The organism is Pseudomonas sp. 18.1.10 (genome assembly GCF_024655625.1).
Classification (GTDB): domain Bacteria; phylum Pseudomonadota; class Gammaproteobacteria; order Pseudomonadales; family Pseudomonadaceae; genus Aquipseudomonas.
Window position 1 is genome coordinate 22419 of sequence record NZ_JANLGL010000003.1, and the last position, 55805, is coordinate 78223.

At 62.4% G+C, this 55805-nt stretch carries 52 protein-coding genes, 1 tRNA gene and 1 pseudogene; 27 read left to right on the plus strand and 27 right to left on the minus strand.

Going from position 1 to position 55805, the window contains the following annotated elements; translation table 11 throughout:
- Nucleotides 1-272: 272 nt before the first annotated feature.
- Both NUV89_RS00860 and baeS read right to left on the minus strand, forming a co-directional pair.
- The gene (locus tag NUV89_RS00860) at nt 273-935 is read right to left on the minus strand and encodes a response regulator (RefSeq protein ID WP_257779938.1); all 663 of its coding nucleotides are present in this window, start codon (nt 933-935) and stop codon (nt 273-275) included.
- A gap of 3 nt (nt 936-938) precedes the next feature.
- Nucleotides 939-2360, minus strand: coding sequence for a sensor histidine kinase efflux regulator BaeS (gene baeS, locus NUV89_RS00865; RefSeq protein ID WP_374684452.1), 1422 nt, complete (start codon nt 2358-2360; stop codon nt 939-941).
- 114 nt (nt 2361-2474) lie between these two features.
- On the opposite strand from baeS, the gene NUV89_RS00870 reads away from it, so the two are divergent.
- The 4 genes from NUV89_RS00870 to NUV89_RS00885 all read left to right on the plus strand — a co-directional run bounded on the left by NUV89_RS00870 (nt 2475) and on the right by NUV89_RS00885 (nt 8692).
- On the plus strand, nt 2475-3644 hold the full coding sequence (locus tag NUV89_RS00870; protein WP_257779940.1) for an efflux RND transporter periplasmic adaptor subunit: 1170 nt from the start codon (nt 2475-2477) through the stop codon (nt 3642-3644).
- 2 nt (nt 3645-3646) lie between these two features.
- Nucleotides 3647-6763 (plus strand): efflux RND transporter permease subunit, encoded by a 3117-nt coding sequence (locus NUV89_RS00875; RefSeq protein ID WP_257779941.1) that lies wholly within the window; start codon nt 3647-3649, stop codon nt 6761-6763.
- Entirely contained in the window at nt 6760-8145 is a 1386-nt protein-coding gene (locus NUV89_RS00880; protein WP_257779942.1) for an efflux transporter outer membrane subunit, read from the plus strand. The genes NUV89_RS00875 and NUV89_RS00880 overlap by 4 nt, the downstream gene beginning before the upstream one ends.
- Nucleotides 8146-8311: 166 nt before the next feature.
- Nucleotides 8312-8692, plus strand: a complete 381-nt coding sequence (locus tag NUV89_RS00885) for a hypothetical protein (RefSeq protein WP_257779943.1) — start codon at nt 8312-8314, stop codon at nt 8690-8692.
- Here the strand turns inward: NUV89_RS00885 and NUV89_RS00890 are convergent, their stop codons facing one another.
- Entirely contained in the window at nt 8693-8908 is a 216-nt protein-coding gene (locus NUV89_RS00890; RefSeq protein WP_257779944.1) for a hypothetical protein, read from the minus strand. It abuts the gene before it with no gap.
- A gap of 200 nt (nt 8909-9108) precedes the next feature.
- Between NUV89_RS00890 and NUV89_RS00895 the strand changes: the two genes are divergently transcribed.
- Nucleotides 9109-9552, plus strand: coding sequence for a hypothetical protein (locus NUV89_RS00895; protein WP_257779945.1), 444 nt, complete (start codon nt 9109-9111; stop codon nt 9550-9552).
- Between the two features lie 9 nt (nt 9553-9561).
- On the opposite strand, the gene NUV89_RS00900 is transcribed toward NUV89_RS00895, so the two are convergent.
- Entirely contained in the window at nt 9562-10440 is an 879-nt protein-coding gene (locus tag NUV89_RS00900; RefSeq protein ID WP_257779946.1) for a LysR family transcriptional regulator, read from the minus strand.
- Nucleotides 10441-10572: 132 nt separating this feature from the next.
- Between NUV89_RS00900 and NUV89_RS00905 the strand changes: the two genes are divergently transcribed.
- From NUV89_RS00905 to NUV89_RS00945, 9 genes are all read left to right on the plus strand, one after another.
- Nucleotides 10573-11439 carry an alpha/beta hydrolase gene (locus tag NUV89_RS00905; RefSeq protein ID WP_257779947.1) on the plus strand — a complete coding sequence of 289 codons (867 nt, stop codon included), beginning with the start codon at nt 10573-10575 and terminating at the stop codon, nt 11437-11439.
- 126 nt (nt 11440-11565) lie between these two features.
- Nucleotides 11566-13134 (plus strand): ABC transporter substrate-binding protein, encoded by a 1569-nt coding sequence (locus NUV89_RS00910; protein WP_257779948.1) that lies wholly within the window; start codon nt 11566-11568, stop codon nt 13132-13134.
- 11 nt (nt 13135-13145) lie between these two features.
- On the plus strand, nt 13146-14087 hold the full coding sequence (locus tag NUV89_RS00915) for an ABC transporter permease (RefSeq protein ID WP_207042973.1): 942 nt from the start codon (nt 13146-13148) through the stop codon (nt 14085-14087).
- Complete coding sequence (locus tag NUV89_RS00920; protein WP_257779949.1) at nt 14084-14953, plus strand: ABC transporter permease; 870 nt, start codon at nt 14084-14086, stop codon at nt 14951-14953. The genes NUV89_RS00915 and NUV89_RS00920 overlap by 4 nt, the downstream gene beginning before the upstream one ends.
- A gap of 2 nt (nt 14954-14955) precedes the next feature.
- On the plus strand, nt 14956-16587 hold the full coding sequence (locus tag NUV89_RS00925; protein ID WP_257779950.1) for an ABC transporter ATP-binding protein: 1632 nt from the start codon (nt 14956-14958) through the stop codon (nt 16585-16587).
- A gap of 128 nt (nt 16588-16715) precedes the next feature.
- On the plus strand, nt 16716-17996 hold the full coding sequence (locus NUV89_RS00930) for an OprD family porin (protein WP_257779951.1): 1281 nt from the start codon (nt 16716-16718) through the stop codon (nt 17994-17996).
- 67 nt (nt 17997-18063) lie between these two features.
- The gene (locus tag NUV89_RS00935) at nt 18064-19581 is read left to right on the plus strand and encodes a serine hydrolase (RefSeq protein ID WP_257779952.1); all 1518 of its coding nucleotides are present in this window, start codon (nt 18064-18066) and stop codon (nt 19579-19581) included.
- A complete protein-coding gene (locus tag NUV89_RS00940) occupies nt 19578-20885 on the plus strand; it encodes an aminotransferase class III-fold pyridoxal phosphate-dependent enzyme (RefSeq protein WP_257779953.1) in 1308 nt (435 codons plus the stop codon). The genes NUV89_RS00935 and NUV89_RS00940 overlap by 4 nt, the downstream gene beginning before the upstream one ends.
- 14 nt (nt 20886-20899) lie before the next feature.
- Complete coding sequence (locus NUV89_RS00945) at nt 20900-22318, plus strand: aldehyde dehydrogenase family protein (RefSeq protein ID WP_257779954.1); 1419 nt, start codon at nt 20900-20902, stop codon at nt 22316-22318.
- Nucleotides 22319-22337: 19 nt separating this feature from the next.
- Here the strand turns inward: NUV89_RS00945 and NUV89_RS00950 are convergent, their stop codons facing one another.
- Complete coding sequence (locus tag NUV89_RS00950) at nt 22338-22574, minus strand: hypothetical protein (protein ID WP_257779955.1); 237 nt, start codon at nt 22572-22574, stop codon at nt 22338-22340.
- Nucleotides 22575-22690: 116 nt separating this feature from the next.
- The gene (locus NUV89_RS00955; protein ID WP_257779956.1) at nt 22691-24178 is read right to left on the minus strand and encodes an aldehyde dehydrogenase family protein; all 1488 of its coding nucleotides are present in this window, start codon (nt 24176-24178) and stop codon (nt 22691-22693) included.
- A 305-nt stretch (nt 24179-24483) separates the two neighbouring features.
- On the opposite strand from NUV89_RS00955, the gene NUV89_RS00960 reads away from it, so the two are divergent.
- Both NUV89_RS00960 and NUV89_RS00965 read left to right on the plus strand, forming a co-directional pair.
- Nucleotides 24484-25653, plus strand: coding sequence for a p-hydroxyphenylacetate 3-hydroxylase oxygenase component (locus NUV89_RS00960; RefSeq protein ID WP_257779957.1), 1170 nt, complete (start codon nt 24484-24486; stop codon nt 25651-25653).
- A gap of 68 nt (nt 25654-25721) precedes the next feature.
- Nucleotides 25722-26672, plus strand: coding sequence for a p-hydroxyphenylacetate 3-hydroxylase reductase component (locus tag NUV89_RS00965; protein ID WP_257779958.1), 951 nt, complete (start codon nt 25722-25724; stop codon nt 26670-26672).
- 39 nt (nt 26673-26711) lie between these two features.
- On the opposite strand, the gene NUV89_RS00970 is transcribed toward NUV89_RS00965, so the two are convergent.
- Entirely contained in the window at nt 26712-28040 is a 1329-nt protein-coding gene (locus tag NUV89_RS00970) for an alginate export family protein (protein WP_257779959.1), read from the minus strand.
- Between the two features lie 273 nt (nt 28041-28313).
- Here NUV89_RS00970 and NUV89_RS00975 point away from each other — a divergent pair, with 273 nt between their 5' ends.
- From NUV89_RS00975 to NUV89_RS00995, 5 genes are all read left to right on the plus strand, one after another.
- Complete coding sequence (locus NUV89_RS00975; protein WP_257779960.1) at nt 28314-29813, plus strand: APC family permease; 1500 nt, start codon at nt 28314-28316, stop codon at nt 29811-29813.
- The gene (locus tag NUV89_RS00980) at nt 29794-30378 is read left to right on the plus strand and encodes a DUF3156 family protein (protein WP_257779961.1); all 585 of its coding nucleotides are present in this window, start codon (nt 29794-29796) and stop codon (nt 30376-30378) included. The genes NUV89_RS00975 and NUV89_RS00980 overlap by 20 nt, the downstream gene beginning before the upstream one ends.
- Before the next feature lie 115 nt (nt 30379-30493).
- Nucleotides 30494-31459 carry a transcriptional regulator FeaR gene (gene feaR / locus NUV89_RS00985; protein ID WP_257779962.1) on the plus strand — a complete coding sequence of 322 codons (966 nt, stop codon included), beginning with the start codon at nt 30494-30496 and terminating at the stop codon, nt 31457-31459.
- 96 nt (nt 31460-31555) lie between these two features.
- A complete protein-coding gene (locus tag NUV89_RS00990; RefSeq protein ID WP_308220182.1) occupies nt 31556-32776 on the plus strand; it encodes a multidrug effflux MFS transporter in 1221 nt (406 codons plus the stop codon).
- A gap of 27 nt (nt 32777-32803) precedes the next feature.
- Complete coding sequence (locus NUV89_RS00995; protein WP_257779964.1) at nt 32804-33400, plus strand: TetR/AcrR family transcriptional regulator; 597 nt, start codon at nt 32804-32806, stop codon at nt 33398-33400.
- Nucleotides 33401-33453: 53 nt separating this feature from the next.
- Here the strand turns inward: NUV89_RS00995 and NUV89_RS01000 are convergent, their stop codons facing one another.
- From NUV89_RS01000 to NUV89_RS29875, 3 genes and pseudogenes are all read right to left on the minus strand, one after another.
- Nucleotides 33454-33819 carry a cupin domain-containing protein gene (locus NUV89_RS01000; protein ID WP_257779965.1) on the minus strand — a complete coding sequence of 122 codons (366 nt, stop codon included), beginning with the start codon at nt 33817-33819 and terminating at the stop codon, nt 33454-33456.
- A gap of 34 nt (nt 33820-33853) precedes the next feature.
- Nucleotides 33854-34843, minus strand: a complete 990-nt coding sequence (locus NUV89_RS01005; RefSeq protein WP_374684453.1) for an NAD(P)/FAD-dependent oxidoreductase — start codon at nt 34841-34843, stop codon at nt 33854-33856.
- 20 nt (nt 34844-34863) lie between these two features.
- Nucleotides 34864-35151, minus strand: a pseudogene (locus NUV89_RS29875) (FAD-dependent oxidoreductase); the annotation flags it as partial.
- A gap of 225 nt (nt 35152-35376) precedes the next feature.
- On the opposite strand from NUV89_RS29875, the gene hpaR (NUV89_RS01010) reads away from it, so the two are divergent.
- Nucleotides 35377-35799, plus strand: coding sequence for a homoprotocatechuate degradation operon regulator HpaR (hpaR, locus tag NUV89_RS01010; RefSeq protein WP_257779966.1), 423 nt, complete (start codon nt 35377-35379; stop codon nt 35797-35799).
- A 56-nt stretch (nt 35800-35855) separates the two neighbouring features.
- Here the strand turns inward: hpaR (NUV89_RS01010) and hpaI are convergent, their stop codons facing one another.
- The 8 genes from hpaI to NUV89_RS01050 all read right to left on the minus strand — a co-directional run bounded on the left by hpaI (nt 35856) and on the right by NUV89_RS01050 (nt 43222).
- Nucleotides 35856-36659 (minus strand): 4-hydroxy-2-oxoheptanedioate aldolase, encoded by an 804-nt coding sequence (gene hpaI / locus NUV89_RS01015; RefSeq protein WP_257779967.1) that lies wholly within the window; start codon nt 36657-36659, stop codon nt 35856-35858.
- Between the two features lie 13 nt (nt 36660-36672).
- Nucleotides 36673-37476, minus strand: a complete 804-nt coding sequence (gene hpaH, locus NUV89_RS01020) for a 2-oxo-hept-4-ene-1,7-dioate hydratase (protein ID WP_257779968.1) — start codon at nt 37474-37476, stop codon at nt 36673-36675.
- Between the two features lie 12 nt (nt 37477-37488).
- A complete protein-coding gene (locus NUV89_RS01025; protein ID WP_257779969.1) occupies nt 37489-38793 on the minus strand; it encodes an MFS transporter in 1305 nt (434 codons plus the stop codon).
- A gap of 56 nt (nt 38794-38849) precedes the next feature.
- Nucleotides 38850-39260 carry a 5-carboxymethyl-2-hydroxymuconate Delta-isomerase gene (locus tag NUV89_RS01030; protein WP_257779970.1) on the minus strand — a complete coding sequence of 137 codons (411 nt, stop codon included), beginning with the start codon at nt 39258-39260 and terminating at the stop codon, nt 38850-38852.
- Between the two features lie 16 nt (nt 39261-39276).
- On the minus strand, nt 39277-40200 hold the full coding sequence (gene hpaD, locus NUV89_RS01035; RefSeq protein ID WP_124524654.1) for a 3,4-dihydroxyphenylacetate 2,3-dioxygenase: 924 nt from the start codon (nt 40198-40200) through the stop codon (nt 39277-39279).
- An 84-nt stretch (nt 40201-40284) separates the two neighbouring features.
- Nucleotides 40285-41745 (minus strand): 5-carboxymethyl-2-hydroxymuconate semialdehyde dehydrogenase, encoded by a 1461-nt coding sequence (gene hpaE / locus NUV89_RS01040; protein WP_257779971.1) that lies wholly within the window; start codon nt 41743-41745, stop codon nt 40285-40287.
- 5 nt (nt 41746-41750) lie between these two features.
- A complete protein-coding gene (locus NUV89_RS01045) occupies nt 41751-42551 on the minus strand; it encodes a fumarylacetoacetate hydrolase family protein (protein WP_257779972.1) in 801 nt (266 codons plus the stop codon).
- On the minus strand, nt 42548-43222 hold the full coding sequence (locus NUV89_RS01050) for a fumarylacetoacetate hydrolase family protein (protein WP_257779973.1): 675 nt from the start codon (nt 43220-43222) through the stop codon (nt 42548-42550). The genes NUV89_RS01045 and NUV89_RS01050 overlap by 4 nt, the downstream gene beginning before the upstream one ends.
- A gap of 176 nt (nt 43223-43398) precedes the next feature.
- On the opposite strand from NUV89_RS01050, the gene hpaA reads away from it, so the two are divergent.
- Nucleotides 43399-44301, plus strand: coding sequence for a 4-hydroxyphenylacetate catabolism regulatory protein HpaA (hpaA, locus tag NUV89_RS01055; protein ID WP_257779974.1), 903 nt, complete (start codon nt 43399-43401; stop codon nt 44299-44301).
- 146 nt (nt 44302-44447) lie between these two features.
- Here hpaA and NUV89_RS01060 read toward each other — a convergent pair whose 3' ends face one another.
- Nucleotides 44448-45704, minus strand: coding sequence for an OprD family porin (locus tag NUV89_RS01060; protein ID WP_257779975.1), 1257 nt, complete (start codon nt 45702-45704; stop codon nt 44448-44450).
- Nucleotides 45705-45910: 206 nt separating this feature from the next.
- Between NUV89_RS01060 and hpaR (NUV89_RS01065) the strand changes: the two genes are divergently transcribed.
- Nucleotides 45911-46333, plus strand: coding sequence for a homoprotocatechuate degradation operon regulator HpaR (hpaR, locus tag NUV89_RS01065; RefSeq protein ID WP_257779976.1), 423 nt, complete (start codon nt 45911-45913; stop codon nt 46331-46333).
- A 73-nt stretch (nt 46334-46406) separates the two neighbouring features.
- Complete coding sequence (locus tag NUV89_RS01070; RefSeq protein ID WP_257779977.1) at nt 46407-47009, plus strand: hypothetical protein; 603 nt, start codon at nt 46407-46409, stop codon at nt 47007-47009.
- Nucleotides 47010-47071: 62 nt separating this feature from the next.
- Here the strand turns inward: NUV89_RS01070 and NUV89_RS01075 are convergent.
- Nucleotides 47072-47158 (minus strand) — tRNA-Leu (locus tag NUV89_RS01075).
- Between the two features lie 196 nt (nt 47159-47354).
- Complete coding sequence (locus tag NUV89_RS01080) at nt 47355-47636, minus strand: hypothetical protein (protein WP_257779978.1); 282 nt, start codon at nt 47634-47636, stop codon at nt 47355-47357.
- A gap of 134 nt (nt 47637-47770) precedes the next feature.
- Here NUV89_RS01080 and NUV89_RS01085 point away from each other — a divergent pair, with 134 nt between their 5' ends.
- Nucleotides 47771-48229 (plus strand): GFA family protein, encoded by a 459-nt coding sequence (locus NUV89_RS01085; protein ID WP_257779979.1) that lies wholly within the window; start codon nt 47771-47773, stop codon nt 48227-48229.
- A 2-nt stretch (nt 48230-48231) separates the two neighbouring features.
- Here NUV89_RS01085 and NUV89_RS01090 read toward each other — a convergent pair whose 3' ends face one another.
- Nucleotides 48232-48759, minus strand: a complete 528-nt coding sequence (locus NUV89_RS01090; protein WP_257779980.1) for a DinB family protein — start codon at nt 48757-48759, stop codon at nt 48232-48234.
- A 125-nt stretch (nt 48760-48884) separates the two neighbouring features.
- Between NUV89_RS01090 and NUV89_RS01095 the strand changes: the two genes are divergently transcribed.
- On the plus strand, nt 48885-49577 hold the full coding sequence (locus tag NUV89_RS01095; RefSeq protein ID WP_257779981.1) for a tellurite resistance TerB family protein: 693 nt from the start codon (nt 48885-48887) through the stop codon (nt 49575-49577).
- On the opposite strand, the gene NUV89_RS01100 is transcribed toward NUV89_RS01095, so the two are convergent.
- From NUV89_RS01100 to NUV89_RS01120, 5 genes are all read right to left on the minus strand, one after another.
- Nucleotides 49574-50383: a hypothetical protein gene (locus NUV89_RS01100; RefSeq protein WP_257779982.1), complete on the minus strand. Its 810-nt coding sequence runs from the start codon at nt 50381-50383 to the stop codon at nt 49574-49576. The two genes, NUV89_RS01095 and NUV89_RS01100, sit on opposite strands and share 4 nt — an antisense overlap.
- Before the next feature lie 18 nt (nt 50384-50401).
- Complete coding sequence (locus NUV89_RS01105; RefSeq protein WP_017734238.1) at nt 50402-50749, minus strand: DUF2493 domain-containing protein; 348 nt, start codon at nt 50747-50749, stop codon at nt 50402-50404.
- Nucleotides 50750-50812: 63 nt separating this feature from the next.
- A complete protein-coding gene (mgtA, locus tag NUV89_RS01110; RefSeq protein ID WP_257779983.1) occupies nt 50813-53527 on the minus strand; it encodes a magnesium-translocating P-type ATPase in 2715 nt (904 codons plus the stop codon).
- A 224-nt stretch (nt 53528-53751) separates the two neighbouring features.
- Nucleotides 53752-54045, minus strand: a complete 294-nt coding sequence (locus NUV89_RS01115; RefSeq protein WP_257779984.1) for a hypothetical protein — start codon at nt 54043-54045, stop codon at nt 53752-53754.
- 317 nt (nt 54046-54362) lie between these two features.
- A complete protein-coding gene (locus NUV89_RS01120) occupies nt 54363-54974 on the minus strand; it encodes a LysE family translocator (protein WP_257779985.1) in 612 nt (203 codons plus the stop codon).
- Nucleotides 54975-55805 lie beyond the last annotated feature (831 nt).

A 55805-nucleotide genomic window follows, 5' to 3' on the forward strand; every position in this document is an offset into this window, starting at 1 on the left:
ACGGTCAAAATGTGGGAGCTGGCTTGCCTGCGAAGGCGGTGTGTCAGGCACCCTCTCTATCAGCCATGCCGCCGCCTTCGCAGCCTCGCCAGGGCTCGACAGCTCCCACAGGTTGCACGGTGAACACGGTCAAAATGTGGGAGCTGGCTTGCCTGCGATAGCATCGCCTGGGTCTGCCTGGTGCACCGAGGTGTCTGCATCGCAGGCAAGCCAGCTCCCACAAAAGCCAGCTCCCACAGGGGCCTGGTTCCACAGTTGAATTGGGGGGGGTCTTAGAGTTGGAAGCGATACCCCACACCATACAACGACTCAATCGGCGTCTCCCCCGGGCACACCTGCTCCAGCTTGCGCCGCAGGTTGCGGATATGGCTGTCCACCGTGCGGTCGGTGACTACGCGGTGGTCGGAGTAGAGCTTGTCCAGCAACTGGTCACGGGAGAACACCCGCCCCGGCGCGCGGGCGAAGGTGTTGAGCAGGCGCAGTTCCAGCGGCGTCAGGTCCAGGGCTACACCGTCGAGGGTTGCCTGGTATTGCGCTTCGTCGATCACCAGCCGTGGCGCGGCGCTGGTCAGCAGTTGCGGGCCACGGCGCAGGATCGCCTTGACCCTGGCCACCACTTCCCGTGGGCTGAAGGGCTTGCAGATGTAGTCGTCGGCCCCCAGTTCCAGGCCGAGCAGGCGGTCCACTTCTTCGACGCGGGCGGTAATCATGATGATCGGTACCGCGCTGAACCCCCGCAGGTCCTGGCACAGCTGGATGCCGTCACGGCCGGGCAGCATCAGGTCGAGGAGGATCAGTTTCGGCGCGTGGGCGCGGACGGCGGGCACCACTTGCAGGCCGTTGTCCAGGCACTGCGTGGTGTAGCCGGCGGCGTTCAGGTAGTCCTGCATCAGGGCGGCGAGTTTGGGTTCGTCTTCGACGATCAGGATGTCCATGGTCTAGACGCTCCGGGGCAGGCGCAGGGTCAGCCACAGGCCGCCCAGGGGCGAGTGCTCGGCGCTGAGGCTGCCGCCGTGGGCGAGGGCGATGCTGCGACAGATCGCCAACCCCAACCCGGCGCCGCCGCTTTCACGGTTGCGTGAGGATTCACCCCGGTAGAAGCGCTCGAACAGACGCGGCAGCTGGCTGGCCGAAACGCCGGGGCCCGAGTCCATGAATTCGATGCGCAGCTCATCGCGCTCCACAGCGGCGCTGATACGCACCACGCCCCCCGGGTCGGTGTAGCGCACGGCGTTCTCCAGCAGGTTGGAGAACAACTGCTGCAACCGATCGGCGTCTGCCACCAGCTCCAACGGCTGGGCCGGCAGCGCCAGTTCCACCCTCAGTTCGCGCGCGTTGAGCCGCTCCTGAAAGATCGCCACGCTGTGTTCCAGCAACCCGTTCAGCCCGCACGGCGCCTTGCGATAGGTCAGGGCGCCGACGTCCGCCAGCGACAACTCATACAGGTCATCCACCAACTTGCTGAGCATGCTGACTTCACCTTGCAGCGATTTCATCGCGTGCTGGTCCAGGCTGCGCACGCCGTCTTCAATCGCCTCCAGCTCACCCCGCAGCACCGACAGCGGCGTACGCAACTCGTGGGAGACATCGGCCATGAACTCGCGGCGCATCTGTTCGTTGCGCTCCAGGGTGTAGGCCAGCTGGTTGAAGTCGCGGGCCAACTGGCCGACTTCATCGTTGGAGGCCACGGCCACGCGGCTGCTGTAGTCGCCGCTGGCCAGGCGGTGGGTGGCGGCGGCCACGCGCTTGACCGGCTCCAGCAACGTGCGGGCGATCCACCAGGCAATCAGCATCGCCATCAGCAGCGAGAACAGGCCCATCACCAGGCTGGTACGAAATTGGTATTGCTGGAAACGCTCGCCGCCGGCCTCGGTCACGCTCTGGAACGGCGTCACGGCGAGCCAGCCGACGGTTTCACCGGCCACCACAATCGGCAGGGCCAGGGCGTCGTCGCCGATGGCGGGGTAGCCGGTCACGCGTTTTTTGTCTTGATCCAGCAGGGCGATGCGGAATAGGGCGCCGGTCAGGTCGGAGATCTGCGGTGTCTTCAAGTCGCGCACCGCCTGCTTTTCACCCGGCTCGGGGCGCATCACTTCAAACCAGCGGTCCGGCTGGTTGCGAAAGTACTCCCAACCGCCCTCACGCTCATAGGCGGCCGCCAGGCGCGGCACCACCGGGGCCATGCGCTCCAGCGCCTGCTCATTGATATAGCCGAGAAAGCCACGACCAAAACTCCAACTGGTGGCCACGCCCATGCTGAGGATGACCAGCAGCACACCGGCCAGCACCGCGATAAATAACTTGGTGGAAATACTCAGCTTCATGCACACAGGGCCGTGGTTGAAAAGACACCCACCCATTTAGGCCCCCAGGCGCGAAAGATTCAACCCGGGCGGGCAATCTTCAATTTTCCTGCACATTTGCCTCGCAGCATAAGGGTAAGGCTTGCGCCACCCCGTCTTGCAGAGGCAGATATGAGCACCAAATTCTTCGCCAAATACCTGGTCACCGCCGCCGTTGTCCTTGCCCTGATTATTCTCGCCGTGCTCGGCGGCTGTTCGGCCGGCGACAAGGCGCCGCAGGCCGACACGCCCGAGGTCACGGTGCTTACCGTACAACCGAAAACCCAGGTGCTGACCACGGAACTGGCCGGGCGCACCCAGGCCTTTATGGTCGCCGAGATTCGCCCGCAGGTCGGCGGCATCGTGCAGCAACGCCTGTTTGTCGAAGGTGCCGAGGTCAAGGCCGGGCAAGCGCTGTATCAGCTGGATGCCGCGCCCTACAAGGCGGCGCTGGCCCAGGCCGAGGCCACGTTGAGCAAGGCGCGCGCCACCCTCAAGTCGGCACAGACCACCGCCACACGCAACGCGCAGCTGGTGAAGATCGACGCCATCAGCCAGCAAACCCACGAAGACTCCCAAGCCACGCTGCTGACCGCCACCGCCGACGTGCAAGTGGCCGAGGCCGACGTGGCCACCGCGCGCATCAACCTCGGCTACACGCGCATCAGCTCGCCGGTGGGTGGGCGCATCGAAACCTCCACCGTGACCCCCGGCGCCTTGGTCGTGGCCAACCAGGACACCGCCCTCACCACCGTGCAGCAACTCGACCCGCTGTACGTCGATGTCGTGCAATCCACCACCGAACTGCTCGGCCTCAAGCGCGACCTGGCCAGTGGCGTGTTGCAGGCCAACGCCAACGGCGAAGCGCGCATCAGCCTCAAGCTGGATGATGGCAGCACCTATAACCACGAAGGCCGCCTGACCTTCAGCGGCGTCAGCGTCAACCAGAGCACCGGCACTGTGACCTTGCGTGCGCTGTTCGCCAACCCCGAGCACTTGCTGTTGCCGGGCATGTACGTGCGCGGCGTACTGGAGCAGGCCCGTGACGAACAGGCGATCCTGATCCCGCAACGGGCCGTGAGCCGCAGCGCCAGCGGCGTGACCTCGGTGTTGTTGGTGGTGGAGGGTAAGGTCGAGCAACGCATGCTGACGGTCGACCGTGCCGTGGGCAATCAATGGTGGGTGACGGCCGGGCTGCAGGCCGGTGACCAGGTGATCGTCGAAGGTGGGCAAAAAGTCCGCGTCGGCGCCGTGGTGCAAACCAAGACCGCCGCTGCCGGCGCACTGGCGCAGGAGGGTTGAGCATGGCGCGGTTTTTTATTGATCGACCGATTTTTGCCTGGGTCATTGCCATCGTGATTATGCTCGGCGGCGCGCTGTCCATCAGCCAGTTGCCGCTGGAGCAGTACCCGGACATCGCGCCGCCGACGGTGCGCATCTCCGCGACCTACACCGGCGCGTCGGCCAAGACCGTCGAAGACTCGGTGACCCAAGTCATCGAGCAGGCCCTCACCGGCCTCGACAACCTGACCTATATGTCGTCCTCCAGCAGCTCGGCGGGCAGTGCCAGCATCAACCTGACCTTTGGCGCCGGCACCAACCCGGACGTGGCGCAAATGCAGGTGCAGAACAAGCTGCAACAGGCCGAGTCGCGCTTGCCGCAGTCGGTGCAGAGCGAAGGCCTGACGGTGACCAAGGGCGGCTCGGACTTCCTCATGATCGCCGCGCTGGCCTCGGACAATCCCAGTGTCACCGGCACACAGATCGGTGACTACATCTCCAGCACCTTGCTCGACTCCATCAGCCGCCTCGACGGCGTGGGCGAGGTGCAAACCCTCGGCTCGGGCTACGCCATGCGCATCTGGCTGGACCCGGCGCTGCTGGAAAAATACGCGCTGATGCCGTCCGACGTGAGCAGCGCCCTTGAAGCGCAGAACACCGAAGTCTCGGCCGGCCAGCTTGGTGCATTACCGGCGGTGAAAGGCCAGCAACTCAACGCCACCATCACCGCGCGCAGCAAGCTGCAAACCGCCGAAGAGTTTCGCAAGGTGGTGGTCAAGTCCAGCAGCGACGGCGCGCTGGTGCTGCTGGGCGATGTGGCCACGGTCGAGCTGGGCAGCGAGAGCTATGACATCACCTCGGCGCTCAACGGCAAGCCCGCGGCCGCCATGGGCGTGCAGCTGGCGGCCGGTGCCAATGCGCTGAGCGTGGGCGAGGCGGTCAAGGCCAAGCTGGCGGAACTGGAACCGTTCTACCCCAGCGAAATGCAGCTGAAAAACGTGATCGCCTACGACACCACGCCGTTCGTGAGCCTGTCCATCGAGGAGGTGGTCAAGTCCCTCGGCGAGGCCATCGTGCTGGTGGTGCTGATTATGTTCCTGTTCCTGCAGAACTTTCGCGCCACGCTGATCCCCGCGATTACCGTGCCGGTGGTGTTGCTCGGCACGTTTGGCGTGCTTGCCCTGTTTGGCTACTCGATCAACACCCTGACCATGTTCGCCATGGTGTTGGCCATCGGCCTGTTGGTGGACGATGCGATTGTGGTGGTGGAAAACGTCGAGCGGGTGATGAGCGAAGAAGGGCTGTCGCCCCTGGAGGCCACGCGCAAGTCGATGGCGGAGATCACCAGCGCCCTGGTGGGCATCGCGTTGGTGCTGAGCGCGGTGTTTATCCCCATGGCGTTTTTTGGCGGCTCGACGGGGATTATCTACCGGCAGTTTTCCGTGACCATCGTCTCGGCCATGGTCCTTTCGGTGCTGGTGGCGATGACCCTGACCCCGGCGTTGTGCGCCACGCTGCTCAAACCCAGCCATGCCCAGGGTGGTTTCTTTGGTTGGTTCAATCGCAGCTTCGAACGCAGTTCCCTTGCCTATGAACGCCTGGTCGACGGCGTGTTGCAACGCGGGCGCCGCAGCCTGTTGATCTATGGGCTGGTGGCGGCGGCGATGGCCGCCGGGTACGCGAGCCTGCCCACCTCGTTTCTACCGGATGAAGACCAGGGCACCCTGATGGCGCAGATCCGATTACCGGTGGGCGCCACTGACAGCCGCACCCAGGCGGTGATGACGCAGTTCGAGGACTACCTGCTCAAGCAGCCGGAAGTCGACGCGATGATCAGCATCACCGGGCTGGGCATTGGCGGCAACAGCCAGAACACCGCGCGTGCGTTTATCCGCCTCAAGGACTGGAGCGAGCGCTCGGCCAGCGGCCAGGACGCGGCTTCGATTGCCCAGCGGGCGACGCTGGCGTTGCAAAGCATCGGCGATGCCGACGTGTTTGTCATGCAACCCCCGGCGGTGCGTGGCCTGGGCCAGAGTTCGGGGTTCGATTTGCAACTCAAGGACCTCGCTGGCCTCGGCCACGATGCGTTGGTGGCGGCCCGCGAGCAATTTATCCAACTGGCCAAGCAGGACCCGCGCTTGCTCGGCGTGCGCGCCAACGGCCTGGACGATGCGCCGCAGCTCAAGGTGAGCATCGACGACCGCAAGGCCGGGGCCTTGAGCCTGAGCACCAGCGATATCAACACCACCTTGTCCACGGCGTTGGGCGGCAGCTATGTGAATGACTTCCTCAACCAGGGCCGGGTGAAGAAGGTGTATGTGCAGGGCGCCGCCGAATCGCGCATGCAGGCGGCGGACCTGAGCCATTGGTTCGTGCGCAACAGCCTGGGGGAGATGGTGCCGTTTTCGTCCTTCGCCAGCAGTGCGTGGAGCTACGGCTCGCCGCTGCTGGAACGCTACAACGGCAGTGCGTCCCTGGAAGTGGTGGGCGACCCGGCACCAGGCGTGAGCTCCGGCGCGGCGATGGACGCGGTGGAAGCCATCGTCAAGCAACTGCCGGCCGGCATTGGTTATGAGTGGACGGGGCAGTCTTACCAGCTGCGCCTGTCCGGCGCGCAGGCGCCGTTGCTGTACGCGGTCTCGGTGCTGTTTGTATTCCTGTGCCTGGCGGCGTTGTACGAGAGTTGGTCGGTGCCGTTTTCGGTGATCCTGGTGGTGCCGCTGGGGGTGGTCGGCGCGGTGCTGGCGACCAAAGTCAGCGGCCTGAGCAATGACGTGTACTTCCAGGTCGGGCTGCTGACCACGGTGGGGTTGGCGGCGAAGAACGCGATTCTGATCGTCGAGTTCGCCAAGCACCTGCAAGAGCAGGGCGCAAGCCTGCGCGAGGCGACCTTGATCGCCGTGCGCCAACGCCTGCGGCCGATCCTGATGACGTCGCTGGCGTTTATGTTCGGCGTGCTGCCCCTGGCCCTGAGCAGCGGCGCGGGTTCCGCCGGGCGGCAGGCCATCGGCACGGGCGTGCTGGGCGGCATGTTCAGCGCCACGCTGCTGGGGATCTTTTTTGTCCCGCTGTTCTTCGTGATGATCCGCCGCCGTTTCGGTCGCGTGTCGACTCCCTCTGCCCCTAAAGGTGACGCATGATTAAGTGTTACTGGCCCCTGCTGGCCGTCCTGGCGCTGAGTGGTTGCGTCAATCTGGCGCCGACCTATGAGCGGCCCGAAGCCCCCATCCCCGTCCAGTGGCAAGCCGGCGTCAACGGTGATGTCGCGGCGGATATCCAATGGCAGCAGTTCTTTACCGACAGCCGTCTGGCCCAATTACAGACCCTGGCCCTGGCGAATAACCGTGACCTGCGCCTGGCCAGCCTGAATATCGAAAAGGCCCAGGCCCAATACCGCATCCAGCGTGCGGCGGCGTTGCCGAGCATCGATGCGGGCGTCAGCGGCACCCACAGCCGTACGCCGGGGTCGCTGTCGAGCAGCGGCGTGGCGTCTACTAGCCATGACTACAGCGCGCAATTGGGGTTGAGCAGTTATGAAGTGGATGTGTTCGGGCGCGTGCAGAATCTCCAGGATGAAGCCTTGCAAGCCTATCTGGCGCTGACCGAAACCCGGCGCAGCACGCAGATCAGCCTGGTCGCCGAAGTGGCGACCGCGTGGTTGACCCTGGCCGCCGATAACGAGCGCTTGCAGCTCGCCCAGGACACCTTGACCAGCCAGCAGGCTACTTATGAACTGACCCAGCGCAGCCACGCCCTCGGCGGTTCCGCCGCACTGGCGGTGGCCCAGGCGCAAACCACTGTGGAGTCGGCGCGCGGCGACGTGGCGGAGTATCAGAGCCAGATCCTGCAAGACCGCAATGCGTTGCGCCTGCTGGTGGGCAGCGACATCCCCGACGCGCTGCTGCCGGGCACCCGGTTGGAGTCTGCTGCTGCGTTGGTACAAGTGCCGGCTGAATTGCCATCGAGCCTGTTGCAGCGCCGGCCGGATGTGTTGGCGGCGGAACACAGCCTGCAATCGGCGAATATCGACATTGGTGCGGCGCGGGCGGCGTTCTTTCCCACCATCAGCCTGACGGCCAATGCGGGTTCTGCCAGCTCGGCCCTGGCCGGGTTGTTCAAGGCCGGCAGTGGCGCATGGACGTTTGCGCCGAGCATCAGCCTGCCGATCTTCGATGCCGGCAGTAACCGCGCCACACTGGATGCGGCCAAGGTCGAGAAGGAAATCCAGGTGCAGACCTATCAACAAACCCTGCAAACCGCGTTCAAGGAAGTCGCCGACGCGCTGGCCGTGCGCAGCACCCTTGACCAGCGCCTGGCCGCGCAGCAGGCGTTTACCGAGGCCAGCCAGAAAAGTTTCGAGCTGTCCGATGCACTCTATCGCGCCGGTTCGCAAAGCTATCTTGAGGCCCTGGACTCGCAGCGCTCGCTGTACAGCGCCGAACAGGACCTGATTACCTTGCGCCTGGCTGAACAGAGCAATCGGGTGACGTTGTACAAGGTCATGGGGGGAGGGTGGCAGTAAGCCTGCGTTGATCCCCTGTCGAAATGCCACTAGGATCATGCCCCTTTCAAGGGAATGAGACGATGCTGAAAAACGTGCAAAGGGCTGGCGCGCTGTTCGCGGCGAGCCTGGAACTGACCGGTTGTATCCATTGTGCCTCGGTCGTCAAGCCGTGAGGGATCACACTATGCTGCGCAGGTTGTTCACCCATGCCTTGGCGCTGAGCGCCGTGTTCGCGAGTTCCGGCGCCTGGGCGTGGCACAGCGAGGGCGACAAGATCATCATGACCTTGCAGGAGCGCCAGTACTGCCGTACTTGGGAGGCTGATGGCATTGCCGCCATGTGGGGGCGGCAGGAAAACACCGAGCCGCCTTTCGAGGAGGACGGCAAGTATGAAGTCCCCGATGGCCGCAAAAGTGTGCGTGCGGTGTTCTTGCGCCAGGTCCAGGACTACCCGATTGAAAGCACCAAGGAAGCACGCATGGCGGTCATTGCGAAATACGGCAAGCAGATGGAGATGCGCTGCTTCGGCGCCATTACCTCCAAGCCCTCAACCAAAGTGCCCTGATTACGGCCACGGCGTGGGCGCCGGTTTGGGCTGCTGCTTGAAGTAGCCCGTGCGCAGGTAGCGCGCCAGGCGCCAGATACCGTAGGCCACCGCCGCAACCAGCACGCCGCCGATGATGTAACCGATCGCCAGGCCTTGCTCGTAAGAGGTCAAGTAGCCCCGGCGCCACAGGCGTACGGCGTCGGCAATCGTCCTTGGGGTTTGAATCCACATCATGATGGACAGGAGATATATCGGGAGCGAGGCCACAAGACGTAGCCAGTAAGCGGTCTTGCTCATCTGGTGTTTCTTCCTTGGGGTGTGTAACCGAGCGCGGCATATTATAGCTTTTCTGATACCAAGTTTACCCCGGCGAAGCTGGCGTAATGATGGCTACGCGGCGTATAAAGTTCGCCAATCGCCATCGAGAACAGCCCATGAACGTCACTATTGCCAGTACCCCCAGCGCAACAACGACACCCGCTGCGAGCAGTGCCAGTACTGCTGACACCACGGCGACTGACACCACGACCACCGAGGCATCCAGCACCACCGCGAGTGCCGGCACCGACAGCAAAAAAGCCGGCGGCGCAGGCGCAGGCTCAGCAACCACTTCGACCTCGGAAGAGTCCGATACCGTCAAGGCCTTGAAAAAACAGATCGAAGAACTGCAAAAGCAACTGCAAGAACAGCAGCAAGCGGTGCAGAAAGCCCAGTCCAGCAAGCAGAGCGATGAGGCCAAGTTGGCAGCGGTGGCAGCGGCGCAATCCCAGGTGAGTGCCACCTCAGCGGCCTTGCAGACCGCCACGGCGGCGTTGTTGCAGGCGGTCACTGCCGAGGGCGGGGACACCTCGGGCACGCTGGTCAGCACCACGGCCTGACGCCACGCTTCACTTCGCCACGGCAGCCATCAGCAGCTTGCGAATCTCCCCGGTAATCGCACTTTTGGTGCCTTGCTCCAGAATCCCCACCCGCCGTACCGCCAGGTCGCCCGGCAGCGGCAGTACGCGCAGGCTGGGGTCTTTGTGCCAGTCAAAGTTCTTCAGCAACGGCACGATCGCCACCCCGACTTGCTGGCGCACCAGATCGGCGATGCCGATGATCGAGTTCAGCTCGAGGATTTCCAGCGGCTCCACCGACTCACTCTTGATGATCGACTGCACCTTGCGGCCCACGGCGGTGGAGCGGTCATAACGAATGAACGGCTGGGTGCGCAGCAACTCCATCGCGTCGTTGATCCCTGCGGTCTGCGTGGCATTGGCAAGCATGACGATGGGTTCGTTGTACAGCAGGGTCCAACTCAAACCGTCGAAGTTTTGCCGCGCCGTCTCGATCAGCAAGGCCGCGTCGAGCTTGGCGGCGTGGACCAGGTTGACCACTTCGTCGGAACGCGCGGTCATCAGGTTCACCGAGATGCGCGGGTGCAGCTTTTTCAGTTGCACCAGGCAATTGGCCAGCAGGCCCATGCCCGAGGTGATCCCGCCAATCGACACTTCACCCTCCATGGCCTCGCCATCGGGCGCTTCGGCGATCATCTGCTCGTAATCCGCCAGCAGGCGCTTGGCCTTGGGCAGCAACAGCACGCCATCGCGGCTGAGCTTGATCTGCCGCTGGCTGCGGTCGAACAGCGGGCGGCGCATTTCCTCTTCGAGCGCGCGCATTTGCTGGCCGACGGCCGCGTTGGTGAGGGCCACGCGGTCGGCGGCAGCGGCAAAGCTGCCGTACTCGGCGACGGCGATAAAGGTCTTGAAGAAGCGAATGCTGCTCATGGGAGGGCCCGTGGTCGTGGGTGTGGCTGCATCGTAAAGGTTTTGTTTACTCAGGCTAAAGTTTAATTAGTTTTTCTTTTTATAGCGCCCGGCCAATACTCAAATCCGAACTGACTCGGCGAATTGACCCCCATGAGCAACCCAGATACCAGCCCTGAAGACGCAGCCGTGCGCGCTGCCAAGAACGTCTACCACCTCGGCGCGACCACGGTGTATTCCCACACCCAGGACAGCCGTTTTGCCTACACCCTCTACGTGCCCGAAACCATCGAAGACGCGACCCGGCCCATCGACCTGGTGGTGTCGCTGCACGGCTCGACCCGCGCCATGGAGATCTACCGCAATGGCTTCGCGGAGTTTGGCCGCTGGAACGATTGTGTGATCCTGTCGCCCCTGTTCCCGGTCGGTGTGCTGGGGGATGGCAATGGCGATGGCTACAAGCAGATGGTCGAGGGCGATATCCGCTACGACCAAATCCTGCTCGACATGATCGCCAACGTCGGCCAGCGTTACGGCCGCAGCTTCGATACGTTCGCGCTGTTCGGTTATTCCGGTGGCGGGCAATTCACCCATCGTTTCTGCTACCTGCACCCGGAAAAGCTCTGGGCCGCCTCCATCGGCGCGCCGGGCTCGGTGACCTTGCTGGATGCCGACCAGGACTGGTGGGTCGGCGTGCGCGACTTCGCTGCACGTTTTGGCAAACCGCTGAACCTGCCGGCCTTGCAGCAGTTGCCGGTGCATATGGTGGTCGGCGATGCGGACCTGGAAACCTGGGAAATCACTCACCGCGAAGGCGGCAAGCACTACATGGCCGGGGCCAACACGGCGGGGCGTACGCGCCCGGAACGCCTGGCCAGTTTGCAGGCCAGCTTCGAAGCCGCCGGTGTGCAGGTGCAGTTCGACCTGTTGCCCAACGTCGCGCACCAGGGCATCAAGGCCATGCCGGCGGCCCAGGACTTTTTCGCCAAGGTGTTGCGCCACAAGCGCAGCCTGGGCTGATTCACCGCTGCACGCTGCACTCAGAACAGACCGTATAACAATAACCAAGGATTCACTCATTCTGATGCCGGTCCTGCCTTGGCCCACGCCAACGACCGGAACATTTCTTCAAGGAGTCTTTCTCCCGTGAACAACTACGTAAAGACGGCACTGGCCGTCGCGCTATCGGCGTGCACATTGTCCATGGCCGTCGCCCAGGACAAGGTCATCAGCGTTGGCCTCAACGGTGATATCCGCAGCACCGACCCGGGCGTCAACCGCGACGACAATACCGACGCGGTGATGATGCACATCGTCGAAGGCCTGGTGGCGTACCGCGAAGACACCAGCATCGCGCCGATGCTCGCCCGTGCGGTCGACGTGTCGCCCGATGGCCTGCGCTACACCTTTACCCTGCGCGATGGCGTGCACTTCCAGAATGGCCAGGTGCTGACGGCCAAGGACGTGCAATGGACCTGGCAGCGTTACCTCGACCCCAAGACCCAGTGGCGTTGCCTGGCGGAATTCGACGGGCGCGGTGCGGCCAAGATCGTCGAGGTCGCCGCCGCCGACGCAAACACCGTGGTGTTCACCCTGGACCAGGCCAACGGCTTGTTCCTCGCTGCCATGGCCCGCCCGGACTGTGCCGGCAGCGGCATCCTGCACCCGGACTCCCTGGCCGCCGATGGCAGCTGGCGCGCACCGATTGGCACCGGGCCGTTCACCCTGGGCAAATGGCAGAAAGGCCAATATGTCGAACTGGACCGCTTCAAGGACTACAGCCCACGGGCCGAGGCCACGGCAGACGGCTACACCGGCAACAAGCAGGCGTTTGTCGACAAGGTGCGCTTTGAAGTGATCCCTGATTCCGCCTCGGCCAAGGCCGCGTTGTTGTCGGGTGGCGTGGACTTGCTACCGGATGTCACGGCGATGGACGCTGCGCAACTCAAGCAGGTGAAGAATCTGCAAGTGCAGGTCAGCCCGATCATGACCATCAGCGGCCTGCTGTTCCAGACCCGCGACCCGCTGCTCAAGGATGTGCGAATCCGCCGTGCAGTGGCGTTGTCCCTGGATTACGCGCAGATGGTCGCGGCGTTGTCCGACGGTTTGTCGGTGGTCAACAACTCGGTGATCCCCACCGCCAGCCCTTACTACGACGCCACCGCGCACCAGGGTTACACCTACAACCTCGACGAGGCGCGGCGCCTGTTGAAAGAGGCCGGTTACCGCGGCGAAAAAATCCGCATGCTGGTCAACAAGCGTTACCCGCAGATGTTTGACCTAGGCCTGCTCAGCCAAGCCATGGTCCAGGCCGCCGGCTTGAACATCGAGATGGAAACCCTGGAGTGGGGCACCCAGTTGGAGCGCTACCAGACCGGCAGTTACCAGATGATGGCGTTCTCTTACTCGGGGCGTTTCGATGCCGCGCAAAGCTACGAATCGGTGATCGGCGATAAGGGCAAGGAACCGCGCAAAGTCTGGGACAACCCCGAGGCCCTGGCGATCCTGCGTGAGGCCCAGCGCGAAGTCGACCCTGCCAAGCGCCGGCCGCTGTTCGACCAACTGCACACGCTGATGCTCAAGGACGTACCGATGGTGGTCGTCTACAACGGCACCGCCATCGGCGCCATGGGCAAGCGTGTCGAAGGTTATCGTTCCTGGCCTGTAGCCAAGCCGCGCCTGTGGGGCGTGAAGCTGGCCGACACTTCCAAGTAAGGCGTAGCGCTATGTTTCGATTCATCTCACACAGGCTCGGCATGGCGGTGCCGACCCTGTTGCTGATCTCGGTGATTGTGTTTGCCTTGATCCGCCTGATCCCCGGCGACCCGGCCTTGCTGATGCTCGGCGACATGGCCGACCCGCAAAGCCTGGCCGACATGCGCAGCAGCCTGGGGCTGGACCACTCGGTGGTGACCCAGTACCTGATCTGGATCAAGTCGGTGCTCAGCGGCGACCTCGGCGTGTCCATCAGCAGCCGCCAGCCGGTCCTGGATTTGCTGGTGGAGCGCTTCAGCGTCAGCGCCACGGTGGTGTTGGTGGCGGTGTTGCTGGCGACTTTGCTCGCGGTGCCGGTGGGCTTGCTCGCGGCCTGGAAGCAAAACAGCGCGATGGACCTGGGCCTGGTGGCGACGGCGACGCTGTTGCTGTCGGTGCCGAGCTTCTGGTTGGGCCTGTTGCTGCTGTACGTGTTCGGCATTCAACTGGGCTGGTTGCCGGTGATTGGTTATGTCGGCTTTGGCACTGATCCGATGAAGGCGCTGACCTATGTGGTGCTGCCGATTGTCACCCTGACCCTGGTGGAGTTCGGCGCCATTGCGCGCATGGCACGAGCCAGCACCATTGAAGTGCTGCGCCTGGAATACATCGCCCATGCCCGGGCCAAGGGTTTGTCGGAGGGCGCGGTGCTGTGGAAACACGCCTTGCGCAACGCCTTCGCCCCGACCTGGACCCTGATCGGCCTGATCCTCGGCAACCTGCTCGGCGGCATTGCGGTGCTGGAAACCGTGTTCACCTTGCCCGGCATCGGCCGGTTGATGGTCGACGCGATTTTCTCCCGCGACTACCCGGTGTTGCAGGGTTGCCTGCTGCTGATTACCTGCATCTATGTGTTGGTCAACCTGTTGGTGGACCTGCTGTATCCGCTGTTCGATCCAAGGGTGAAGCTATGAACCTGAAGACGCCTGCCTTGCCTGGCATAACGGCAATCGCGCCGCGCCGACGTCGGCGCTACCCACCGCTGAACGCCCTGATTGGCGGCGGCTTGCTCGCAGCCCTGGTGTTATTGGCCTTGCTCGGTGTGGTGTGGACGCCCTACGACCCGCTCAAGCTCGACCTGCTCTCGCGCCTGCACGCACCAGATGCCGCGCACTGGCTGGGCACCGATGAATTTGGCCGGGATGTGTTCAGCCGCTTGATTATCGGTGCGCGCACCAGCCTGTGGATCAGCCTGCTGTCGGTGAGTGTGGCGGTGGTTTGCGGCACGCTGATCGGCATGCTCGCTGGCTACCTGCGCGGCTGGACCGACCGCATCCTGATGATGCTCAACGATGCGTTGCTCGCATTCCCCGGCATCCTGATGGCCCTGGGCATCATGGCGATTGTCGGGGCCAGCCAGTACGGCATCGTGCTCGCCCTCGGCATTGCCTACACGCCGTCGGTGGTGCGGGTGGTGCGCGGCAGTGTGCTGTCATTGCGTGAGCTGGAGTTTATCGAGGCATCGCGGGTGATCGGCAACTCCGAGTTGTACACCATGTTCCGCCACATCACGCCCAACTGCCTGGCGCCGCTGTGTGTGCTGGCCACCAGCATGTTCGGCTGGGCGTTGCTGTCGGAGAGCGCGCTGAGCTTCCTCGGCCTGGGCGTACCACCACCGGCCGCGACCTGGGGCAGCATGCTCTCGGCGAGCCGCACCTATATTTCGAACGCGCCGTGGCTGGGGATCTTCCCGGGCATCTTTATCAGCCTGACGTTGCTGGCGATCAATCTGTTCGGCGATGCCTTGCGCGATCGTCTCGACCCGCGCATGAGGAAATGAGCATGAGCGTACCCGTGCCTTTGTTGGCCGTTGAAAATCTACAGATTCGCGTCGGTGTCGACGGCCCGCTGGCCGTCGATGATTTCAGCTTTACCCTGGCCCCCGGCGAAATCGTCGCCCTGGTGGGCGAGTCCGGCAGCGGCAAGACCATGGCCGCCCGTGCCGCCATTGGCTTGCTGCCCGCGCCAATGCAAGTGTGCGGCGGGCGCATCACCTTCCAGGGCGAGCCGCTGGACAGCAACAACGCCAAGGCCATGCGGGAAGTGCGCGGCGCGCGGATCGGCATGGTGTTCCAGGAACCGATGGTCTCCCTCAACCCGGCGCTGACCATTGGCCGGCAGATGAGCGAGGCGCTCAAGCTGCACACCGCGCTGGATGCAGCGACGATCCGCGAGCGCTGCATCGCCATGCTGCAACGCATCGGCATCAAGGACGCGGAAAAGTGCCTGGCGTCTTACCCGCACCAGTTTTCCGGCGGCATGCGCCAACGCATCATGCTCGCCTCGGTGATGCTGCTGCGCCCGGCGCTGCTGATCGCCGACGAGCCGACCACGGCGCTGGACTGCCTGGCGCAGCTGGACGTGATCGAGCTGATGTTGGAGCTGACCCGCGAGCAAGGCACGGCGATTCTGTTTATCAGCCACGACCTGTCGCTGGTGGCGCGTTATGCCCACAAAGTGGTGGTGATGCGCGCGGGCAAGGCGGTGGAGCAGGGGCGCATCGAAGATATCCTCTTTGCGCCCAAGGCCGAATACACCCGCCAGTTGCTCGAAGCGTTGCCCCGGCGCGGCGAGTTGGTGCCCTTGCCGGCGGCGGAAGCGGCGTTGTTGCAGGTGCGCGATGTATGTATCGAACATCCGGGCCCGCGCAGTTTCTGGGGGCGCAGCGTGCCTAAACGCGTGGTGCATTCGGTGAACCTGAGCATCGCCCCAGGGGAAACCCTGGCGCTGGTCGGTGGCAGCGGCTCGGGCAAGACCACCCTCGGGCGTGCCGTGGTCGGCTTGGTCAACCCATGCGCCGGGGCGATCCTGTTCCAGGGCGTGGATATCCTCAAGGCCGCCAACCGCGTGCATCGCCTGCAATGCCAGATGATTTTCCAGGACCCGTACTCGTCCCTCGACCCGCGCATGACCGTCGGCCAGATCCTCGCCGAACCACTGCGCCATGAGCCGGCCCTGAGCGCCGCGCAAAAGCGGCAGCGCGTCACCGACACCCTGGTGGATGTGGGCCTGCCCGAGCAGTTTCGCGAGCGCTTCGCCCACCAGCTCTCGGGCGGCCAACGCCAGCGTGTGGCAATCGGTCGGGCGCTGGTGCGGCGGCCCAAGCTGGTGATCGCCGACGAGCCGATTTCCGCGTTGGACATGACCATCCAGAAGCAGATCCTCGAACTGTTCGAGCGCCTGCAACGCCAATACGGCTTCGCCTGCCTGTTTATCTCCCACGACCTCTCGGCGGTGGAACGCATCGCCCACCGGGTGGCGGTGATGAACCAGGGCGAGGTGGTCGAGATGGGCCCGCGCGACAGCATCTTCGACAGCCCGCAACACCCGTACACCCGCCGCTTGCTGGCGGCGGCAAGCCCCTTGGAGAAACGTGCGGATGGCAGTTATCGCCTGCGCGCCAGTGTGATTTAGGTACGGCTGCACCCCAGGCCATGTGTTGCACCTCATCCCTCGTCGGTCGCTGATTGACGAGGCGGGCGAAGCCATGGCCGAAGAAAACAAAAACAACCCCACTCAACCTGTCTGCCAGGAACCTGCACATGAATAACCGCATCACTAAAGTCGTCACCGGGGCCAGCGTCATGGGCGCCGGTTTCATGCCCTTGCTGGCCCACGCCGACTTCGTCGCCGACAGCAAGGCCGCGCTGGAATTGAAGAACTATTACTTCAACCGCGATTACCGCGAAGACAGCGGGCAGAACAAGCGTGCCGAATGGGCGCAGGGTTTTATCCTCAACGTCGAATCGGGGTTTACCGAAGGCACGGTGGGGTTTGGCCTGGACGCGGTCGGCATGCTGGGCGTGAAGCTCGATTCCAGCCCGGACAACTCCGGCACCGGCCTGCTTGCACGCTCCAGCGTGGCCGAACCGGGTTCACCGAGTTACGCCCGGCGTGCCCACGACAACTACTCGAAACTGGGGATCACCGGCAAGGCGCGCCTGGCCAAAAGCGAGCTGCGCGTGGGCTACATGGTGCCCGACCTGCCAACCCTGCAACCCAACCTCAGCCGCCTGTTCCCGCAGAGTTTCAGTGGCACGGCCGTCACGTCCAAGGACATCGACAACCTGACCCTGAGCGCCGGCCAACTGGACCAGGTCAAGCAGCGCGACTCCACGCACTACGAAGACATGGGCCTCACCAGCCAGTACGGCGCCTACAAAAGCAGCGCGAAAAGCGATGAATTCCGCTACGCCGGCGGCGAGTACAAGCTCACCCCGAACACCGCGCTGACCTATCACTACGCACAGCTGGAAAGCCTCTACCAACAGCACTACCTGGGGGTGAAAAACAGCTTCAAGTGGGGCCCCGGCACCTTCAAGACCGACATTCGCTACTTCAACGCCAGCGAAGACGCCGCCGCCCTGGCCGGCAAGGTGGACAACCGTGCGCTGAGTACCCGCATCGGTTACAGCCTGTACGGCCACAACCTCAGCGGCGGTTATCAGGCGCAGTACGGCTCAACCCCGTTCACCTACGTGGACGGCACCAACACCTACCTGTTCACCGAGTACCAACTGGCCAACTTCTCCCAGACCGGCGAGCGCGTGTGGCATGCCCGCTACGACTATGACTTCGCCTCGTTGGGCCTGCCGGGCCTGCTGTTCTCCACGCGGTATGCCAAGGGCGACAACGCCAAGGTCATCGGCTTCAACGGCGAAGGGCGTGAGTGGGAGCGTGACTTGAGCCTGGGCTATGTGGTGCAGAGCGGCACGTTCAAGGATGTGTCGCTGCGTTGGCAGAACGCCAGCGCCACCAGCAACTTCGCCCGTGACACCAACGAAAACCGGCTGATCCTGGGTTACACCGTGGCGCTCTGGTAGCCGTCATGGCGTGCAACAGGGTCAGCCTGTTGCACGCCCAAGCAGTGCACATTAAGGGATAGATCAAATGACAAGTTTGCCGTTGCGCCGGGCACTGCCTAGCCAACAACGTGTATCGGCGCGGGGCGTCAGTGACTTCATCGAAGCGGTGAACGCGGCGGGCCTGGAGTTGCACAGTTTTATGCTCTACCGCGACGGCGCGGTGGTGGCCGAGGCGTTTTGGGCGCCGTATCGCGCCGAGCGCCTGCATGTCCAGCATTCGGCGACCAAGAGCTGGGTGGCCATGGCCGTCGGGTTGTTGGTGGATGACGGCGTGCTGTCGCTGGACGCCAAGGTGGTGGACTTTTTTCCCGGCGATTGTCCGGCCGTCATCAGCGCCAACCTCGCGGCCATGACCGTGCGCGATCTGCTGACCATGCGCACCGGGCACCGCCAAGGCATTTCCGGTGGCGCCTGGCGCGGGCGCAGTGACAGTTGGGTCAGGTTGTTCCTCAATGAACCGGTGGAAGATCGGCCAGGGGAAAGGTTCATCTACAGCAGTGCGTCGAGTTTCATGCTCTCGGCCATCGTCAGTGTGGTCAGCGGCCAGACGGCATTTGCGCTGTGCAACGCGCGTATTTTCCAACCTATGGGCATGGGCCCGATTGAGTGGGACCTCGCCCCTGGCGGCTTCAACACCGGTGGCAATGGGTTGAGTTGCAGCACCGAAGATTTGCTCAAGTTTGGCGTGCTGCATTTGCAGCAAGGCCAATGGGACGGGCAGCCATTGCTGTCCCGCGAATGGGTAGCTGAAGCCACCCGTGGCCACGTCGATGATGTGTGGATGGGCGCCTTCGATGGCAAGCGCTACCTGGGCCGCGATGAATCCAGCGACGCCGCCGTCACCCGCCGCGAAGGCTACGGCTACCAGTGGTGGATGACCTTGCACGGCGGTTATTACGCCTCCGGTGTGTTCGGCCAACAGTGCATCGTCTTGCCCCGGCATAACGCCGTGATTGCGTTTACTGCAGGCTTGCCCCTGGGCGAGCGGCGCTTGCACAGCCTGCTCTGGGAACACCTGCTGCCCGCGCTGGGCGTGCCCACCGATGGCGCGGCGGATGCCGAGTTGGCGCGCCTGTTGGCCAACCAGCGGCGGCCGGCCCTGACGGGGGCGTCGCGTTCGCCACGTCAGGCGGAGTTCAGCGGCACGTTCGTGATGCAGGCCAATGAAGACCAGGTCAGCCAGGTGCGCCTGGCGTTCGGCCCTGACTATTGCGATTTCTACCTCACCGATCCCCGTGGCACCCATTGCATCCGCGCCGGGCTGGTGGACGCCATCGAAAGCCAGACCGGCATGACCGGCCACTACCTGCACCACCAATACCAACCGGACATCACCCCGGTGGTGGCACAGGCGCGCTGGCGTGAAGACGGCGTGCTGAACATGACCTGGCAGTTTGTCGAGACGGCGTTTTGTGACCAGGTCACGTGCCGTGTCGAAGGCGGCACCTTGTGGGTGGACCGCAGCGTCAACGTTAACGCCGGCCCGTTGCAGCGCCCGACGCTGATCGGCCATCAGACCACCGTTTTGCAGGAGCACCTATGACCACTATTTCCAACCCGGCCTTCTGGGCGCCGTTCACCCCGATGCGTCAGTTCCAGCAACAACCGATGATGTTCGCCAGTGCCGATGGCATGCACTACACCACCACCGATGGGCGCCGTGTGCTGGACGCGATGGCCGGGCTGTGGTGCGTGAATGCCGGGCATGGCCAGCCGAAGATCGTCGAAGCGATTCGCGAAGCGGCGGGGCGCCTGGACTTTGTCTCGTCCTTCAAGATGAGCCACCCGCAAGCCCTGGAGATGGCCGAGCGGTTGATCGAGATCAGCCCGGCGGGCATGGAACAGGTGTTCTTCACCAACTCGGGTTCCGAGGCGGTGGACACCGCGTTGAAGATCGCCCGGGCCTATCACCAGGCGCGGGGCGATTGCCGCCGGACCAAGCTGATCGGGCGGGCCAAGGGTTATCACGGCATGGGGTTCGGTGGGCTGTCGGTGTCCGGCATTGGTCGGCAGAAACGCGACTTTGGCCCGCTGCTGGGGGAGGTGTCGCACCTGCCGCTGCCGTACGACGCGAGCATGCGTTTCAGCGCCGGCCAGCCTGAGCACGGCGCCAGTTATGCCGATGCGCTGACGCAACTACTCGACATCCAGGACCCCAGCACCGTCGCCGCCGTGATCGTCGAGCCAGTGACCGGCTCCGGTGGCGTGTACCCGCCGCCCCAGGGCTATTTGCAGCGCCTGCGGGAGATCTGCACGCGCCACGGTGTGCTGCTGATTTTCGACGAAGTCATTACCGGCTTTGGCCGCGTCGGCGATAGCTTTGCTGCGCAAGCCTTTGGCGTGACGCCGGACTTGATAACCACCGCCAAGGGCTTGACCAATGGCGCCGTGCCCATGGGCGGCGTGTTGGTCAGCGCAGCGGTGTATGAGGCGTTCATGGCGGGCCCCGCCAACGTGATCGAGCTGATGCACGGCTACACCTATTCGGCGCACCCGCTGGCGTGTGCGGCCGGGTTGGCAACCATCGAGGTGCATCGCGAGCTGGGCATCAATCAACACGTCAACGCCGTCAGCGGGCTGTGGCAGTCGGCTGCGCTGGCCTTGCGCGACGTTGGCCCGGTGCTGGACGTGCGCACCCTCGGCCTGCTCTGCGCCGTCGAACTGGAACCGCGCCCCGGTGCGGCCGGCGCGCGGGGCAGTGAGGTTGCACAATGGTGCTTCGACCACGGCGTGCTGGTGCGTGGCTCGGGCGACACCATCGTAATTTCGCCACCGCTGGTCATCAGCCCGCAGGAGATCGCCCAGGTGTTCGACACCTTGGCGGGCGCCTTGGGTCATGTTGCGTGAAGGGAGTTCATGGCATGTCGGATCTGTTTGAGTTCTACCTCGACGGTGCTTGGGTAAAACCCCACGGCAGCAGCATCGAAGCGGTGGTGAACCCGTCCACCGAACAGGTGATTGGCCGCGTGATGCTCGGCGATGGCGAGGATGTGAATCGCGCCGTCAGTGCCGCCAGGCGAGCCTTCCCTGAGTTCGCAGCGACCTCGTTGCAGACGCGCATCGACCTGCTGCAAGCCATCATCGAAGCCTACAAGCGTCACAGCGAAGCGTTGATCGAAGCGGTGCACCTGGAGATGGGCGCGCCGCTGTCCCTGGCCCGCAGCGCCCATGTGCCGGCAGGCCTTGGCCATCTGGTGCAGGCGCTGGATGTGTTGCGCGACTACCGCTTCGAGCGGCGCCTGGGCAACACACTGGTGGTGCGCGAGCCGATTGGCGTGTGCGCGCTGATTACGCCGTGGAACTGGCCCCTCAACCAACTCACCTGCAAGCTGGCGCCCGCGCTGGCGGTGGGTTGCACGGTGGTGCTCAAACCCAGCGAGCGTGCGCCGCTGTCTGCGCAGATCATCGCGCAAGTGCTGCACGAGGCCGGGGTGCCGAAGGGGGTGTTCAACCTGGTGCATGGCGACGGCCCTGGTGTGGGCGCGGCGCTGGCGAGCCACGCTGATGTGGACATGGTGTCCTTCACCGGCTCCACACGCGCCGGCGTCGCAGTGGCCAAGGCGGCGGCGGATACAGTGAAGCGCGTGTCCCAGGAATTGGGCGGCAAGTCGGCGAATATCCTCCTCGACGATGCGTTCCTGCCAAGTGCCGTACGCCACGCGGTGTTGGGCTGTATGCGCAACAGCGGCCAGTCGTGCAACGCGCCGACGCGCCTGCTGGTGCCGCGCCAGCAGCAAGGGGCGGTGATCGAGATTGCCCAGGAAGTGCTGGCCCAGGTGTGTCATGACGACAGCAACCCGCTCACGGCCGTCGGCCCGGTGGCGAACGTCATGCAGTTCGAGCGGGTCCAGGCGATGATCGCTGAGGCCATCGCCGAAGGGTCGCGGTTGGTCGCCGGCGGGTTGGGCCGGCCCCAAGGGATCGAGCGCGGGTACTACGTGAAACCGACGGTATTTGCCGACGTCACGCCGGCCATGTTGGTCGCACGTGAGGAAATCTTCGGCCCGGTGCTGGCGATCATGCCGTACGACAGCGAAGCCGAAGCGATTGCCATCGCCAATGACAGCCCGTATGGCTTATCGGGCTATGTCACCTCGTTGAGCCTGGAACGCAGCCGCGCGGTGGCGCGCCAATTGCGCACCGGCATGGTCCACCTCAACGGCGCACGGGCCGACCAGGCTGCGCCGTTTGGCGGTTATAAGCAGTCGGGCAATGGCCGTGAATGGGGCGAGGTGGGGTTTGACGAGTACCTGGAGAGCAAGTCGCTGTTTGGGTACTAGCGACAACGCGGGTCGAGGTTCAGTGGCGTGTGCCGTAGAAGTGGTTCAGCAGGATCAGCTCAACCAAGGCCACAAATACGCACACCGCAATGAAGCCAGGACTGAAGACCCGCTTTCGGTTCGATAACCCCTCGGCAAGACACGTCAGGTCGGTGCCGTTGGAAAACGCCACCAGGAAGGCCAGGAGGGCATAACCCGAGGCCTTTTTCCAGAAGCTCTGGTTTTGCGCCGCCGGGTTATCGAGTGCCGACGGCATCAGGGAAACCTCTGCTCTGGAGCAGCCTGCAGGCGAGTGGTTTTTATAGGGTCGTTGAGTGTCATCGCGCAAGTATCACGTAGGCGCCCCTGCGCTTGCAAATCGGTACTTTCAACTCAGTAGCGAATCATCACCGATTTCAGTTCCGTGTAATCGTCGATGAACGCCGCGCCAAACTCGCGGCCGATCCCCGATGACTTGATGCCGCCAAAGGGCACTGCCGGGTCGAGCAGGGTGTGCATGTTGACCCACACCGTACCGGCCTGGATTTGCGGCACCAGGCGCAGGGCCTTGGACAGGTCGTTGGTCCACAGGCTGGCGCTGAGGCCGTAGGGTGTGTTGTTCATCAGGTGCAGCAGTTCTTCTTCGGTGTCGTACGGGAAGAACGTCGCGATGGGGCCAAAGGTTTCTTCGTTGAGCAAGCTGTCGTTGACGTCGTTGGCGAGAATGACCGTGGGTTCGACGTAGCAGCCGGGCCCCTCGATCAGGTTGCCGCCGTAGACAATCCTGTTGTTTTGCGCGCGTGCCGTCGCAAAAAAGCCGGCCAGTTTGTGTTGATGCTGTTTGTTGGTGACCGGGCCGAACTGGGTGGTTTCATCCAGCGGCGAGCCGATCTTCAAGGTGGCCAGGCGCTGGGCGAGTTTGTCCATCAGGGGTTCGATCTGCGAGCGGTGGGCAAAAAAACGCTCGGCGGCGGCGCAGATCTGGCCCGAGTGCAGGAAGCCGGCTTCGATGATGCCGTCGGCGGCTTTATCCAGGTCGATGTCGCGCAGGAACGCCGCCGAGTTCTTGCCGCCCAACTCCAGGGTGGCACGGGTCAGCTTGGCGTCCATCGCGCCTTTGCCCACGGCAATCCCGGTGGGCACGGAGCCGGTGAAGGAGACTTTATCAGTGCCCGGATGCTCGATCAGCGCTTTGCCCACAGCGCCGCTGCCGGTCACCACGTTCAAGGCGCCGGGTGGCAGGCCGGCGTCGCTGGCCAGTTCGGCGATGCGCAGGATCGTCAGCGGGGTGAATTCACTCGGCTTGATGATTACGCTGCAACCGGTGGTCAGGGCCGAGGCCAGTTTCCAGATGGCGATCATGGTGGAGAAGTTCCACGGCACAATGCCCACCACCACGCCGACGGGCTCGCGCAGGGTGAAGGCGGTGTAGCGTTCCCCCGCGAAGGAAGGCAGTGACGGGGTGATGGTCTCGCCGGTGATTTTGGTCGCCCAGCCGGCGTAGTAGCGCAGGAAATGGGCGGCCTGGTCGACTTCGAATGCGCGGGCGATGTGGATGAGTTTGCCGGATTGGCAGGTTTCGATCTGCGCCAGTTCCTCGCGGTGTTGCTCCAGCAGGTCGGCGAGCTTGAACAGCACCGCCGCGCGTGCTGCCGGGCTGGTGTTGGACCAGGTCTTGAAACCCCGGTTGGCGGATTCGACGGCACGATCAACATCGCTTTGGGCCGCATCGCTGACCTGCGCGATAGCTTCGCCGTTGGCCGGGTTGATGACCTTGAGTTTGGCGTGGCTGCTGCTGGCGACATAGCCGCCATCGATGTACAGGCCGTGATCACGCCCGAGAAACTGGCTGACGCAGGGAAGCAGTGGGATATCGCTCATGGGGCAGGCTCCAATAATCCAGCAGGTGACAGTGCCGCTCTGTAGGCGCAGGCATTGACAAGGGAAAGTACGCTGGGCGCCGCCGTTTATCTTGACTGTGCGTGTCACGGGCATGACTGAGCCTGCCAACTTGCACGCTATGAAAAGTACAATCTTCTACGTGGAACGTGCATTTTCCCCGGCTTTTGCGCGACCCATACTGGCCCGGTATGTTTCAGCGTTCCTGGCCAGGCGCCACGGTTTTCCTGACAACCGTGGCTGTTCGGCACGGGAGGCGCTCACCTCCAATAATAAAGAGCCACGCCATGAAAAAGCCCAATCCTCTGCTCGAAGACCTCAAGGCCGTGTTGCCGGCCATCGCTGCCAACGCCTTTGCGGCCGAGAAGGATCGCAGTGTTCCCGCCGAGAATATCGCCCTGCTCAAAAGCATCGGCATGCACCATGCGCTGCAACCACGAAAGTACGGCGGCCTGGAAATTTCCCTGCCCCAGTTTGCCGATTGCATCGCGCTGCTGGCCGCGTCCTGCGCCAGTACCGCCTGGGCGATGAGCCTGCTGTGCACCCATAGCCATCAATTGGCGATGTTCCCGTCGACCTTGCAGGATGAGGTATGGGGCGATGACCCGGATGCCACCGCCAGCAGCAGCATTGCGCCGTTCGGCCGCACCGAGGAAGTCGAGGGCGGGGTGACCTTCAGCGGCGAAATGGGCTGGAGTTCGGGGTGCGATCACGCGGAGTGGGCGATCATGGGCTTTCGCCGCAAAAACGCCGAGGGCAGCCAGGACTATTGCTTCGCCGTATTGCCCCGCAGCGATTACGCGATCCGTGATGACTGGTATGCGGTAGGCATGCGCGGCAGCGGCAGCAAGACGTTGATCGTCAAGGATGCTTTTGTGCCCGAGCACCGCATCCAGAAAGCCAAGGACATGATGGAAGGCAAATCCGCAGGCTTCGGTCTCTACCCGGACAGCAGGATCTTCTTCGCGCCGTACCGGCCGTATTTTGCCAGCGGCTTTTCCACCGTCAGCCTGGGGATCGCCGAGCGCACGCTGGAGGTGTTCCGCGAAAAAACCAAAACCCGCGTGCGCGCCTACACCGGTGCAGCAGTGGGCGCCGCCACGCCGGCATTGATGCGCCTGGCCGAGTCCACACACCAGGTCGCCGCAGCCCGCGCCTTACTGGAAAAAAGCTGGAACGAAATCGCCTGGTACAGCGAGCAGCACCGGTACCCGAGCCGTGAAACCCTGGCGTTCTGGCGAACCAACCAGGGTTACGCCACCAAGATGTGTATCCAGGCCGTGGACCGCTTGATGGAAGCTGCCGGCGGTGGCGCCTGGTTTGAAAGCAACGAGCTGCAACGCCTGTTCCGCGATGCCCACCTCACCGGTGCGCATGCCTACACCGACTATGACGTGTGCGCGCAGATCCTCGGGCGCGAGTTGATGGGGCTTGAGCCCGATCCTTCGATGGTCTGAGCCCCGCCGTAGCGCTATCCCCATAACAACAAGCAGGGCTGGTCCGTGGGCCAGCCCGGGAGTTTTTCATGTCTGAAGTCCTTGCATCCCAACCCGCCAACCCCTTCGACGCGCGCGCGTTTCGCCGTGCCTTGGGCAACTTCGCCACCGGTGTCACGGTGGTGACAGCGGCCACCGCCAGCGGGCGTAAAGTCGGCGTGACGGCCAACAGCTTCAACTCGGTGTCCCTGGACCCGCCGTTGATCTTGTGGAGCATCGACAAGCGCTCCAACAGCCACGAGGTGTTTGAAGAGGCCAGCCACTTCGCCGTCAACGTGCTCGCGGCCGATCAGATCGACTTGTCGAATAATTTTGCGCGGCCCAAGGATGACCGGTTCGCCGAAATTGAATTCGAACCGGGGGAGGGCGGTGCGCCGGTGTTTGCGGACTGCTCGGCGCGTTTTCACTGTGAAAAGTTCCAGCAGGTCGACGGTGGCGACCACTGGATCATGATCGGCAAAGTGGTGGCGTTTGACGATTTCGGCCGTTCGCCCCTGCTGTATCACCAGGGCGCCTATTCGATGGTGCTGCCCCACACGCGCATGACCAAGCGCGACGAAGGCCAGCCGCCGAGCAGCCATTTCCAGGGGCGCCTGAGCCATAACCTCTACTACCTGATGACCCAGGCGTTGCGGGCGTATCAGGCCAGCTACCAGCCGCGTCAGCTGTCCACCGGGTTGCGCACCAGTGAAGCGCGGATGTTGATGGTGCTGGAAAATGACGCCGGGCTCGATCTCAACCAGTTGCAGCGTGAAGTGGCGATGCCGGTGCGTGAAATTGAAGAAGCGGTGGCTAATCTGAAGCGCAAGGGCCTGGTGGTCGACGATAACGAGCGTGTGCGGCTGACCGTCAAAGGGGTGGATGAGACCGAGTCTTTGTGGACCATTGCCCGGGAACAGCAGGACAAGGTGTTCGGGCAGTTTTCGGACGAGCAGATCGACACGTTCAAGGCCGTGCTCAAGGCGGTGATTGCCAGCTGAGGCTAGGGCAGGGCAACCCTGGTGGTTGCCCTGCCTGGATCAGAACGGCACGGCGACCGTCACCTGGCTGTACAGGTTGGTGCCGTTGCCGCCGACTTGATTGCCGCCGGTGTTTTCATCCTGCTTGGGCTTATAGAGGCCAATGAGCGGGGTGATTATCAGGTGCTCGTTGACCGCCCACTCGACAAACACATCCAGCTCCCGGCCGCTCAAATCGAGGTTGCCGCGCTTGTGGGTGGTTGAATAATCAAAGAACAACGTGCCCACCGTGACGTTCTCCAGCGGGTGCACCTTGAGCGCCACATGCTGGATCGCGGTGTTGCTGTTGAAGGGCCCCGCGTAGTTGGCGGCCACTTCGCCCTGGAACCAGGTGCCGTAGCCGGTGCTGTAGCCGTTGAACATCGAGTCCCAGCCTTCGGAGTAGCGGCTGTAGCGGTAGGTGATGTCGGGGCTCCACAGGGTATCGGCGAAGGTATAGCCCGCTTCGGCGTACCAGGCTTTCTCGGCGCCGGCGTCTTTGTCTTGCCAGGCGTATTCAAAACCGAAGTGGGCGTTCTTGATGCCGGCGTCCCCGCTGCCGCGCAGGCTGTAGATGTCCATGCCTTTGCGTTGCTGCTGGAAGTCGCTGGCGTAGCGCTTATCCACGTCGATGCCATGGATGTAGGTCAGGCCCAGGGTGCCGGGGGCTGCGCTGTAGTCCAGGGTGCCGGCGGCCATCTCGGTCTTGGCCTGGGCGCGGTTGTCCGACTTGATCCACATGACACTGCCGTGCAACCCGTCCTTGCCACCCAGGCGCAATACTGCGGTTTCATCGAAGGCGTGGCGGGCGGCGAGGTAGTAGGCGCCGCCTCGGTTGAGCTTGCCGTCTGCCGGGCCTTTGCCGAAATTCAAGCCGTCATCGTTGATGATAAAACCGTTGCCCAGCTGGATGATCTGCCGCCCGAAGGAAAGGTCCACGCCGTCGTTGCCCAAGGCCGGGAACAGCTCGCCTGAGCGCCAGCCGGCGAAGGCTTCGTCAAATTTTGTGGTGCGCTCACTGCCGTTGCTCAGGCCCGCGGCATCGCCGTCACCCCAGGTGCCCGAGCTGACCAGGTTGGCCGTGCCATACACGCTGCCGTAGCTGCCTAGCGTACGGTCCAGGCTCAAGCCATATTTGATGAACCCTTCGCGCCAGGTGGAACCACCGGTCGTGCCGTCGTAGTTCTTGCGGCTGTTGAACAAACCATAAACGGCAAGGAAATTGCCGTTGATATGCGTATCGCTGTCGGCATACAGCTCATAGGCTTGTGCGGCCTGGGCGCACGCAGCGCTGGCCAGCCCCAGCGCGACGGCCATTGAGAGTGAACGGGTAGTTGAGGTGTGCCCCATTGTTATTGCCCCTGTTGTTGATGTGCGGTTGAAGATCAAGCGCGCCATTAATGGGGGGCATGGGGGCCAGGCGTCTTTAACCACCGTGCCAGCCATTTGACTCAGCTCGCCAGTTGCACGCCGTTGGCAGGCTGCAACAAATTCGCCGGCAGCCGTGGGCAAGACGCTCATGGAGCAGGGGCGCACAGTGAGGGTGTGCGGCGACGCCAGCCTCCTGTAGAAAGGATCAGCCTGTCGCTACTTATGCCAACCTAACGTCAGGGACATTAAAAAATGTCGAGCAACCCTAAGCTCACTGAGCACTTGAATCGCGGATCGGTGGGGTTTCCTACCGCACTGGCCAGCACGGTCGGCCTGATCATGGCCAGCCCGGTCATCCTTACGGCCACCATGGGCTTTGGCATTGGCGGCAAAGCCTTTGCCGTGGCGATGGTAATCGCGGTGGTGATGATGCTGGCCCAGGCCACCACCTTTGCCGAAGCGGCGGCGATCTTGCCCACCACCGGCTCGGTGTATGACTACATCAACTGTGGCATGGGGCGTTTTTTTGCGATCACCGGGACGTTGTCGGCGTACTTGATCGTGCATGTGTTCGCGGGGACCGCCGAAACGATCCTGTCCGGGGTCATGGCGCTGGTGAACTTCGAACACCTCAACACCCTGGCCGAGTCGGCCGGTGGTTCGTGGTTGCTGGGGGTGGCGTTCGTGATCAGCTTCGGCATTCTCAACGCCTTTGGGGTCAGCGTGTTTGGCCGTGCGGAAATCATCCTCACCTTTGGCATGTGGACCACGCTGATGGTGTTTGGCGTGCTGGGGTTGATCGCGGCGCCGGCGGTGGAGTTGGACGGCTGGTTTGGCGAGTCGCTGGTGGGCAGCGATCCGATGACCATCCTGTCGCTGGTGGGCATGGCCATGTTCATGTTTGTCGGCTGTGAGTTTGTCACGCCGCTGGCGCCGGACTTGCGCAAATCCGCCTCGACCATGCCCAAGGCGATGCTCCTGGGCCTGGTGGGCGTGGCGTCGTGCATGTTCATTTATGGCGCCGCGATGAAGCGCCAGGTGGAAAACCTGGTGCTGGACCCGGCGACCGGCCTGCACTTGCTGGATACGCCGATGGCGATTCCCAAGTTCGCCGCCCAGGTCATGGGGGATATCGGCCCGGTGTGGCTGGGCATCGGCTTTTTGTTTGCCGGCGCCGCAACCATCAACACCCTGATGGCCGGCGTGCCACGCATCCTGTATGGCATGGCGGTGGATGGGGCGTTGCCGAAGGTGTTCACCTATTTGCATCCACGCTTCAAGACGCCGCTGTTGTGCATCCTCGTGGCAATGCTGATTCCGTGCCTGCATGCCTGGTACCTGGGCGGTAACGCGGACAACATCCTGCATCTGGTGCTGGCGGCCGTGTGTGCCTGGAGCACCGCCTACCTGCTGGTCACGCTGTCGGTGGTGATCTTGCGGATTCGCCGCCCGGACCTGCCACGGGCCTATCGCTCGCCGTTCTTTCCGCTGCCGCAGATCGTTTCCAGCGCGGGGATTTTGTTGGGCATGTGGTTTATCACGCCGCCCGGCATGAACCCGGCGGATGTGTACATTCCGTTTGGCGTGATGTTGGGCGGCACCGCCGTGTACGCGTTGTTCTGGACGTTGGTGGTGCAGAAGGTCAACCCCTTCAAGCCGGCGCGGGTGGAGGATGTATTGGCCAAGGAGTTCGCCATGGAACCTGGTATTCAGGCGTGCGAGGAACTGGATCATGCTTGCAAGGCTGTCTGAGCTGTTCGGCGCCCAGCGTGCGCCGACGGGGTATCGTCCGGGAGCGACGCTTGAGCGTGTGCGCCGTAACCTGGGCCAACCCTCGTTTGAGTTTTCGGCCCCAGTGCGCGCGCAGTTTCAGTTCGGTTCAGAGGGCCCGCTCATCGAGGTGCATGAGCGCGCCGAAGCGCAGTTGCTGATGCATGTGGTGCTCACGGAGTTTCGCTTCCACACGCCCGCCTCAGCGTGGAGCGAGGGGTGTTACCAAGTGCACCACACGGGGGCCATTACCCGCACGGGGTTGGTCTGCCGCCGGCGCAAAGGGCCGCAGGACTTTGCCGATTGGTTGACCCTTGAACTGAGTGCGAACCAAGTGTTGCGTGACGCGCTGATGCCGCTGGATTTCAAGACGATCACCCTTGAATACACGCGCGGCGGCTGGAGCGTGGCGTTGGAGCATATGGGCGGCAGCGAGGTGGTCAATCGCATGCCGGCTTTTCGCCGCTATATTTCGTTGAGTATTGAACAAACCCGCCTGTTGCAGCAGAGCATCTTGGCTCTTCATCAGGTGCTCAAGACGCTTTAGGCCTTGAGTGGCATGGCTTGTGCTTATGTACTTTGCATAGATCGACAGTTGTGCGTCTATAGATAACATGTTAACTATTGGCGTACAAAAATAAGCATCGCGTGCGGAGGTATTCATGAGCATCCATCAGGCCGCCTGGGACGGGCTAGACCAATGGACCACCACCATGCAGGCATTGTGTGGTCGTTTCGAAACCCAACTGGCGTTCAATCGTTCGCTGTTTATCGGCGAGATTTCCACCTGGTCCCATGGTGGATTGTCACTGGCCAATATGCGCACCAACGCCGGCAATATCGTGCGTTACGGTGATCGTGCCGATTGCGACAACGACGAACACTGCTTCCTGGTCAGCCAGCGCACCGGTTATTCCCACATCACCCAGGGCGGCGTGACCATCCAGTTGGCGCCCGGCGACCTGATGTTGATGGATTCGGTCGGCCCTTGCGCCATTGCCCCCCATGGCCTAATCGAGCATGTGTCGCTGTCCTTGTCCCGCGCGCAGGTGCAGCGTCAGCTCAAAGGGGTGTCGCCAATCTTTGGCAAGATCTCGTCGACCAAAGCCTGCGGGCGCATGCTGCATTTGTTGATGGATCAGGCATGCAAGGGCAGCGACGGCACCGATAGCGCGGCGGCCGAGGGTGAGGCCTTGCAGAGTGCGTTTATCCTGCTGTTGGCTTCCGGGTTTGAACAGGCCGAGGAAAAGGCCAACGATGCTGCCGTGCTCGGCGGCGTGAACCTGCGTAGCTATGTGCAAAAGGTCATCGATGAGTCCTTGGCCCAGACCAACCTGACGCCCGCGTGCCTGGCGGGGCGGCTGAAAATTTCGGTCAGGCATCTTTACCGGCTGTTCGAGGAAGAGGGCGACAGTGTCTGTCGTTACATCCAGCGCGCCAGGCTTGAGCGCAGCGCCACGGACCTGGCCAATCCCTTCCTGCGTGCGGAGTCGATCACCTCGATTGCCTATAAGTGGGGGTTCACTGACTCCGCGCACTTCAGCCGCTCGTTCAAAAAGCACTTCGAACACTCGCCCAAGGATTTCCGCGCGCAGGCGCTATCGGGCGTGTTGGCGGGTGCCGCCTAACTGTTAATTGATTAACGACTTGACCTTTCGCCAGGGCATTGGCTAACCTCACGACTTCACCCTACCGACCGGTAGGTTGCAAGTCGTGAGCGTATGATGAAATCGATCAATTTAAACAGTCCCACATTGAAATTCGCCATAGCCTTGGGTGCCATTGGCGCCCTCGGCCCGTCGGCCGTCGATATGTACCTGCCCAGCTTGCCGGAGATGGCGCTGGAGTATTCGGCCAGCGTGGCCAGTATCCAGTTGACGTTGACGGTGTTCCTGCTGGCGATGGGCCTCGGCCAATTGCTGTTCGGTCCTGTCGTCGACGCGTGGGGCCGCAGGCGCCCGCTGATCGCCGGGCTGGTGTTGTTCAGCGTGAGCGCACTGGTGGCCGCTGCTGCACCGACGCTGGACTGGTTGCTGCTGGCGCGCTTCGTCCAAGGCCTGGGCAGTGCGCTGACCCTGGTGGTCATCATGAGCATGGTGCGGGATGTCACCCAGGGCGTGCAGGCGGCCAAGCTGTTTGGCTTGCTGATGACCATCGAAGGCGTGGCGCCGATTATCGCGCCGGCACTGGGCGGCTACATTGATGTGCACTTTGGCTGGCGCGCGGTGATGGTCGTGCTGGCGGCCCTGGGCGCGTTGGTGGCGGTGAACTCCATGCTGGTGTTGCGCGAAACGTTGCCCGCGCACAAGCGTGAGCCGCTGAACTTCAAGCGGGCAATCCGTACGTACGCACGCATCGCCCAGGACTCGCGTTTTCTGCAACCGGCGCTGGCCCTGTCAGCGGTGTTCTTCTTCCTGTTCGCCTACATCGGCGGGGCGACGTTCATCTACCAGAACGACTTCGGGTTGCCCGCTGCCCAGTTTGGTACCCTGTTCGGCGCAACCGGTATTGCGATCCTGGTCGGTGCCTCGCTGGCGGCGAAGCGGGTAGGCCAATACGGCCTGGCACGCATGGCGGTGGCGGGTGCCTGCTGCATCGTCGCGGGTGCTTTGATTGCCTGCATCAGTGCGGCTGCCGGTTTGGGTTTGTCTTGGCTGGTGGCCGGAGTGGCGCTTGCGTTGCTGGGCGTGGGGATCGCCGAAACCACGCTGATGACCCTGGTGATGTCTTCGCAAACCACCGCGCTGGGTTCGACCGCCGCGTTGCTGGGGGCCTTTCAACTGGGGATCTCGGCGTGCGCCACACCCCTGACCGGCCTGGTGAGTAACCACGGCGCCACGGCGTGGGGCGGCTTGCTGGTGCTGTGCGCCGTTGCGGTGGGTGTGCTCACCTGGATCAGTGTGCGCCAAGGCAAGGCGGATCAGATCACTGCGTTAAATCATTGATAGAAGATTGCTGGCAAGGATATTCACATGAAAGTGCTCAGCCCCTCAGCGGGCAGAATTTGCGACATCGCCCTGGTGCATTTCGCCGAGCGGGGCTACGACGCCTCGTCACTCAACGACATCGCAGTGCTGGCGGGCATGCGCAAGCCGTCGTTGTATGCGCATTTCAAAAGCAAGGATGACCTGTTCAGCGCGGTGCTGGATTTGGCACTGACCACCGAACGTCAGTACCTCGAGGAGCGGTTTGCCGTGACGGCCAGCGCTTCGGTCAGTCTCGACACGCTGTACACCGACCACCTTGCGCAGCGCTATGAGTCTTCAGCGGCGCTGCGCTTTCTGCTGCGCACGGCGTTTTTTCCACCTGCCGAACTCAAGGGGCAGGTGAGTGCAGGTTTTGAGGCTTATCTCGAACGCATGCGAGAACTGTTTGGGATCAGCCTCAAGGCCAAACACCCAACGCTGAACGCCACCGACCTGGGGATCTTCCAGGACGCGTACATCGGCCTGATCGACAGCCTGCACGTCGAGCTGATCTACGGTAACGAAGAAACCTACCGCCGCCGCGTCGCCGCCTTATGGCGAATCCTCGGAGACTCGATTGCCATGGCCGCCATGCAGGCATAAAAAAACCACTGCCGAAGCTCGGCAGTGGTCATCAATCAGTGACAGCGATGCGATCAAGCGACAGCGAAGTAGTGCTTGACGAACTCTTCGCTGACAATCTCCCAGACTACGGCTGTGCCTTTGGTCACAAACCAGCTGTCACCCACCCCGTAACGCGTACTTTTGCCGGTGGCTTCTTCCGTGAGGATCACTTCACCGGTGACAACGGTGGCTTGCTCGTTGAACGGGTACTCCATGCGGAACTTGCCCTTGGTGGTGCCGAAGTAGGCGCTGCTGACCGGGTCGGTGGGCGCGCCAAAGGTCATCTTGCCATAGGCTCTGACTTCGCCTTCGAGGATGGTCGAGCCGAGGTCGGCCACGGTGCCCCAGGCATCCAGTGCCGACAGCGTGATGTGTTGCTCAATCGTGGTGATGGTCATGGCAGTTCTCCAGTGAGTCGGGTGAGCGGGTCAATCAACGGCGGCCGTTGAAGTAGCCCGAGAGTTGGTGAAGGCTTTTGCCGGCCGTGAGGATCAAGGGACGGATATGATCCTTGCCGAGAATTTGTGCGTGCTTGACGGAGCTGATCAGGTGGTAGCGTGACGAGCCTTCGCTCATGCCCTCGGCCAATACCTTGCAGATAATGTGGCTCGGGGTGACGCCGAAGCCCGCGTAGCCCTGGACATAAAAGGCGTTCGGGCGCCCGCTCAGCGTGCCGATTTGCGGGAACAGGTTGGCGCCCGTCGCCATCGGTCCGCCCCAGGCGAGGTCGATCTTCACGTCCTTGAGGTAGGGGAAGATGTTCAGCATCAGTTGGCGATTCCACGCCTTGAGGTCTTTGGGAATATGCTCGATCACCGGCGTGGCCGCACCGAACAGCAGGCGGTTCTCATTGGTCACACGGTAGTAGTCAATCACCGGGCGGATATCGCTGTAGGCCCCGCGAATCGGGCTGATGCGCTGGATCAGCGCTTCGGGCAAAGGCTCGGTCATCATCTGGAACGCGTAGGTGTTGATCGTGGTTTTGTGCAGTTCCGGCTCCAGCTTGTTGAGGAAGCTGTCGCACGCCCACAGCAACTTTTGCGCCTTCACCGAGCCACGCCCGGTGCGCACGGTGATCTGTTCACCGTAGGTCACTTCAAGGGCCGGGCTGTGTTCAAAGATGCGTACACCCAGGCCAGAGGCCGCCTTGGCTTCGCCCAGCAGCAAGTTGAGGGAATGCACATGGCCACCGCCCATGTGCAACAGGGCGCTGCTGTAGGCGTCGGAGCCGATGATCTGCTTGACCTCGCTGCCTTCCATGAAGCGGATCTCGTCGCGGGTATTGATGGATTTGAAATCCTTCTCCCAGGCCCGTAGTGTCTTGGCCTGACGCGCATTGAAACCCATGTAGCCGTAGCCATGGCAGAAGTCCGCATCGATGGCATATTTGGCGATGCGATCCTTGATAATGCCCGCGCCCAATTCGCTGATTTCAAAGATCTCGCGCAGGCCTTTTCACCGACACTGCTTTTGATTTTTTCCAGGTCGTGGCCGATCCCCGCCATGATCTGCCCGCCATTGCGCCCCGTGCCGCCGAAGCCGAGGTAGCGCGCCTCCAGCACCACGATATTGGTGATGCCTTTTTCGGCCAGTTCCAGCGCGGTGTTGATGCCCGAAAAACCGCCACCAATGATCACCACTTGCGCTTCGATGTCCTGTTCCAGGGTCGGGAAGGCGAGGTTGTATTTTTTGGTGGCCGAGTAATAGGTTGGCGTTTCGATAGTGATCATGGCGCGGCCTGAATAGATTGAAAAAAACGTCACGACAAGGCGTTAGCAAGCCCTGTTCCATGGCGCACATTAAGGGCCTAACGAGCGGTAGGTGTCTTGACTGTGCCTGCCTTCGCTTTTGTACCTGCGTGCCAGCGCCCGCGCCAGCTGGCAGATGCAGAGCCACAGGCTGGGCAGGCTGTGATAAGTTGGTTAACGTATTAACAAAATAGCTGGCTGTGAAGCATGTCCAAACCCCGCCCGTCCTTGACCCTCAATCTGCTGCAAGCACGCGAAGTCGCCATGAGCTTTTTCCGGCCTTCACTCAATGAACATGGCCTGACCGAACAGCAATGGCGCGTTATCCGCATCCTCACTCAGCAGGGCGAACTGGAAACCAATCGCCTGGCCGACCTGGCCTGCATTCTCAAACCCAGCATGACCGGTGTCCTGAGCCGCATGGAAGCGGCTGGCCTGGTGCATCGGCGCAAGGCCGAACAGGACCAGCGCCGGGTCTTGGTGACGTTGGCAGAAGGCGGGCAGGCGTGTTTTGCGTCGATGAGCGAGTGCATGGAGCAAAACTACCAGCGCCTGCAGGAACGCTTCGGCGCCGAGAAACTGCAGACCTTGCTGGCCTTGCTCACCGAACTGAAGGCGATCAAGCGTTAAGCAAAAAGACCGCTGCATTCACATGCAAGCGGTCTGGGTACATGGCGTTGGCGGTTTTAGTAAACGCCGCCGCCAGCATTGGCTGGCAGCGGCGTGTCCTTGAATTTCCCCGCCAGGGTTTGCAGCCCGCGCATCAGCACCGTGGTGTCGACCCCGACCGCGACAAACGCCGCGCCCAGTTCGATATAGCGGCGCGCCAGGGTTTCGTCGGCGCTGAGAATGCCAGCCGCTTTGCCCGCCCGTTGAATGCGCACGATCGCGTCCTCAATCGCCGCTTGCACATCAGGATGGCCCGGGTTGCCGCGATGGCCCATGGCGGCGCTGAGGTCGGCAGGCCCGATAAACACCCCGTCGACGCCGTCCACCGCCGCAATCGCGTCGAGGTTGGCCAGCCCTTCGGGGTTTTCAATCTGCACCAGCAGGCACATCTGCGCGTTGGCCAACTCCAGATACCCGGGGATGCTGTTCCAGCGCGAAGCCCGCGCCAGTGCACTGCCAACACCGCGAATGCCTTGGGGCGGATAATGCATCGCGCGCACCAGCTGGCGCGCCTGTTCGGCGCTTTCCACCATGGGCACCAGCAGGGTCTGCGCGCCAAGGTCCAACACTTGCTTTATCAGCGCCGTATCGCCAATCACCGGGCGAATCACCGGTTGGCTGGCATAGGCCGCCACCGCTTGCAGCTGGCTCAACATACCGCGCAAGTCGTTGGGCGCGTGTTCGCCGTCAATCAACAGCCAGTCGAAACCGGCGTTGGCCGCCAGTTCCGCGCAATACGCGTCCGCCAGGCCCAGCCATAAGCCGATTTGCGCGGTGCCGCTGCCCAGGCGTTGCTTGAATAGATTTACCGGCATATCCATGACAGGTTCCTCGTCAGACAAAACGGCAGGAGATGGAGCCGAGCATGTCGTAGTCGACATGGAAGGTATCGCCGGGATTGGCGGCCACCGGGCGCGTAAACGAGCCGCCCAGGATGATCTGCCCAGGCTGTAGCGTGACGTCATACGGCGCCAGCTTGTTTGCCAGCCAGGCCACGCCTTTGGCCGGGTGGTTGAGCACGGCGGCGGACACCCCGGACTCCTCGATCACGCCGTTGCGGTAGAGCACGGCGGGAACTTTGCGCAGGTCGATGTCCGTCGGGCGTACGGCGCGTCCGCCCATGACCACACCGGCGTTGGCCGCGTTGTCGGAGATGGTGTCGAAGACTTTGCGCGTGGCCTTGGTCTGCGGATCGATTTGCTGGATGCGCGCGTCGATGATCTCCAGGGCCGGGATGACCCATTCGGTCGCGTCGAGGACGTCGAAAATCGTGCAGTTCGGGCCTTTAAGCGGCTTGCCGAGGATAAAGGCCAGCTCCACTTCGACCCGGGGCACGATAAAACGGCTGAACGGGATGTCAGTGCCTTCGTCAAAGATCATGTCGTCCAGCAGCGCGCCGTAGTCCGGTTCGCTGATGTTCGAGGAGACTTGCATCGCGCGCGACGTCAGGCCGATCTTGTGGCCGACGAGCTTGCGCCCGTCCTTGATCTTTTTCTCGACCCAGGCCCGTTGAATGGCATAGGCGTCTTCGATGGTGATGTCGGGGTAGTCCAGGGAAAACTGGCGCACTTGCTCGCCCGTGCGTTCGGCCTGGTCCAGTTGTGCGGCGGCTTGCTGTATCACGCTGGAAGGAAGCATGTTCAGGGTCTCTTACTGTGGATTGACGATGGCGGCCTGGGTGCGCAGCACCAGCAAGGCGCCCAAGGTGATAAAGGCCGCGAGGACATACAGGGCCAGGCTGGCGCTTTGGGTGTTGTCGCGCATCCAGCCGATCAGGTACGGCGCCAGGAACGACGCGATGCTGCCGAAGGAACTGATCAGGGCGATGCCCGCCGCTTGGGTCGAGTTGGATAAGAACGCCGGTGGCAGTTGCCAGAACATCGGCAGGGCGGCACTGGCGCCCATGCCGGCGACGATCAAGCCCGTCATCACCAGCAGCGGGTTGTGTGGCAGCAGGCCGGCGATGGCAATGCCGGCGGCGGACATCAACAGCGGCACCAGCAAGTGCCAGCGGCGCTCGCGGCGACGGTCCGAGGAACGCCCGCAGGCAATCATGAAAAAACAGCCCGCCAGGTAAGGCACGGCACTCAGCAAACCGACCTTGCCATCGCTGCCGATCCCGGCGCCGTGGATCAGCGACGGCATCCAGAACGCCAGGGTATTCACCGCGAGCATGACGGCGAAATACACCGCCACCAGGACCCAGACCTGGGAGTCCTTGAGGATGCCGGCAAACGAGGTGATGGCTTTGCGTTGCTCTTCGCTGTGCAGTTGCTCACGCAGCTGAGCCTTTTGTGCATCGGTCAGCCAGTTCACGCTTTCAAAAGAGTCAGGCAGGCAATTGAGGACCACCAGCCCCAGCAGCACCACCGGTGCGCCTTCAATCAGGAACATCCACTGCCAGCCCCGCAGTCCGCCGAAGTCGTGGAAGGCCTCAAGGATGCCGCCCGACAATGGGCCGCCGATCACCCCGGCCATCGGCACGGCAATCGCGAACAGCGCGGTGACCTGGGCACGTCGGCGCGCCGGGTACCAGCGATTGAGAAACACCAGGATGCCCGGGAAGAACCCCGCTTCCGCCACACCGAGCAAAAAGCGCAATACGTAGAAGCCGGTGGCATCGTTGACGAACAGCATGCTGGTGGACAAAATCCCCCACACCACCATCAAGCACGCGATCCAGCGGCGCGGGCCGAAACGGTCCAGCGCCAGGTTGCTGGGCACGCCAAACAAGGCATAGGCGACAAAAAACAGGCCGGCGCCGAAGCCGTACACGGTATTGCTGAAGTGCAGGTCGGCACTCATCTGCATCTTGGCAAAGCCAATGTTGATGCGGTCCAGGTGGGCAAACAGGTAGCACACCAGCAACAGCGGCATCAGCCGCCAGGTGATGGTGCTGTGGGTGCTGTCTTGCGAATGGCGCAAAGGCTGTGTGGCAGTGTTGGCTGTGCTCATGATGTTGTACTTCTTTTTATATGAGATAGGCACGGGAGGAGGGCGGCGGGCCGCCCTCAGCTGGATTTGTTGAACAACGGGTGCAGGCTGCTGTGCTTGGCGTCGTAGACCTGCGCCGCGCTTTCATCGATTTGCAGGGTGATGCCCAGCGGGCGGCGCTGGAGGATTGGCTCCAGATGGGCGCGCAGCACCGCCAGCAGGCTGTCGCCGACGGCCTGGTGCACGGCGTGGCTGCGGCCGCTGCCCATGCGCAGGTTGGCGTAGCAAAAACCGTAGTTGCCATTGCCGTCGGCCACCGCGCTGTGGGCCGCCGGGTAGGCCAGCACGCGGGTGCCGCCCGTTGGGAAGACGGCTTTGCCGGCTTCGTCGCGCTGTTCCAGCATGGTGTCGGCCAGGGCACGGCAGAGCGCGGACATGTCCGTCTCTTGCTCCAGCTCGGGGGTGTAAAGCAGCACCAGGTGCGGCATGTCGAGTCTCCTGCGCTTAAAGGCGACTGGTGGATAACACCGCGCCAGGGTTGGCCGCTTGAGCCGGGGGGATGTTGGCGCCGTCTTGCGGCGTCACCGGGAACACCACGTTGATCTGCCCCGTGCCGGAGGAACCGAAGTAGGGCGTCAGCACTTCGGCCTTGCCGTCATAGTCGCTCCAGCCCAGCGCGCCGAGGAGCATGGCGGTGTCGTGCATGAACCCTTCGCCGTGGCCTTTGGCCGCGTATTCCGGGAGCATGCCGCAGAACTCGGGCCACTCGCCGTCCTCCCACATTTTCACCACGCGGTGATCGAGGGTTTCCAGGAAGGGGCTCCAGACCTTAGTGGCAAAATCCGGCGCCTGGCCGTTCTGCGCAAAGCGGTGCGACAGCGAGCCGCTGGCGAGGAACGCCACCGTGCCGTCGTAGTGATCTTCGACGGCCTTGCGCATCGCCCAGCCCAGGCGCGCGCTGTCCGCCAGATAGTGCGAGGTGCACAGGGCCGACACGGAGATCACCTTGAAGTCCTGGTTCTGGTTCATGTAGCGCATCGGCACCAGCGTGCCGTACTCCGGGCCGAGGGTGGTGGCGTGGTGCGCCATGGTCTCGACCTGGAAACGGTTGCAGGCTTCGGCGAGCAACAGGCCCAGCTCAGTGTTGCCGGGGAACTCGTACGGCATGTTGCTGATGAAATGCGGCAGTTCGTTACTGGTGTACACCCCCTTGAAATGCGGGCCGCACAGCACGTGGTAATTGGCGTTGACCAGCCAGTGCGTGTCGAACACCACGATGGTATCGACCCCCAGTTCGCGGCAGCGGCGCGCAATTTCATAGTGGCCGTCGATGGCCGCCTGGCGAAAGCCCTGGCGTGGGCCGGGCAGCTCAGAGAGGTACATGGACGGAACGTGGGTAATCTTGGCGGCTAATGCCAGCGTGCCCATGGTGAGGCTCCTTTCTTGTTGTTGGGTGCTTGTGCGGCGGTCTTCGACGAATATAAGTGAAGCCCGCCGCACACGGTGGTCCGGTTACACGCCCCAGCGCGGGATGTGGTGGCTGCCCATCGAGATGCACACGTTCTTGATCTCGGCGAACACCTCGAAGCTGTATTGGCCGCCTTCGCGCCCGGTGCCGGAGCCTTTCACGCCACCGAACGGCTGACGCAGGTCACGCACGTTTTGGCTATTGATGAACACCATGCCGGCCTCGATGCCACGCGCCAGGCGATGGGCCTTGCCGATGTCCTGGGTCCAGATGTAGGAGGCCAGGCCGTACTCGGTGTCGTTGGCCAGTTGCAAGGCTTCGGCTTCGTCCTTGAAGGGGATCAGGCACACCACCGGCCCGAAGATTTCTTCCTGGGCGATGCGCATGTTGTTGTTTACGTCCGCGAACACAGTGGGCTGGATGAACTGCCCCTTGGCCAGGTGTGCGGGCAGGTTGGCCGGGCGCTCAAGGCCGCCAGCCAGCAGGGTGGCGCCTTCTTCGATACCGATCTTGATGTAGCCGGTGACCTTGTCGTAGTGGGCCTGGGTGATCATCGAGCCCACTTGGGTCTGCGGATCTTGCGGGTCACCAACGATCAGGCGCTTGGCCCGCGCGGCGAACTCGGCGATGAAGGCCGGGTACACGCTTTCCTGAATGAACACCCGGCTGCCGGCGGTGCAGCGTTCGCCATTCAACGAGAAAATCGTGAACAGCGCCGCGTCCAGTGCGCGCTCCAGGTCGGCATCTTCGAAGATCACTACGGGCGATTTACCGCCCAGTTCCATCGAATACTTTTTCAGCCCGGCGGTCTGCATGATCTTCTTGCCAGTGGCCGTACCCCCGGTGAAGGAAATGGCGCGCACATCAGGATGGCGCACCAGCGCGTCACCGGCCGTCGCGCCGTAGCCCTGGATGATGTTGAGCACGCCATTGGGAATGCCGGCCTCGACAGCCAGGCGACCCAGTTCGTTGGCGGTGAGCGGCGACAGCTCGGACATTTTCAGCACGGCGGTATTGCCCAGCGCCAGGCACGGCGCCGTCTTCCAGGTGGCGGTCATGAACGGCACGTTCCACGGCGACACTAGCGCGCACACACCCACCGGCTGGTACAGGGTGTAGTTGAGCATCTGGTCATCGACCGGGTAGGTGTGGCCGTCCATGCGCGTGCACACTTCGGCGAAGAAATCGAAGTTGTGGGAGGCGCGTGGGATCAACACGTTCTTGGTCTGGTGGATCGGCAAGCCGGTGTCCAGGGTTTCCAGCTCGGCCAGGCGCGGCACGTTCTGCTCAATCAGCTCGCCGAGTTTGCGCATCAGCTTGGCGCGTTGTGCGGCCGGGGTGTTGGCCCACTTGGGGAAGGCTTCCTTGGCGGCGGCCACGGCTTGTGCGACTTCTTCGGCGCCGCCGCTGGCCACCTCACCAATCGCCTCGCCGGTGGCGGGGTTGTAGTTGACGAACACGTCTTTGCTTTCGACTTCGCAGCCGTTAATCCAGTGCTTGATCATGCTGTTCACGCCTCTTGCTCAGCGAGTTTTTTGTTCTTGAGAGTTTGCTGCTTGAAGAATTCGGCTTCGCTGACAATCCGGTTGACCAGGCGGCCGACGCCCTCGACTTCGACGATCACTTCATCGCCCGGCACTACATCGGCGAGCCCTTCCGGGGTGCCGGTGGCGATCATGTCGCCCGGTTGCAGGGTCATGAAGCTGGACAGGTATTCGATCAAGTAGGGGATGTCGAAAATCATGTCCTTTGTGCTGCCTTCCTGGCGCAGCTCGCCGTTGATCCAGGTGCGCAGCTTCAGGTTCGAGGCGTCGGGCACGTCGGCCACGTCGACGATCCAGGGACCGACCGGGGTGGTGGCGTCGCGGTTTTTCACGCGCAGGTTGGGGCGGTAGTAGTTTTCCAGGTAGTCGCGGATCGCGTAGTCGTTGCACAGGGTGTAGCCGGCCAGGTAATCAAGGGCATCCTCACGCTTGACGTTGCGGGCAGCTTTGCCGATGACCGCCACCAACTCGCACTCGTAGTGCATGTAGGCGACGTTGTCCGGGCGCCAGGTGATCTGCTCGTGGCCGGTATAGGTGCCCACGGATTTAACAAAAGCGAGGGGTTCGGTCGGTGGCGCGAAGGCCAGTTCCGCCGCGTGGTCGGCGTAGTTCAAGCCCAGGGCGAACATGCTGCCGGTGGCAGGCGGCAGCCACTCGACGGCGCTGGCGGGGAGGCGGCGACCGTCGGCGAGGAGCAGGGTGTTGTCGTAGCCTTCCACGGTGGCGGCATGAATGGCGCCTTCAAAACGGATAAGTGCGTGTCTCATACAGTGGCCTCCTGCTCGGCGACGATGTGATTGACCAGGCTACCCAGGCCGCTGATCTGCACTTCGACCCGGTCACCCGGCAGCACATCGACGCGGCCTTCCGGGGTGCCGGTGATCAACACGTCACCGGCGTGCAGGGTCATGAATTCAGTGATTTCAGCGATCAGTTGCGGGAGGCTGCGCACGAAATTTGCCGTGGAGTTTTCCTGGCGCAGTTCGCCGTTGACCAACAGCTTCAGGCTCAAGTCGTGTGGATTCTTGATTTGGTCGCGGGAGATCAGCTCCGGGCCGATTGCGCAAAAACCATCACGGCATTTGGCCTTGACCGCCGGACGGTAGTAGCTGTCTTCCGGCAGGCTGAACTCGTTGACGATGGTGTAGCCGGCCACGTAGTCGAGGGCCTGTGCCTCAGTGACACGGCTGGCGTCCTTGCCGATCACTACACCCAGTGCGGGGCCGGGCTGCAGGTGTTGGATTCCCGCTGGGTAAACCACTGCCTGATCGTGGCCGTTGCGCGTATTGGGCGTCTTGATAAACAGCACCGGTTTGACCGGCGGCTGTTTATACGGCGCTTCGTGGAATTGAGCGAGATGCAGATCAACCAGACCCTGGTAGTTCAGTGCAACACCGAACAGGGTGCCGGTCGCAGCGTCATGCAAGGCACGGCTCATGCTTTTCTCCTGGCAGGGGCGGGGCGCGGTTGGCCTCGCCTCAATTGTTAATGTGTTAACGTTATAATTAAGATGTTAACGATCGTCAAGGCCTATGCCGGTGGCGAAAGTCTTTTCGCAGGCGCAACATGAGCTGCGCTACCGGCGATACCGACAAAAATAATGAGTACAGACAGATGAACGATCGTCACCCGATCCCCAACATCAACATCGGGCAGGTCTACGACCAGCGCTACAGCGACAGCGAGGTGCACTACGACAAGCTGGGCAACCTCGCGGGCTTTTTCGGGCGCAATATGCCGGTGCATCGGCACGATCGTTTTTTCCAGGTGCACTACGTCAAAAGCGGTGCGGTGCGTGTCTACCTTGATGACCAGCAATACCTGGAGTCGGGGCCGATGTTTTTCCTCACGCCGCCGACGATCCCCCATTCGTTTGTCACCGAAGCCGACAGCGACGGGCATGTGTTGACCGTGCGCCAGCAACTCGTCTGGCAATTGATCGAGAGTGACCCTGGCCTGGCGCCGGGCCCGCAATTGGCAGCGGCCTGTGTTGCGTTGGATCGGCTGGCCCCCGAAGACCAGGGCGAAGCGCGGCGATTGGCGTTTTTGTTCGAAGAGTTGCGCGTCGAGATGAACAACACGGCGGCTGGCCACAGTGCGGCGCTGTTGAGTCTGACGCGCCTTATCATGATTAGCCTGTTGCGGCTGTGCGCCAATTCTCTCGAGGCAACGCCCGCGCGGCATGAGGATTTGCAGATATTCCATCGCTTCAATGAGCTGATCGAAGCCCACTACCTTGAGCACTGGGCATTGGCGCGGTATGCGCAGGCCGCAGGCGTTACGGAGGCAAGGCTTAATGACGTGTGCCGACGTATCGCCGACTTGCCCTCCAAGCGCCTGGTGCTTGAGCGCGTCATGCAGGAAGCCAAGCGCTTGTTGCTGTTTACACGGGGTTCGGCCAACGAAATCTGCTACCAGCTGGGGTTCAAGGACCCGGCTTACTTCAGTCGGTTTTTCCAGCGCTACGCGCAGATGACTCCGGGGGAGTATCGGCAACGTCAGGCGGGTTTGCGCTAGCGCCAGCATCGGTCTGTTCCGTCTTCATCCAACGGCTGCGAAAAAAACCGCGCAGGGCGCGGCTGAAGAAAGAGAGACCCATGCTGATGGATTTTGCGCGGCACGGACATGCGCTTTACGGTGGATCGATTGCACTTTCCACGGCCTTAGAACAGCGACAGGTTGTAGCCGACGATCAGCCGGGTTTCGTCGATGTCGGTGGTCAAGCCGCCGCCGGAGCGCAGCGTTGCATTGCGCAAGCGGATGTTGAGGTTCTTGAACGTGCCACTCTGCACCACGTAGCTCAGGTCCGTGTCCCGCTCGCGCTCGGTGCCGCCACTGACGCGGTTGGTGTCGATGTGGGAGCCGCTGACGTAACGGGTCATGAAGGTCAGCCCCGGCAGGCCCATTGCGGCGAAGTTATAGTCATAGCGCAGCTGCCAGGCGTCTGTTTCGGCTTTGGTGAAGACGTTGATGGTGACCAGGTTGACGGAATAGGGGTCAAGGCCCGGGTAGGCAAAATCGCCTTGCCCCGAGAGGTTCTGATAACCCACGCCGAGCCGATGACCGCCGATGCTCAAGCTTTCCATGCCGTTGAAGAACCGGTTGTTGATCCGCCCGCCATCCACGCGGGTGGCGGCGCGCAGGCGGTGGTCGCCGTCTTCACGGGTGACGAAATAGCGCAGGTCCGAGCGCAGGCTGACCCCGCCGCCCAAGGGCATATCGTGGGTAAAACCGGCGAAGTCCTGGCTGTAGATGTCCTTCATGCGCGCATGGTAGTAGCTCGCGGTGAGCGTGGGGGTCAGCGCATAACTGCCGCCGGCAAGGTCGAGATAACGGGTGTTGACGCCGGCGTAGCTCATGGAATCGTTGCTGCTGGAGTCCCGCAGGTTCTGTTGTTCCAGGCGGCCCAGATTCACGGTCAAACCGTCGAATTCCTTGGAGGTGATGAGTTCGCCGCTGTAGGTCGAGGGCAGCAGGCGCGTGTCGTTGAACGCGGCCACCGGTAGTTGCGGTTGCAGGGTGCCTACTTTCAGCACGGTCTGCGACAAGCGCACTTTGCCGGTCAGCCCCAGCTCGCTGTAGCTGTCGGGCGCCCGGCCACTGGCGCCGTAGGGCAACAGGCCGGTGCCGTGGCGGTCCGGACTTGAGTCAAGCTTGATCCCGACCTGGCCCAACGCATCCAGGCCGAACCCCAGTGTGCCGTCCGTAAAGCCGGACTCGTAACGCAAGACCAGACCCTGGGCCCATTCGGTGGCTTGGCTTTGCGGCGCATTTGCCTGGCGATAGTCGCGGTTGAAGTAGTAATTACGGGTTTCTAGCGTGGCTTTGCTGTCCTGGATAAAGTCGGCAAAGGCATGGAACGGGAGGGCGGTGGTGCACAGGCTCAGTGAGGCCAAAGCACTGCGGGTGCTGACGCGCATGAGGGTGATTCCTTGTTGTTTTTATTGGGATCGTTGGCAGGGACTATGGGTGCCCCTTTGTGTCGTTAACATATTATCGATATCGCAAAAAAGCAAAGCCTTCCTGCAACGCTTCGTAGGGTTTGAGCAACATGCCGCCTGCCCCGCTGTTGCACCCGAGGGCTGCCGACCTTAATCTGACCGTTCTTCCACAGCGCGCACACGAAATGGCCAATCCCAGACCTTCTCTGACCCTCACACTGCTCCAGGCACGCGAGGCCGCAATGGCCTTCTTTCGTCCAGGGCTCAACGAACACGACCTGACCGAGCAGCAATGGCGGGTGATCCGCATCTTGCGTCAGCAGGGCGAACTGGAAAGCCATCAGTTGGCCAACCAGGCGTGCATTCTCAAACCCAGCATGAGCGGTGTGTTGAAACGCCTTGAGCGCGATGGACTGGTGGCACGGCGTAAATCCAGCGAGGATCAGCGGCGTATCTTTCTCAGCCTGACGGTGCAGGGGCACCAGTGCTTCCTGTCGATGAGCGAGGGCATGGAGCGCGGCTATCTGGAGATCCAGCGCCAGTTCGGGGAAGACAACATGCAGCAGTTGCTTGAGTTGCTGGGCGAGCTGAAAAAGATCAAGCCTTGATGTGGCAGTGTGTGACGATCAAACGGAAAAAACCGCCAGGAGGCGGGTTTCAAAGGGGGCCATGGAGGGATCTATGAAAAAAACTATCGTCATGCTTTTACTGGTCATTCTCGGATGTGGAGCAGCCGCTTATAGATGGAGCGAACTGCATAGCCGGGATAACGTGGCAAAAGCGTCATCAATGGTGTCCATGCATTTGCTTGCGTTTAAACGGGAACCGAGACTAGACCTGTCCAGCTACTTGGCGCGCGGTGAGGATGCTGTGAATGAGCTGGCGGCCGACCTGCTCGAGATGCAATCTGCCGATTGGTCGGGCGCCGAGACGAAAAGAGAGGCGGCAATAGAGTTCACAACTCGTGCCTTGAACGTCATACGCACCCAGACGCGCTTTCGTAAGGCAGATTTGCGACTCGGAATAACTGCGCAGCGTCTGCAAGAGGATGAGCGCGCTCTAGCCCAAGAGACGGATCCGAACCGCAAGGCCCTGGCATCTGAACGCCTGCAAGCCGACAAGGATAAATACATGCAGGAGCGGTACGAGTATTACCATCAAGAGGCCGCTCTTGGTATGCACAGTGAGATGCTGCTAAGGGCAAATGATGGGGTTAAAGTTGTATTCGGTGAAGATCGTGGGTTGGACGTAACGACTCAGGAATTTATGAAACAGCTTTTCTAGCATTGCGGAGCAGAAACACAAAGGGCCTGCATGAAGTTAATCACGCAAGCCCTTGATATAGATGGTGCCCGAACCCGGAATCGAACCGGGACGCCCTTACGAGCGGGGGATTTTAAGTCCCATGCGTCTACCAGTTTCGCCATTCGGGCGGTAGCGCGGTGCAGCAGGGTTGGGAATATATAGGCCCAGGCGCTTCGGTGCAAGTTCGAATAGCACCTTTATGGTGCTCATGCGTGCAGGAAAAAGCTCGATAGATCAGTGATCTACACGGGATTTCTGGTGGAGTTCAGAAGCGCTGCCTGGCAAATGGAAGCGGCGCCCGCGCGGGCAGGCGCCGTGCTGGCTTTACACGAATGGCTGCCCACTGAAGCCCCGTGGTAAACGCTGCAAGCCGGGCAGGTCGGTGAGGCGCTGGGTCCACGCGCTGCGCCAGTCGCCGGCGGTGTGGGTTTTAGCGCGGCGAGCGCTACGGCGGGCCGCGTTGCGTTGGGTGCGGCGGGCTTCTTTGTACGCGTCGGTATTGCGGCAGGTACGGCACTTGACCCGGTTCAGCTCGGTGCTGGAGGGGAGGTTGGTGCCGTGGTGGCCGCAGGCAAGATGGCCGGCGACCTTGAAGTGAATGACCATACGAGCATCTCCTTCTTATAGGGGAGGGCGGGAAGGTTTTTCCCGGAGCCTCAACGTTGTGACCCCGCCTGCACAGCCGCGTTCGTTTTTGTTTGGTACCCTGCCGCGCACCCAATCATAAAAAGGAAGCAATGATGAGCGTCGAAACCCAGCCACACGAGGGCAGTTGCCGCTGCAATCGCGTGCGTTTCAGTGTCAGCGTGGCCCCGGTGATTACCATGGCGTGTCACTGCACCGGCTGCCAGAAAATGTCCTCCAGCGCGTTCTCCCTCAGCGCCCTGGTTCCGGCCAGCGGCTTCACCGTCACCGCCGGTTGCCCGGTGATTGGTGGGTTGCACGGGGTGGACCGTCACTACTTTTGCCCCCATTGCATGAGCTGGCTGTTTACCCGTCCCCATGGCATCGATGAGTTCGTCAATGTGCGCGCCACCTTGTTGGATAACGCCAGCGACTACGTGCCCTTCATGGAAACCTGGACCCGGGAAAAACTGGCCTGGGTCACCACCCCGGCTGTCGAGAGCTTTGCGCGATTGCCGCAGCCGGAGGCGTTCCCGCGACTGTTGCAGGCCTACGCTGAGTTCACCGCGCGCTGAGTTCAGTCAATCAAGGCCAGCAGGTCGGTGTCGCCCACATCCACACCGGCCTGGCTCAGCAGCGTGGTCACTTGGCCACGGTGGTGGGTCTGGTGGTTGAAGAAGTGCAGCAACAGGCTGAAAAAGTCCTTGTCGGCCGCGACGCCGCGCATGTTGTGGTACTGCAAGCGCTGGTCAAACTCGGGCGCTTGCAGGGTGTTGACCCAGTCGACGATCAGTTGGTCCAGCCAGACGCGGTAGGCGGCAAGTGTGCGCAGATCGGCAAAGGCCAGGTGCTTGAGATCGCTCGGCATGGCGACAGCCTCAAGCGGCGCCAGCGCCCAATAACCCGCCGGGTGCCGGGCGAAGCGCTTGAGCCACACCGTATCGCCGAGGGCCAGGTGGTTTAGCGTGCCCAGGATCGAGCCGAAAAAGGCCCGTCGATCTTCCTGCAGTTGCGCGTCCGTGAGGTGGCTGGCGGCGTCATACACCTTTTGGTTCATCCACTGGTTGTAGCCTGCCATCAGCGTGATGTGTTCAATCCGGTTCACGGGGTTGCTCTCTCGAAAGCATGGTGGCGCCATCATAAGCCGCGCCCGCTCGGCGGTCATGGTGTTCCGGCAGGCGCGGGCTATGGTTGTTAGACGCCAACAGTGCGCCCTCGGAGGGTCACAGCATGAACACTAGCGATCTACTGGAACAACTCCTGCGCGCCGGTCAATCGGGCGGCAGTGGCTCGGGCAACGGCCTGGGTGGGTTGCTCGGCGGTTTATTGAAAGGCACCAGCACCGGCAATGCCTCGGCGGGTGGCGGTTTAGGCGGGTTGCTGGGTGGGCTCGGCGGCCTGTTGGGCGGCGGGGCGGCTGCACGTCCTGCGCAAGGGCGTTCTGGCGGGATGAATTACGCGGCACTGGCGTCGCTGGGCATGATGGCCTTCCAGGCGTATCAGGCCTGGCAGAGCCAGCAGGCCAGCCAGCCGCAAGCCGCCTTCCAGACGGCGGACCAACTCGACGGCCCCGAGGCCGAAGCCCATAGCCATGCGGTATTGCGTGCCCTGATCGCGGCGGCCAAGGCCGACGGGCGTATTGATGAAAAAGAGCAGCAGATGATTTCCAACGAGCTGCGTCAGCACACCGACGACCCGCAGTTGCAACAGTGGCTCGACGCCGAAGTCGCCAAGCCTCTGGATGCTGCGGATTTCGCCGAATTTGCCCGTGACCCGGCCGTGGCTGCCGAGGTGTACCTGGCCAGCGTAATGCTGGTGGACGACCAGCAGGACGCCGAACGCAACTACCTCGACGACCTCGCGGCGCAGCTGCAACTCGACCCGCAGTTGCAACTGCACCTGGAGCAACAGGCAAAAGCCTAGAAGCGCAACGTGGCGCCGGTGGTCAGCCATTGATCGCGGTCACCGCTCAGGCTGCGTCCAACGATCAGGTCCACATCGACAAACTCGCCAAGGTGCAGGCGCGGCCCGGCCTGCCAGGCCTGGTCGCCGCCGCGCTGGCCGTAGCGCTCGCCGATCAAGGTAAAGGCGGGCGCGAATTGATATTCAAAGCCGCTGCCCCAGGTCAGTCGATGGTTCTGCTCGCCATCATCGTAGGCGTGGGTCCAGCCGGCATTCAGGTTCAGGCGCAGCGCTTGCCAGGGCTGCCAGGTCAACGGCAGATTCAGGTCCGCCCCGTCAAAGGCGTGCCGACGATCCAGCGCAACGTGCGCCCCGGCGGCCACGGCCATCTCCAACCCCAAGTCTTCCCGCGACACTACCTGTGCCTTGAGTTGCGGGCTGATCTGGCTTTCGCCGCCGGCCCGTGAGAGGGCCGCGCCCCATTGCACCGAGGGCAAGGCGCTGAAGGTGCACGCGGGCGACAGCGTTTCGCTATGGTCGCGGCCCTCGTGACGCTTGGCGCTGAACCAGGCATCGACGTTGCAGGTGCCCGGCGCATTGATTGCGCCATCGTCGACCACGTAGGCGCCGCCGGCGGCATGGGCCTTGGACAGCAGCGCAATGAGCAGCAGCACGGCCAGGGTCAAGCCGATAAATACCAGGTTGCGTCGCAGTGCGCGGCGCTTGGGCGGCGGCAACAGCAACAAAGTGTGACGTGCGCCGCGATAGTGACGCGCACGGTATTTGGCAAACCCATCCGGGCGTTGCGGCGTGTGTTGGTTGTGCATGATGCACCTCGCGTGAATTCAGCTTTCTACGGTCAGCACCGAAATGCCGCTGGCTTTGGCCTGGCAGACCAGCTCCGACGTGTCGTCACCACCCGGCAGGGCGATGACCACGTCGGGCCGGCTGTCGGCCAGCATGAAATGGTTGCGCTGGCGTTCCGCCTGCTTGCCGTGGCGTTGCCAGTTGGGCGGGTAGCGCACCACGTCGATCCCCAGTTCCCGCGCCCACTCCTCGACGTCGCTGCCGAGGAACTGGTTGCCGCCGTGGATCAATACCTGCACCGGGCGCAGGCGGTGGTAAGCGTCCAGCACTTGGCGGGACTTCTTGGTGTCGGCGTAATGACGACCTGCACAGATCAAGACGCGCATATTCGAATCCTTGTAATGCACGGTGACGGCCGGGCGACCGCCACCGTTTGAACGGCGGGAGGATCAGTACCACTGCTTGAAGCGGCGGATGTAGATCGTTTTCATCAGTTGCGCGACGCAGCAGTAGCTGAGCAGGGTGCCCACCAGCCATGGGAAGTACGCCAGCGGCAGCGGTTGCAGGCCGACCAGGGTGCCTAGCGGCGAGAACGGCACGTAGATCCCCAGCGCGATCACCACGCCGGTCATCATCAACACAGGCCACGCGGCGGTGCTTTGGAAGAACGGGATCTTGCGGGTGCGCAACATGTGCACCACCAGGGTTTGCGAGAGCAGCCCCTCGATAAACCAGCCGGACTGGAACAGGGTCTGCATCTCCACGCTGTTGGCGCTGAACACGTACCACATCAGGGCAAAGGTGGTGATGTCGAAGATCGACGAGGTCGGCCCGATCCAGATCATGAAGCGCCCGATGTTTTTCGCGTCCCACTTGCGTGGCTTGGCCAGGTATTCCTTGTCCATCTTGTCCCACGGCAGGGCCAGCTGGGAGATGTCGTACATGAGGTTTTGCAGCAGCAGGTGAATCGCCAGCATCGGCATGAACGGGATAAACGCACTGGCCACCAACACCGAGAACACGTTGCCGAAGTTCGAACTGGCGGTCATGTTCAGGTACTTCATGATGTTGCCGAAGGTTTCGCGGCCCTTGAGCACGCCTTCTTCCAGCACCATCAGGCTTTTTTCCAGGAGGATGATGTCCGCCGATTCCTTGGCGATGTCGGTGCCGCTGTCCACCGAGATGCCCACGTCAGCGTCACGCAGTGCCGGTGCATCGTTGATGCCGTCACCGAGGAAGCCCACCGTGTGGCCGTTGGCTTGCAGGGCCTTGAGCACCCGGGATTTCTGCAGCGGGGTCAGCTTGGCGAATACCGTGCGTTCTTCCACGCGGCGCAGCAGGGTGGCGTCATCCATCCCTTCGATTTCTGCGCCGAGCAGTGGCTGGCCTGGCTCCAGGCCGACCTGGCGGCAGATCTTGCTGGTGACCACGGCGTTGTCGCCGGTCAGCACTTTGACCGCCACGCCGATTTGTTGCAGCGCGGCAATCGCCGGGCCAGCAGTTTCCTTGGGTGGATCGAGGAAGGTCAGGAAACCCTGGATCACCAGGTTGCGTTCATCGGCAGTGGTGTATTGCTGGCGGGCCAGGGCCTTGGGAATGTTGCGAGTGGCCACCACCAGCACGCGGAAACCGTCTTCGTTGTAGTCGTTCGCCAGTGCCAGCAACTCATTGCGGCGGCGCTCATCCAGGGGTACGGCGTCGCCGCCTTCCATCACATGGGTGGAAATGCTCAGCATCTCCTCCACGGCGCCCTTGCACACCAGCAACTGATCGTCAGCCGCATCCTTGACCACGATGGACAGGCGACGGCGGACAAAGTCGAAGGGCAATTCATCCACCTTGCTGTAGGCAAACGGCACCTGGAACTTCGGATTTTGCTCCGAGAACTGCACCACGGCCTGGTCCATCAGGTTTTTCATGCCGCTTTGGTGATGGCTGTTGAGCCACGCCAAGGACAGTACCGCGTCATCGCGCTGGCCAAAGGCGTTGACGTGATGTTCGAGGATGATCTTGTCCTGGGTCAGGGTGCCGGTCTTGTCGGTGCACAGCACGTCCATCGAACCGAAGTTCTGGATCGCGTTGAGGCGCTTGACCACCACTTTGCGCTTGGCCATCGCCGTGGCGCCCTTGGCCAGGTTGGCGCTGACGATCATCGGCAGCATTTCCGGGGTGAGGCCGACGGCAACCGCCAGGGCGAAGAGGAACGCGTCGCCCCAGTCACCCTTGGAGAAACCGTTGAGCAGGAACACGATCGGCACCATCACCAGCATGAAACGGATCAGCAGCCAACTGACGCTGTTGACCCCACGGTCGAACGCGGTCTGCACCCGCGAGCCGACAATCGCCTTGGCCAGCGAGCCAAAGTAGGTGCGTGGCCCGGTGGCAACCACCACGGCCTTGGCCCGGCCGCTGACCACGTTGGTTCCCATGAAGCAGATGTTCGGCAGGTCCAGCAGGTTGCCTTGGTCGGCGGCCGGGGGCGCGGCGGATTTTTGCGTGACGTCGCCGAGGGTGTCGTATTTTTCCACCGGCAAGGCTTCGCCGGTGAGCACGGCCTGGCTGATGAACAGGTCGCGGGATTCGATCAGGCGGATGTCGGCCGGGATCATGTCACCGGCCGATAGCTGCACGATGTCGCCGGCCACCAGATCACGCATCGGCACTTCGCGCAGGGTCGGCTGGGCACCGACTTGTTCGCGGCGCAGCACGGTGGCGGTGGTGCGTACCATGGCTTTCAAGGCTTCGGCGGATTTCGCCGAGCGGTGTTCCTGCCAGAAGCGCAGCAGGCTGCTGAGCAGGACCATGGTCATGATGATGATGACTTTGGTCAGGTCGACTTCTTCACCGGCTTGCAGCGGCAGCCAATAGTCGGTGACAAAGCTGATGCCGGCCAAGGTCAGCAGCACGTAGATGAACGGGTTGTTCAGCGCTTGCAGGAACTGCACGATGGCGTGGGGCGGCTTGTCATGGGCCACTTCGTTGTAGCCTTCGCGGTGCAGGCGTGCAGCGGCGTCCAGCTCGGTCAGGCCATCTTGGGTAGCACGCACGTTGGCCAGGGTGGCCGACAGGCCGTTGTGGGCTTCGCGGGCGGCGCGCATCGACAGCTTGGTGTCGGCGTCGGGGGTGGATTTCTTGTGCAGTGGCGTGTTTTTTACGGCGCTCATGGTGTGTACTCCTGTCGCCAATTCTCGACAAAACATACCCGGTACTTACCTGCTGACAGGCGAGCGAAAGCATGCCGAGCCGCGGACTTCGCGATCGGTTTAAATAAAGTGTCTGGACAACTTATTGCGGCGGCGTTAGTTAACTAGCGCGCAGCGGATTACAACTGGAATAGTTCATAAAGAACTCCAGGCTATTAGTCAGTTAGTTGCTGTTTCCAGCTGGATTAGGCGGCGCGCGCGCTCAGGTAGAAACCGAGCAGCAGGCCGGCTTGTGCCAGGCTGGAAACCGTCGGTCTCTGTGGGTCCTGCGGGTCGGCGTGATCCCAGTGCTGCACCAGTTGGCCGCTTTGCGAGCAGATACGCCAATGCGCCAGCGGGTGAGCCGGGCGCACTTGAGGGGAGGGTGTGGCAAAGGCCGGGCGTGTCGGGGAAAACCCTACAGGCTCGCGGCACAGCTTGGCGCGCAGGGCTGCGGCTAGCGCACGAACATCATGTAAAACAAAGGCTTGGAAGGTCATAACACACCTCGGGACCGGACGGGCGACCGGTGAGGCAGTTACGGTGGAGCATCGAGCTCTAGCGCAGCTTACCGGACCGGGAAGCGAGTCCTGTCATATTCTGGGTTGGGCGCCCGATGCCCGCAAAGGCGGTGCTCGGACAGCGACTAGATACTGTGTCCATTGGCTTCTTTTGTGAGGTTTAAAAAAGGCCCCAGTTGCGGGCACGGGCAATCTACTCAGGCAGTTACAAAATGTCAACGGATGATTAATTAAATTATCCGTTGTTCAGAGTTCATTCAGACAAGAGGCACTTGGAAGTTGCTCGATATATAACTTCAAATGCCCTGTGCCGCGAGAACGGCCAAGTAGATCAATACCACGCCACAGGCGCCGTAACTGATGCGCTGCCAAGTCGGTGATGCGTTCTGGCGCAACAGGTTCACCAACCCGGCAATCAGAAAGCACGACAGCACTGAGGCGAGCATGAACCCGGCAAAAAACATCAGCGTCTGCCCATGGCTCAGCGTAGCGCCGACGATGCCCGACAGTGCACTGCCCAGGGCGCCCCAGTAGACGATGTTTTTCGGGTTGGCCAGGGAAATCGTCGCGCCCACCGCCAATGCATTCTTCGCCGAGCTGGCGGGGGCGTTGTCGGCTTGCGGCAGGTTCCACGCATCCATCAGGCTGCGCACGCCGAGCCAGGCCAGGTACAACGCGCAGGCAACGGTCAGCGGCACGCGCACGGCGTCATGCTGGATCAGCAGCGCGATGCCGGTGAGGCCGATCACCGCCCAGACCGCGTCGCCTACCAACGAGCCGATTTGCACCAGCAACGCCGGGGTGAAACCTTGGAGCAAGCCACGGCGCAGGGTCTCCGCCAGCACAGCGCCTGGGGACAGGCAAAACACAAAACCAAATACCAGCGCGTAAAAGAAGATCGTCAGCATGCCCGCGTCCTTTCGAGAAAGGGCACGAGCATAGCCAGATTGGATGGGACAGTTCTAGTTTTTGCGATTAACACTCCCACATTTTGAATTGTGAACCCGGTCAACTGTGGGAGCTGGCTTGCCTGCGAAGACGGCAGCACAGGCATCCTCTCTATTGGCCATGCCGCCGCCTTCGTAGCCTCGCTAAAGCTCGACAACTCCCACATTTTTACCTGTGAACTCGCTCAACTGTGGGAGCTGGCTTGCCTGCGAAGACGGCAGCACAGGCACCCTCTCTATCGGCCATGCGGCCGCCTTCGTAGCCTCGCTAAAGCTCGACAACTCCCACATTTTGAATTGTGAACCCGGTCAACTGTGGGAGCTGGCTTGCCTGCGAAGACGGCAGCACAGGCACCCTCTCTATCGGCCATGCCGCCGCCTTCGTAGCCTCGCTAAAGCTCGACAACTCCCACATTTTGAATTGTGAACCCGGTCAACTGTGGGAGCTGGCTTGCCTGCGAAGACGGCAGCACAGGCACCCTCTCTATCGGCCATGCGGCCGCCTTCGTAGCCTCGCTAAAGCTCGACAACTCCCACATTTTTAACTGTGAACCCGGTCAACTGTGGGAGCTGGCTTGCCTGCGAAGACGGCAGCACAGGCACCCTCTCTATCGGCCATGCGGCCGCCTTCGTAGCCTCGCTAAAGCTCGACAACTCCCACATTTTTACCTGTGAACCCGCTCAACTGTGGGAGCTGGCTTGCCTGCGAAGACGGCGGCACAGGCACCCTCTCTATCGGCCATGCGGCCGCCTTCGTAGCCTCGCTAAAGCTCGACAACTCCCACATTTTTA

Coding starts and splice junctions, on each gene's coding strand:
- NUV89_RS00860 (WP_257779938.1), bottom strand. CDS start 935: ATGGACATCCTGATCGTCGAAGACGAACCCAAACTCGCCGCCCTGATG.
- baeS (WP_374684452.1), bottom strand. CDS start 2,360: ATGGGTGGGTGTCTTTTCAACCACGGCCCTGTGTGCATGAAGCTGAGT.
- NUV89_RS00870 (WP_257779940.1), top strand. CDS start 2,475: ATGAGCACCAAATTCTTCGCCAAATACCTGGTCACCGCCGCCGTTGTC.
- NUV89_RS00875 (WP_257779941.1), top strand. CDS start 3,647: ATGGCGCGGTTTTTTATTGATCGACCGATTTTTGCCTGGGTCATTGCC.
- NUV89_RS00880 (WP_257779942.1), top strand. CDS start 6,760: ATGATTAAGTGTTACTGGCCCCTGCTGGCCGTCCTGGCGCTGAGTGGT.
- NUV89_RS00885 (WP_257779943.1), top strand. CDS start 8,312: ATGCTGCGCAGGTTGTTCACCCATGCCTTGGCGCTGAGCGCCGTGTTC.
- NUV89_RS00890 (WP_257779944.1), bottom strand. CDS start 8,908: ATGATGTGGATTCAAACCCCAAGGACGATTGCCGACGCCGTACGCCTG.
- NUV89_RS00895 (WP_257779945.1), top strand. CDS start 9,109: ATGAACGTCACTATTGCCAGTACCCCCAGCGCAACAACGACACCCGCT.
- NUV89_RS00900 (WP_257779946.1), bottom strand. CDS start 10,440: ATGAGCAGCATTCGCTTCTTCAAGACCTTTATCGCCGTCGCCGAGTAC.
- NUV89_RS00905 (WP_257779947.1), top strand. CDS start 10,573: ATGAGCAACCCAGATACCAGCCCTGAAGACGCAGCCGTGCGCGCTGCC.
- NUV89_RS00915 (WP_207042973.1), top strand. CDS start 13,146: ATGTTTCGATTCATCTCACACAGGCTCGGCATGGCGGTGCCGACCCTG.
- NUV89_RS00920 (WP_257779949.1), top strand. CDS start 14,084: ATGAACCTGAAGACGCCTGCCTTGCCTGGCATAACGGCAATCGCGCCG.
- NUV89_RS00925 (WP_257779950.1), top strand. CDS start 14,956: ATGAGCGTACCCGTGCCTTTGTTGGCCGTTGAAAATCTACAGATTCGC.
- NUV89_RS00930 (WP_257779951.1), top strand. CDS start 16,716: ATGAATAACCGCATCACTAAAGTCGTCACCGGGGCCAGCGTCATGGGC.
- NUV89_RS00935 (WP_257779952.1), top strand. CDS start 18,064: ATGACAAGTTTGCCGTTGCGCCGGGCACTGCCTAGCCAACAACGTGTA.
- NUV89_RS00940 (WP_257779953.1), top strand. CDS start 19,578: ATGACCACTATTTCCAACCCGGCCTTCTGGGCGCCGTTCACCCCGATG.
- NUV89_RS00945 (WP_257779954.1), top strand. CDS start 20,900: ATGTCGGATCTGTTTGAGTTCTACCTCGACGGTGCTTGGGTAAAACCC.
- NUV89_RS00950 (WP_257779955.1), bottom strand. CDS start 22,574: ATGCCGTCGGCACTCGATAACCCGGCGGCGCAAAACCAGAGCTTCTGG.
- NUV89_RS00955 (WP_257779956.1), bottom strand. CDS start 24,178: ATGAGCGATATCCCACTGCTTCCCTGCGTCAGCCAGTTTCTCGGGCGT.
- NUV89_RS00960 (WP_257779957.1), top strand. CDS start 24,484: ATGAAAAAGCCCAATCCTCTGCTCGAAGACCTCAAGGCCGTGTTGCCG.
- NUV89_RS00965 (WP_257779958.1), top strand. CDS start 25,722: ATGTCTGAAGTCCTTGCATCCCAACCCGCCAACCCCTTCGACGCGCGC.
- NUV89_RS00970 (WP_257779959.1), bottom strand. CDS start 28,040: ATGGGGCACACCTCAACTACCCGTTCACTCTCAATGGCCGTCGCGCTG.
- NUV89_RS00975 (WP_257779960.1), top strand. CDS start 28,314: ATGTCGAGCAACCCTAAGCTCACTGAGCACTTGAATCGCGGATCGGTG.
- NUV89_RS00980 (WP_257779961.1), top strand. CDS start 29,794: ATGCTTGCAAGGCTGTCTGAGCTGTTCGGCGCCCAGCGTGCGCCGACG.
- feaR (WP_257779962.1), top strand. CDS start 30,494: ATGAGCATCCATCAGGCCGCCTGGGACGGGCTAGACCAATGGACCACC.
- NUV89_RS00990 (WP_308220182.1), top strand. CDS start 31,556: ATGAAATCGATCAATTTAAACAGTCCCACATTGAAATTCGCCATAGCC.
- NUV89_RS00995 (WP_257779964.1), top strand. CDS start 32,804: ATGAAAGTGCTCAGCCCCTCAGCGGGCAGAATTTGCGACATCGCCCTG.
- NUV89_RS01000 (WP_257779965.1), bottom strand. CDS start 33,819: ATGACCATCACCACGATTGAGCAACACATCACGCTGTCGGCACTGGAT.
- hpaR (WP_257779966.1), top strand. CDS start 35,377: ATGTCCAAACCCCGCCCGTCCTTGACCCTCAATCTGCTGCAAGCACGC.
- hpaI (WP_257779967.1), bottom strand. CDS start 36,659: ATGGATATGCCGGTAAATCTATTCAAGCAACGCCTGGGCAGCGGCACC.
- hpaH (WP_257779968.1), bottom strand. CDS start 37,476: ATGCTTCCTTCCAGCGTGATACAGCAAGCCGCCGCACAACTGGACCAG.
- NUV89_RS01025 (WP_257779969.1), bottom strand. CDS start 38,793: ATGAGCACAGCCAACACTGCCACACAGCCTTTGCGCCATTCGCAAGAC.
- NUV89_RS01030 (WP_257779970.1), bottom strand. CDS start 39,260: ATGCCGCACCTGGTGCTGCTTTACACCCCCGAGCTGGAGCAAGAGACG.
- hpaD (WP_124524654.1), bottom strand. CDS start 40,200: ATGGGCACGCTGGCATTAGCCGCCAAGATTACCCACGTTCCGTCCATG.
- hpaE (WP_257779971.1), bottom strand. CDS start 41,745: ATGATCAAGCACTGGATTAACGGCTGCGAAGTCGAAAGCAAAGACGTG.
- NUV89_RS01045 (WP_257779972.1), bottom strand. CDS start 42,551: ATGAGACACGCACTTATCCGTTTTGAAGGCGCCATTCATGCCGCCACC.
- NUV89_RS01050 (WP_257779973.1), bottom strand. CDS start 43,222: ATGAGCCGTGCCTTGCATGACGCTGCGACCGGCACCCTGTTCGGTGTT.
- hpaA (WP_257779974.1), top strand. CDS start 43,399: ATGAACGATCGTCACCCGATCCCCAACATCAACATCGGGCAGGTCTAC.
- NUV89_RS01060 (WP_257779975.1), bottom strand. CDS start 45,704: ATGCGCGTCAGCACCCGCAGTGCTTTGGCCTCACTGAGCCTGTGCACC.
- hpaR (WP_257779976.1), top strand. CDS start 45,911: ATGGCCAATCCCAGACCTTCTCTGACCCTCACACTGCTCCAGGCACGC.
- NUV89_RS01070 (WP_257779977.1), top strand. CDS start 46,407: ATGAAAAAAACTATCGTCATGCTTTTACTGGTCATTCTCGGATGTGGA.
- NUV89_RS01080 (WP_257779978.1), bottom strand. CDS start 47,636: ATGGTCATTCACTTCAAGGTCGCCGGCCATCTTGCCTGCGGCCACCAC.
- NUV89_RS01085 (WP_257779979.1), top strand. CDS start 47,771: ATGAGCGTCGAAACCCAGCCACACGAGGGCAGTTGCCGCTGCAATCGC.
- NUV89_RS01095 (WP_257779981.1), top strand. CDS start 48,885: ATGAACACTAGCGATCTACTGGAACAACTCCTGCGCGCCGGTCAATCG.
- NUV89_RS01100 (WP_257779982.1), bottom strand. CDS start 50,383: ATGCACAACCAACACACGCCGCAACGCCCGGATGGGTTTGCCAAATAC.
- NUV89_RS01105 (WP_017734238.1), bottom strand. CDS start 50,749: ATGCGCGTCTTGATCTGTGCAGGTCGTCATTACGCCGACACCAAGAAG.
- mgtA (WP_257779983.1), bottom strand. CDS start 53,527: ATGAGCGCCGTAAAAAACACGCCACTGCACAAGAAATCCACCCCCGAC.
- NUV89_RS01115 (WP_257779984.1), bottom strand. CDS start 54,045: ATGACCTTCCAAGCCTTTGTTTTACATGATGTTCGTGCGCTAGCCGCA.
- NUV89_RS01120 (WP_257779985.1), bottom strand. CDS start 54,974: ATGCTGACGATCTTCTTTTACGCGCTGGTATTTGGTTTTGTGTTTTGC.